This window comes from Streptomyces sp. NBC_00158 (assembly GCF_045160885.1).
Lineage (GTDB): Bacteria > Actinomycetota > Actinomycetes > Streptomycetales > Streptomycetaceae > Streptomyces.
Window position 1 is genome coordinate 1,364,101 of record NZ_CP108161.1, and the last position, 55,816, is coordinate 1,419,916.

Below are 55,816 nucleotides of genomic sequence, written 5' to 3' on the forward strand. Positions count from 1 at the left end.
ACCTGGCCCCCGGCCCCATCCACGGCGACGCCCTGCCGCGCAACGTGCACGTGGGCCCGGACGGGCCGGTCCTGGTGGACCTGGAGACGGTCTCCGCCGACCTGCGGGAACACGACCTGGTGGTGATGGCCCTGTCCCGCGACCGGTACGGGATGCCCACCACCGCCTACGAGGCCTTCGCGGCGGCGTACGGGTGGGACGTCCGCGAGTGGGAGGGCTGCGCGGTCCTGCGCGGCGCCCGCGAGACGGCGAGCTGCGCGTGGGTCGCCCAGCACGCCCCCGCCAACCCGAAGGCCCTCGCCGAGTTCCGCCGCCGCGTGACCTCCCTCCGCGAAGGCGACACGGAAACCCGCTGGCACCCCTTCTGACGGGCCACCGGGCGGCGGACCCGCGCGGGCTCAGGCCGTGACGAGTGCCCGCAGCGGCCACGCCGTGTCGATCACCGCGTCCGGGCTGCCCTGGCGGCGCAGGTAGGACTGGAAGTCACGGGCCCAGCGGGCGTGCCAGCCGCCCTGACGGTCATGCAGCTCCGCCGGGCTGAGCGCCGCGACCTCCGGGTGCCGGGCGGCTATCGCCCGCGCCACCTGGACCGCCGCCAGCGCGTCGGCCCCCGCGTCGTGCGCGGCGTCCAGGGTGACCCCGTACACCCCGCACACCGCCTCCAGCGTCCGCTTGCCGCGCCGGAAGCGGTCCACGGCCCGGTCTATCGTCAGCGGGTCCACCACCGGCCCGGTCTCGGGCCCGCCCAGCCGGTCCGCGAAGGAGGGCAGCCCGTACCGGGACAGCTCGGCCGAGAGCAGCGTCAGGTCGAAGGCCGCGTTGTAGGCGACCACCACCGCACCACCGCGCCAGTGCTCCACCAGCGCCGCCGCGACCTCCTCGGCGACCTCCCCCGCCGGACGGCCCTCGGCGACGGCCCGCTCCGTGCTGATCCCGTGGATCGCCGCGGCCTCCCCCGGGATCGGTATCCCCGGATCCGCGAGCCAGCCGCGCCTCGCGCGCACCTCGCCGCCCCGCACCTCGACCAGCGCGGCCGTCACGATCCGGGACTCCCCCGGCTCCGTACCCGTCGTCTCCAGGTCGAACCCGACCAGCGCTCCCCCGTGCCACGCCTCCATGACGCGCCCCTCCCCCGTTTTTCCGGTCAACGCGTTTCAGCCTGCCACGCGCCACTGACACCCGGCCGGGGCACCCCCCGCAGGCCGCCCCGGACCCGACCTGGTAGGCCGCCCCGCGGCACCGGTCTCAGGACACCGGCCGCGAGTCCTCCCACACCGACTCGAACTCCTCCCGGTACGTCTGGAACAGCCCGTGGTCGGCGTCCTTCGGCACGCCCCGCCCTCCCCCGCGCAGCACCAGCACCGGCGCCTCCATCCCCCGGGCCCGCCGCAGGTAGGACTGCACCACCGCGATGCCCGAGGACTGCCCCTCCACCAGGTAGGCGGTGAAGCGGGGGGTCTCGTCGAAGACGTGGATGTCGAACCGCGACGGGTCCTTCAGCCCCGCCCGCACCCTGCGCACGTGCAGGATGTTCATCTCCACCGACCGGCTCAGCTCCCCCTTGCGCAGCCCCAGCTCCCGCTCGCGCCGCTTGACGGCGCTGCTCGCCGGGTTCAGGAACAGCAGCCGCACCCGGCAGCCCGCCTCCGTCAGCCGGACCAGCCGCCGCCCCGAGAAGTTCTGCACCAGCAGGTTGAGGCCTATGCCGATGGCGTCGAGCCGCCGCGCGCCCCCGAAGAGGTCCTCCGCCGGAAGCTGACGCTGGAGCCGCACCCGGTCCGGGTGGACCGAGATGACGTCCGCGTACCGGTCCCCGACCAGGTCCTCGACGGCGTCGATCGGCAGCCGGTCCGCCGACGGGCTGCCCGAACCGGCGCCCAGCACCTCCAGCAGCCGCGCCGAGGCGCGCTCGGCCTGTTCCAGCACCGCCCGCGACAGGGCCCGGTTGCGGGAGACCACGTTCCGGGTGACCTCCAGCTCGTCGAGCGCCAGCTCGATCTCGCGCCGGTCGTCGAAGTACGGCTCGAAGCAGGGCCAGTGCTGGACCATCAGCTCCCGCAGCTGCGGCAGCGTCAGGAAGCTCAGCACGTTGTCGTCGGCCGGGTCGAGGAGATAGCCCTTGCGCCGGCTGACCTCGCGGACGGCCACCGCCCGCTGCACCCACTCCTGCCCGGCCGGGCCGGCCGCGGCGACGACCCAGTCGTCCCCGCCGTGCACCGGCTCGTAGACGGGCCGCAGCACGGCGCCGACCACCGACCGCAGCCGCTGTTCGATGAGATTCAGCCAGATGTACGCACGGCCCGCGCGCTGGGCCCGCGTACGGACCTCGCTCCACGCGTCCGCGCCCCAGTCCAGCTCGGCCCCGGCCCGCGCGTCCCCGGCCGCCTGCGGGGCCAGTGACACCGCCGCCCCGGCCGCCGCCGCGCCCGGCACACCGCCGGACGCACCGGACGGACCGCCCGCGGCGTCCACCGGGCCACCCTCGTGACCGCTGTCACCAGGGGGCAGCTCCAGACCTCCCGAGCTCACCCGTGCACCGCCTTCTGCGTCTGGACGCCCGTCTCCAGTGATCACGGAAGGGTACTCCGCGCACGCGGCCCGACGCAGCCCGAAGCCGCCCCATGTGACGTCAGGTCCCCTGGTCCGGCTGTCCGTTGACCCATTATGTGATGCCCGGACAGTCCGTTGACCCGCATATCAGCTCTCCGGTTCACCCGTCGGCAGCATTCCAAGTCCACGCGTGCGGACCCTCTTTCGGGGAAGATCTGGCAGAGCGGACGAGTGATCCGCGCCGGATCCAGCCGGATCACGGGCCGGACCGAGCCGGACCAGGACGGGAAGAGTCGTTAGCCATGCAAGTCTGGCCGGGGCAGGCGTATCCGCTGGGCGCCACGTACGACGGCGCGGGCACCAACTTCGCCGTCTACTCCGAGGTCGCCCGGCGCATCGAGCTGTGCCTGCTGCACGACGACGGGTCGGAGACGGCCGTCGAGCTGCGCGAGACGGACGCCTTCGTGCGCCACGCCTACCTGCCGGGGATCATGCCCGGCCAGCGGTACGGGTTCCGCGTGCACGGACCGTACGAGCCCGAGCGCGGGCAGCGCTGCAACGCGGCGAAGCTGCTGCTGGACCCGTACGCGCGGGCCATCAGCGGGAAGGTGTCCTGGGGCGAGGAGGTGTACGGCTACCACTTCGGCCGGCCGGACTCCCGCAACGACCTGGACTCCGCCCCGCACACGATGAGTTCGGTCGTGGTGAACCCGTACTTCGACTGGGCCAACGACCGGTCGCCGCGCCACGAGTACCACCACACGGTGCTGTACGAGGCCCACGTGAAGGGCCTGACCATGCGCCACCCCGACCTCCCGGAGGAGCTGCGGGGCACCTACGGGGCGCTCGCGCACCCGGCGGTGATCGGGCACCTGGCGAAGCTCGGGGTGACGGCTCTGGAGCTGATGCCCGTGCACCAGTACGTCAACGACCACCGGCTGGTGAACGACGGGCTCAGCAACTACTGGGGCTACAACACCATCGGCTTCTTCGCCCCGCACAACGGCTACGCCTCCGGGGACCGGGGCCAGCAGGTGCTGGAGTTCAAGTCGGCCGTGCGGGCGCTGCACGAGGCCGGCATCGAGGTGATCCTCGACGTGGTCTACAACCACACCGCCGAGGGCAACCACCTGGGCCCGACGCTGTCCTTCCGCGGCCTCGACAACGCCTCGTACTACCGGCTCGGGGACGACCCCCGGCACTACACGGACACCACCGGCACCGGGAACTCGCTGCTGATGCGCTCCCCGCACGTGCTCCAGCTGATCATGGACTCGCTGCGGTACTGGGTGACCGAGATGCACGTGGACGGCTTCCGCTTCGACCTCGCGGCCACCCTGGCACGGCAGTTCCACGAGGTGGACCGCCTGTCCTCGTTCTTCGACCTGGTGCAGCAGGACCCGGTGGTCAGCCAGGTGAAGCTGATCGCGGAGCCCTGGGACCTGGGCGAGGGCGGCTACCAGGTGGGGAACTTCCCGCCGCTGTGGACCGAGTGGAACGGAAAGTACCGCGACACCGTACGGGACTTGTGGCGCGGGCAGCCGCGTACGCTCGCGGAGTTCGCGGGACGGCTGACGGGCTCCTCCGACCTCTACCAGGACGACGGACGGCGCCCGCTGGCCTCCATCAACTTCACCACCTGCCACGACGGCTTCACGCTGAACGACCTGGTCTCGTACGACGAGAAGCACAACGAGGCCAACCGGGAGGGCAACCGGGACGGCGAGACCCACAACCGGTCCTGGAACTGCGGGGTCGAGGGGCCCACGGAGGACCCGGGGATCCTGGAGCTGCGCGAGCGCCAGATGCGGAACTTCACCGCCACCCTGATGCTTTCGCAGGGCGTGCCGATGCTCAGCCACGGCGACGAGTTCGGCCGCTCCCAGGAGGGCAACAACAACGCCTACTGCCAGGACAACGAGCTGTCCTGGGTGGCCTGGCCCGAGCCGGGCAAACCGCCGCCCGGACTGCTGGAGTTCACCCGCCGGATGGTGTGGCTGCGCCGCGACCACCCGGTGTTCCGGCGGCGCCGGTTCTTCCACGGCCGGCCGGTGGAGGGCACGCACGACGAACTCTCCGACATCGCCTGGTTCACCCCGCACGGCGAGGAGATGCGGGCACGGGACTGGCAGGCGCAGCACGCGCGGGCGCTGACCGTGTTCCTCAACGGGGAGGCGATCTCCGAGCCGGGCACGCGCGGGGAGCGGATCACCGACGACTCGTTCCTGCTGATGTTCAACGCGGGCGCCGACCCGCAGGACTTCACCGTCCCGGCCGGGCACGGGGCGCACTGGCGGCTGGTCGTGGACACGGCGCGGGCGGAGGTACTGCCACCCGGTACCGGGCCGCAGTACGCGGCCGGGGACCGGGTGGCCCTGACGGGACGGTGCCTCGTGGTGCTTCAGCGGCCGGCGTAGCCCGCCCCGGAGCCGGTCGCCGAGTCCTCGGGGGACGAGGTGCGCTGGGCCGGGATGAACAGCCTGGGAGGGACCGCCGCCGGGACGGGCGCCTGCGCGGGCTCCGGAGCTGGCGCCGGGGCGGGGGCCTGGTCGGTCACCGGGGCCGGGGCGGCCGACCGGGGCCGGGCGGACGGTACCCGGGTCGCGAGGGCGATGGCCAGGCACAGCGCGGCCGCGCCCACCGCGACGGCGAAGGCCCCGGCGGGACCGTACGACTCGGCGAGCCGCCCGGAGACGGCCAGCGCGGCGGCCTGCCCGGCGACCAGGGAACTGGCGGCGAAGGCCATCGACTCGGCGAGCCGGGCGGGCTCGACCACCCGCTCGGTGAGCGCGAACGCGGTGATCAGGTGCGGGGCGTACGCGGCACCGAGGACGGTGACGACGAGGTACAGCGGCCACAGGGTCTCGGTGAACAGCAGCGGCACGGAGAGGACCAGCGCGGCGCCGGTGGCCGCCCGCCAGCGCAGCCGCAGCCCGATCCGGGCGGGCAGCGCGCCGAGCGCGAGGCCGACGGCGGCGCTGACGACGCCCATGGCGGCGTACACGATGCCGGCCTGGCCCGGGACGCCCAACTGCGCGGTGAGCGAGGCGATTCCCGCCTGACAGCCGCCGAACATGGCGCCCTGGAGGGCGAGGGAGCCGCGTACGGCGTGCACCACGCGCGGCTGCCGGGCGCGCCGGGCGCCGCGGGCGCGCCGCGGCGCGGGGGCGCCCGCGGTGACGGCGGCGGTCGGGTGCAGGGCGTACGCGGTGCCGAAGACGGCGACGAGGGCGGCGGCTCCGCCGAGGGCGACGGCCGGGTGCGCGACGAGCGCGGCGAGGCCCACGAGGGCCGGGCCGAAGACGAAGGAGACCTCGTCGAGGGTGCCTTCGAGGGAGTGCACGGCGCCGACGGTCTTCTCGTCGGCCTTCGCGCGGTGCGCGAGCGCGACGGAGCGGGTGCGGGCGAGCGGCCCGATCAGCGGCACGGAGGCACCGGTGACGGCGCCGATCGCGGCGAGCGGGACGGTCGCGAGGCCGCCGAGGGCGCCGGCGACGAGCGCGCCGGTGGCGACGGCGTTGACGGCGGCCGCGGTGAGGACTACGGGGCGCTGCCCGTGGCGGTCGGCGAGGCGGCCGAGGAGGGGCCCGAAGACCACCTGCCCGGCGGAGAGGGTGCCGCCGACGATGCCGGCGGTGGCGAGCGAGCCGCTGGTCTCGGCGACCAGCAGGACGCTCCCGAACTGGGACATCGCGACGGGCAGTCGGGCGAAGAAGGAGACGAGCGGGAGTAGGGGCCCGGTCAGGGCGATGACGTGACGATAGGTACTGACGGTTCCAACCACCTGATCGACACTAACGCGGCGCAGTCACCCGGATGCATTGGGTAATGGCACGGAATCGTGCGGGCTGGGTACGTACGTTCTCATGAGCCTGGGGTATTCAATCAGCCAATCGGAATCCGGCGTTCAGATGCCGGTCGTTCCGGCGTCGACCTACCGTGTCCAGCTGGGCCCGCGCTTCACGTTCGCGGCAGCCGAGGCAGCCGTACCGTACCTCTCCTCGCTCGGCGTGTCACACCTGCACCTCTCCCCCGTGCTGGAGGCGGTGCCGGGCTCGGAGCACGGGTACGACGTCACCGACCACGCGAGGGTACGGGCCGAACTGGGCGGCGAGCGGGGCCTGCGCGCGCTCGCGGCCGCCGCGCGGGCCCACGGGCTCGGGCTGGTCCTCGACATCGTCCCGAACCACATGGCGGTGCCGGCGCCGCTGCGGCTCAACCGGCCGCTGTGGGAGGTGCTGCGGGAGGGGCCGCACTCGCCGTACGCGCGGTGGTTCGACATCGACTGGGAGGGTGGCGGGGGGCAGCTCCTGCTGCCGGTGCTGGGCTCGGAGGGGGAGGCCGGGGACGGCCGGGTGGACCGCGGGGCGGGGCTGCTCCGGTACGGGGACCTGGAGCTCCCGCTGCGGGCGGGCACCGCCTCGCTGCCGATGCCGGAGCTGCTGGCCGCGCAGTGGTACCGGGCCGCGTGGTGGCGGGAGGCCCGGACGGGCCTCAACTACCGCCGCTTCTTCACCATCTCCGATCTGATCGGGGTGCGGGTGGAGGACCCCGCCGTGTTCGCCGCGACCCACGCGAAGGTGCTCCAGCTGGTCCGGGACGGGGTGGTGTCCGGCCTGCGGATCGACCACGTCGACGGGCTGGCGGACCCGGAGCAGTACCTGCGGCGGCTGCGGGCCGCCGCCGGGGACGGCTGCTGGGTGGTCGTGGAGAAGATCCTGGCCCGCGGGGAACGGCTGCCCGCGTCCTGGCCGGTGGCCGGCACCACCGGGTACGACGCGCTGCACCGGGTCGACGGGGTGTTCACCGACCCGGCGGGGGCGGAGCGGCTGGCCCGGGCGTACGGGGAGGCCGGGGACGGCGCCTCGACGTGGGAGGAGACCGCCGCCGCCGCGGCCCGGGAGGTGCTGACCGTCGACCTGGCCGCGGAGCTGGCGCTGCTGGAGCGCCGGGCTGGCGAGGAACTTGCTGGAGGTGTGCGGGAGTTGCTGATCGCCTCGCCCGTGTACCGGACGTACCCGGGCGGGCCGGGACCGTCGGAGGCCACCCTGGAACGGGCCGCCGGGCGGGCGGGGGCGCGGGCGGTGGACGGCGTACGGGAACTGCTGCTGCGGGACCCCGCCTTCGCGGCCCGCTTCGCCCAGACCTCGGCGGCCCTGCGCGCCAAGTCCCTGGAGGACCGCGCCTTCTACCGGTGGACGCCGCTGCTGTCGGCCACCGAGGTGGGCGGGGAGCCCGGCGACCCGGCGGTACCGGTCGCCGACTTCCACGCGTACTGCACGGAGCTGGAGCGGGACTGGCCCGCCTCGGGGACGGTGCTGTCCACGCACGACACGAAGCGCAGCGCGGACGTACGTGCCCGGATCTCGGTGCTGTCACAGGTTCCGGAGGCCATGGGGATTCTGGGGGGGATGGGGGTTCTGGGGGCGATGGGGGTGCCGGAGGGGCCGGGGAAGCCGGAGGGGGCGGAGGGGGCGTCGGGGGCGGATCCGCGGCTGGCGTGGGCGGCCCGGCAGAGCGCGCTGGGGCTGGGCGCGGTGCCCGAGCGGGAGCCCCGGCTGGCGGCGGCCCTGCTGAAGGCCGCGCGGGAGGCGGGGGTGCACACCTCCTGGACCGACCCCGACGAGGAGTACGAGGCGCGGATCGCGGACCTGGTGCCCCGGGAGGCGGTGGAGCTGCCGCCGGAACTGGCGGAGGCGGCCCGCGCCAACGTGCTCGGGATGACCCTGCTGCACCTCGCGATGCCGGGGGTGCCGGAGGTGTACCAGGGCACCGAGTCCGAGTACAGGGCGCTGGTCGACCCCGACAACCGCCGCCCCGCCGAGTTCCCCCGGGAGGCCCTGGCCGCCCTGGACGCCGGCGCCGCCCCGCCGGACCTCGCGCGGGAGAAACTCGCACTGACGGCCGCCCTGCTGCGACTGCGCCGCGACCGGCCCGCACTGTTCACCGGCTACGCCCCCCTGACGGCCCGCGGCCCGGCCTCCGGCCACTGCCTCGCCTTCACGCGCCCGCCCGGCCTCATCGCGGTGGCCACCCGCCTCTCCCACCGCCTGGCCGCGACGGGCGGCTGGCGCGACACCGCCTTGGACCTGCCCCCGGGGCGGTGGGGGCGCTTGGGGGGGTCCTCGTACGAGGGGCGGGTGGGGCTCGCGGAGCTGCTGGAGGGGGTACCGGTGGCGGTGCTGGTGCGGGTGCGGGTGCGGGAGTAGGGCGGTGCTCCCGGGGGCGGGATCAGGGTTGGTTTGGGGGTTTCCCGTCAGTCCCATCGTCCTTCCGTGTCGTGCCGGTCTGTCAAGGGCGCTCCCTTCGGTCGCGTCGCTTCGCGATGGCCTTCGGCCACCCTTGACAGACCGACCCGCCCCGGAAAGCCGAAGAACTGCCGGGAAACCCCCAAAAGAACGGTCACCGGACAGAGGGCAAGGGACGGGCCTGTCAGGGATGGGGCGAGGGGGCGGGCGCTGGCCGGCCGGGCATCCGAGCCCTCAGAAGTCCCGATTCGGGGCCGAGGGCACGCTTACCCGCACGAGAGGTTGATCAGAGCGGCGTGCGGCGCGCCCAGGCGCGGCAGATCGCTACGCGCTCCTCTCGTCTCGGCGACCGGCGACCGCCCGTGGCTGATGCCCGCACCAGAAGACGGGCAGAGCGGCGAAGGGGCTGGGCGGCGGTCACGCAGGGCGGCAGAGGGCCGTGTCGACCAGGGATTCGACGTGTTTCGTGGTGGTGTCGTCGGTGGGGTCGATGGTCACCGTGACGTTGGCGGCGCGGCCGTTTTCGGTGACTCCGCCGCGGGTCTCGTAGCCGGTGATGTCGCCGCCGTGGCCCCAGTAGACGCCGCCGCACGACAGCGGCCGGCTGATCAGGCCCAGGCCGTAGCCGGCGCCGCTGTCGCCCAGGGGGACGGTGGTGCGCATCTGGGCGAGCTGGGCGGGCTGGAGGAGGCGGCCGGCCAGGAGCGCGGTGAAGAACCGGTTCAGGTCGGAGTTCGTGGAGATCATCTGGCCCGCGGCCCAGGCCGCGGAGGGGTCGATGTCGGTGACGTCGCGTACCGGCGCGCCCGGCGAGTCCTGGTGGTGGCCCTTGGGGTGGGGCTCCCGGATGGTCGTGTCCCCGGGGGCCGGGAAGTAGGTGTGGCGCAGTCCGGCGGGCTTGATGACGCGCCTGTCGATCTCCTCGGCGAGGGGGCGGCCGGTGATCTTCTGGACGATCAGGCCCGCCACCACGTAGTTCGTGTTGCTGTAGGCCCAGCTGGTACCCGGGGGGAAGACGGCCTTGTGCCGGAGGGCGGTGTCGAGGACGTCTCGGGGTTCGAGGTACCGGCGGTGGAGGATGGCGTCGGTGACGTCCGCTTCGTAGTCGGGCAGACCACTGGTGTGCTGGAGGAGCTGGCGGACGGTGATGTGGCGTCCGTCGATCCCTTCGCCGCGTACGAGGCCCGGGAGGTGGGTGTCGACCCGGTCGTCCAGGCCGATCCTTCCCTCGCCGACCAGTTGCAGCACGACCACGGCGGTGAAGGTCTTGGTGTTGCTGCCGATGCGTACCTGTCCGTCCTCGGCACCCGCCTCGTAGGTGCGGGTGCGGCCGTCGCGGTTCGTCACGGTGGCCAGTGCGCCGGGGACGTGGTCGGTGCGGACGAGGGCGTTCAGGCCCTGCTGGACCGTGTCGGGGCGGGGAGCGGCCGTCGCGGCCGGGGCCAGGAGGGCGGTGATCGCGGCGGCTGCGGCCGTCACGTGTAAGAGGGTCCTTCGGGCGGCGTGTGCGGGCACGGGGCAACTCCTGTGTTCTGGGACGGAGATCGGTGGTATGCCCAGCATTTCCGGGTCCGGTTGCTCCGGGCGATCCTGCTGTCCGGAGGGCTGGGGGTGGGGGTATCCCCCGTAGGTGGAGGGCCCGGCCCCGTTGGGGAGGCCGGGCCCGGGGTGTCAGTGCCAGGTCTGGTAGGGGCTCTTCTGGGTGTGGGTGCCGCACGGGAAGGTGCGCAGGTGGTGCTGGGGGCTGTCGTCCAGGCACAGGCCGGTCGCCTGGTTCCTGAACTCGACGGCGCCGTCCGGGTAGCGGTGGACGATCCAGCTCTCGTCCTTGGCCTTGTCACACGGCTGCGCCGAGGCGGTGCCGCGCGGGTGGTCGGTGAGGCAGAGGCCGGTCTTGCGGTTCCGCAGCTCGCGGGTGCCGTCGGCCCACTGGTGGACGTTCCACTTCTGGTGGTCGTTGCCCAGGCAGGCGTACGTGCGGACACCGGCGTCGCTGTCGTCGAGGCAGGCCGAGGTCGCGCCGTTGCGGAAGGTCTGGACGCTGTCGAGGGAGCTGGCCTCGGTGGTGGTGGCCGTGAGCAGCGTGGTGGCGAGCAGGATGCCCGTCAGGACGGTCGTACGGGTGGGGTTCATGGCGGTGCTCCTCGGTCAGGCGGTGATGTTGACGGGGCGGTAGGCGTGGTAGCCGTCGCGGCCGTTCACGCCGTAGGAGTGCTGCTTCCAGCGCGTGCCGACGCCGCCCGCCTGCTCGTAGGACTTGTAGGCGGTGTGCGCGCCGTTGGCCCAGCCGTCGAAGATGACGACGTGGCGGAAGTCGGCACTGTCGCTGTCGGCCTTGATGACCAGGTCGCCGGGGGCCAGGTCCTTCATCGCGATGCGGCGGGTGAAGCCGTCCTTCTTGAGGGAGACGGTGTTCGGGCCGGGCTTGCGCAGGCCGAGGGTCATGGAGACGTAGCCCGAGCAGTCCTGCCGGTAGCCGTCCTTCCAGTACTTCGTCTGGCTGTAGGGCACCGGGCGGCCGTTGTTGGCGGTCAGCCAGGTCTTGGCCCGGGCGATGACCTGGGCCCGGGTGACGCGGGGTGCGGCCTCCGCGGTGGTGGTGGAGGGGGCCTGGGCGGTGGTGGCCGGGGCGGCCGGGGCCGTCGGCGCGGTCAGGGCGAGGGAGCCCAGGGAGAGGATGGTGGTCAACGCGGCCGTGGCCACGCGGCGGGTGAGGTTCACGGACATGCCCGTTCTCCGTCTTCTGGCAGGGGAATGCGCCGGTCCGGCGCAGATTGGGATTCGCCGCTCACTCGACTGGGAGCCGGCTGGTGCCGAGTCTGCGGGGGGCCGGCGGGGCCTCGCAACGGTGTCCCGTTTGCTTCGCCGGAGTCGGGATCCCTACGCTTCTGACCTGCTGGGACATGACCATCCCGGGACAGGGGCGAGCACATGGCGGACGTCGACGGGCGCAGTCCGGGGCAGCGGCTCGGTGGTGCGCTGAGGGATCTGCAGCAGCGGTCCGGGCGTACGCTGCGCTCGCTGGAGTCCGAGGTGATGATCAGCGACTCCTCGCTCTCCCGCTACCTGCGCGGCAGCACCGTCCCGCCGTGGAACACCGTGCGGGACCTGTGCCGGGCGCTGGGTGCCGACCCGGCGGAGTACCGGGCCCTGTGGGAGGCGGCGGACCGCAGCCAGCCCGCGCCTGTGCCGGTGCCGGCGGCCGCGCCCCCGGCCTCCCCGTGGTGGCGGGGCCGCTGGAGGTGGCCGGCCGGGGCCGCCCTGGCCGGGCTGCTCCTGGGGGCCGGGCTGTGCCGGCTCTTCCTGGTGCCGTCCGGGCAGGCCCCGGCGGAGCCGCGGGCCGGGGCCACGGCCGCGGCGGCCTCGCACGACGTGGTCCGGATCTTCGTGAACCGCTCCACGGGCAGCTGTCTGGACCACAGCCTCGACCAGGGCCTGCGCGCGTTCCCGCCCAACGGGATGAGCTACCAGCGCTGGACGTTCCACCCCCTCCAGGACGGCACCGGCACCGGCACGCTGAGGAACCACGCCACCGGCGCCTGCCTGGAGGGCGACGACACGGGCCTCGGCGCCCGCGCGTGCGGCAAGTCCCAGGCGCAGAAGTGGAAGGTCACGACGTGGCCCGACGCGTCGGTGGAAGTGAAGAGCGCGGGCACCGGCCAGTGCCTGGACGACGGCCCCGCCGGCCTCCACGCCCGCCCCTGTGACCGCTCGGACCGCCAGAAGTGGGGCTGACTTCCGCCTTGTCCGCGCCGGCCCGCCGGCCGATGGTGGACGGGGGCTGGGATTCCTGCTCGGACTCGTCGGCGATGCGCTGCTGTCGTGGGCCGACGAACGCCGCAAGTCCGGGAATCGGGGCCGGGCGGCCGCCCGGGGGGAGCGGGTCGGATTCCCCGCCTGCGTCCTGGGCGACAGCTCGTACTGCCGCAACCGGTCCCTGGTGCACCTATGGGTCTCGGGTTCGCAGCTGCACGTGACACCCACGGAGTTCCCGGAACTCCAGCGCAGCCGGATCCCGCCCCTGCGCCTGGTCGCCGTCCGGCGCAGGGAACGCCACGGCGATTCCCGGCTGGTGCAGATCGGCTGGGAGGTGGCCGAGTGCCTCGACGGGGACGGGACCGTCCTGATCGGGTGCGCGCCGGATTCGATGCGCCTGCTGCGGGCGACTCTAACGGGGCCGGCCGAAGGCTGAGGTGTCCGGAAACCGATCATCCTCCTGCTGGCTTCGTTAGGTTCGTTGTATGCCTTCTACACTTTTGATCGGTTACGAACCCCAGGCGATCCCCGGTATCGACGGATCGGCCCTCCAGGCAGCGCTCGACGCGGAGATGGCGCGGTTCGGGGAGCACGGCATCGACGCGGCCATGGAGCTGGTCGTGCACGACGAGCAGGTCGAGTCCACCCTCGTCGCCGCGCTGACCAGGAAGCCGTGGGACGTCGTGATCGTCGGCGGCGGCATCCGCAAGTCCGAGCACCTGCTGCCGCTGTTCGAGCTCATCGTGAACCTGATCCCCCGCCACGCGCCGCAGGCCGCCATCGCGTTCAACTCCACGGTGGGGGAACTCCTGGAGACGGCCCAGCGGAAGCTCTGAGCCGGCCGGCGAAGTACCGGCCCAAGACGGCGGCCGGACGCCGGCAAAAGAGGAGCGCGTAGCGATCTGCCGCGCTCGGGAGCTCCGCAGGACGCCTTGATCGGCCTCTCGTGCGGGTAGCCGCGCCCCCGGCCCGGGACCTCGGCTCCTGCGGGCCCGGGTGCCCGGCGGCCGACGCCCGGCCCCTCACCTCATCGCTGACGAGGCCGCTCCTCCGGCTCCTGCCCGGTGACCGTTCCTTCGGGGGCTTCCCGGCAGTCTTTCGGCCTTCCGGGGCGGGTCGGCCCGTCAAGGGTCGCCGAAGGCGATCACGAAGTGACGCGACCGGAGGGAGCGCCCTTGACGGGCCGGCCCGGCACGGAAGGACGATGGGACTGACGGGAAGCCCCCGAGCCGGCCATGAGACCGCCCGGCCGGAACCCCGCTCCCCGCACACCGGCGGCACACACGTTCGCGCCCCTCGGAGCAGTAGCCGACCGGTGTGGCGGGCATGGCACACCATGTGACCCTCCTCCGTGACATGCGCTACCCCACCCCGCACGAACTCGCCCTGGCCGGACGGGCACTGGCGGACGAGCACCCCGGGCGGGTGCGGATGCGGCAGGCCGGTGCCTCCCGGGGCGGGAGGCCGCTGTGGCTGCTCTCCGTCGACGGGCAGCGCGGCGGGCCCCGGGAGGTGCTCGTCGTCGCCGGGGCCCACGCCAACGAGCCCGTCGGCGGGGCGACCGCGCTGGACCTGGCCCGGCGGGTGGTCCGGGCCGGGGGCGGCGGGGCGGGCTGGCACTTCCTGCTCTGCGCCGACCCCGACGGCGCCGGCCTGCACCGCACCCCGCACCCGTACTCGCTGCTGGACTACCACCGCGGCTTCTACCGGCCGCCCGGGCCGGAACAGCCCGAGTGGGCGCCGTCCTTACTGCCCCCGGACCGTCTCCCGCCCGAGACGCGCACCCTGACCGCGCTCCTCGACGAGCTCCGGCCCGCCCTCCAGGTGTCCCTGCACGGCACGGACCTCGGCGGGTCCTGGGTGCAGCTGACGCGCGACGTGCCCGGACTCGCCGAGCCCTTCGGGAAGTCGGCCGCGGAGCTGCGGATCCCGGTGGAGACCGGGGCCTCCGACGCCGCCGGATGGGGCTCCCCCGGGCCGGGGATCTTCGTGATGCCGCAGGCCGGGAGCGAGGACACCCGGCGCAGCACCTGGTGCCACCGCCACCGCGGGACCACCGCGATCGTGGAGGTGCCCATGTGGGCCTCCGACCTGGTGGACGATCCGGCCCCGCACCCCGACCCGCGGGGCGCCCTGGGTCTGCTGGCGGAGCGGCTGACCGGTGAGGCGGCGCGGGTGGCGGGGCTGCGGGAGGGCGTCCCGGGCGACGGTCCGGGTGCGGCCGCGCTGCTGCGGGCGGTGGACTGGACGCTGGGGCTGATCCCGGACGTCGCGGCCTCGTGGACGGGGCCCGGGGTGCCGGCCGGGGCCACCACGGCCGCGCTCGGCAGCCTCGACGCCTTCGGGCGGCGCCTGACGCTGCGCGCCGCCGCGATGCTGCTGCGCGTGCTGCGGGCCCAGGCGCATCCGGCGGCACCCGGCCTGGACCGGCTGGTGACGGGGTGGTGCGAGGAGTTCTCGGCCCGCTTCCGGGCACGCTGGGTGCCGGTGGGCACGCAGGTGGAGCACCAGTCGCGAACCGTCCTGGCCGCGTACCGGCTGCTTCAGACCGGCCAGGCGTAGCGCTGCTTGGGGCGGCCGGTGGCGCCGAGGCGGTCGTAGAAGCGGATGGCGCCCTCGTTCCAGTCGGGGGTCTGCCACTCGACGTGTTCGAGGCCGAGTTCGCGGGCGAGGCCGGCCACGGCGGCCATCAGGGCGGCTCCGAGGCCGTGGCCCCTGGCCTCCTCGGCGAGGTAGAGGCAGTCCATGTGGAGGTAGTGGCGGGCGTCCCAGAAGGCGAACTCCTCGGAGCAGGCGGCGTATCCGGCCACCGTGCCGTCGGGGGTCTCGGCGAGCAGCACCCACAGCCGGGCGCCCTCGGCGAACAGCCGGGATCCGAGGCGCTCACCGAGGCCGGCGGGGCGGGGGGCCGACTTCTCGTACACGACGTGCTCGTGGATGAGCTCGGTGAGGCGCGGGAGGTCTTCGGGGCGGGCGGGGCGCACGATGCCGGTGTGATCCATGGGGGCATCCTGCCGGGCCCCTGGCCGGGGCGGAACCCGGATCCCTGGCAGGGGCCGGAGAGGATCCGGGCCGACGCCGGCGCCGGTCCCGGGCCGGCCCTGGCCCCGGGCACGGGACCCGCTCCCGGGTACCGGGTCCTGGCCCCGGCCGGACCCGGGCCAGGCCAACCCCAGACCAACCGCAGGCCCAGGCCAGGCCCAGGCCAGGCCCAGACCCAACCCCAGGCCAACCCCAGGCCAGGCCCAACCCCAGGCCCAGGCCAACCCTGGTGCCACGGCAGACCAGGAGCCTGACCAGAGCTCAGGTCAGGCCAGGGCAGGGGGTCCTGGGCCGACACCAGTGCCGGATCGGACCGGGAGGTCACCGGGCGGATCTCCGCCACCGTCACCGGGCCCTGCCCGGACGGCAGCTCGCTTGCGCGGCCGCCGCCGCCTCGGCGGGGCCCGGCGGCCGCTCAGTCCTGCGAGAGGCGGAAGCTCATGTGGCCGAAGCCCACCTGGTCGCCCGGCCGGACGACCGCCGCGCCCGTCACGCGGCGCCCGTTGACGGTGGTCCCGTTGGTCGAGCCGAGGTCCCGCAGCAGCCAGGTGCCGTCGCGCAGGCTCAGCTCGGCGTGCGCCCGGGAGACCGTCTCGTGGGTGAGCCGCAGCCCGTTGCCCGGGTCACGGCCGATCCGCAGCGGGCCGGCGGCCGGGTGCGGGAACAGCAGCTTGGGCAGGCGCTCCACCTGCCAGGCCCGGCGCACCCCGGCGGACACGGCCGAGGCACGGCCGACCCAGCCGAACAGCCGGTTGGTCCAGGGGGCTTCGGGCCCTAGCGGGCCCGGCCGGGTCTGGAGGTCGGCGAGGAGCGGGGCGAGGTCCTCGGAGCGGCGGGCGACCAGCGCGAGCTCCATGCGGCGCAGGAATGTGTCGTGCGACAGCTTCCCGAGGGCCGCGCCCTCCCTGAGCTGGCCCAGCGCCCGGTCCCGCTCCGTGTCGGACAGCCGCGGGGCGGGGTAGGCGGGGAACTCGAAACTCGACGTCACAGGGTGATTGTCGGCCCGTCGGGTGCGGAGTGTCCAGAACTCCCCCGCCGGGCCCGGAATGATGGGCACGATACGGGCACGATTACGCATGCTGGACACCGCCGGAGACGAGGGGACCGTCCGTGCAGTTCGAGGTGTGGGCACCGCTGACAGGTCGGGTCGCCATGCGACTGAACGACACCACCTACGACATGGCCCCCGACCCGGCCCCCGGCCGCTCCGGCTGGTGGGTCGTCGAGGCCCCGGCCGCCGACGGCGACCGGTACGGGTTCCGGCTCGGCGACGATCCGGTGGTCCGGCCCGATCCGCGCGGGCGGCGGCTGCCGGACGGGACGGAGGGCCTGTCGGCGGTGGTCGACCTCACGGCCTTCGCCCCGCACGTGCCCCCGCCGCACCTGCCGCTGCAGGACGCGGTCCTGTACGAGCTGCACGTGGGCACCTTCACCCCCGAGGGCACCTTCGAGGCAGCGGCGGCCCGCCTGGGGTACCTGGCCGGGCTGGGCGTCACGCACGTGGAGCTGATGCCGGTGTGTCCGTTCCCGGGCCGGCACGGCTGGGGGTACGACGGGGTGGCGCCGTGGGCGGTGCACGAGCCGTACGGGGGCCCGGCGGGTCTGGCGGAGTTCGTGGAGGCGGCGCACGCGGCCGGGCTGGGGGTGGTGCTGGACGTGGTCCTCAACCACCTGGGCCCCTCCGGCAACCACCTGCCCGCCTTCGGCCCGTACTTCACCGACACCCGCCACACGCCGTGGGGCGCGGCGGTGAACCTGGACGCTCCCGGTTCCGACGAGGTCCGCGCGTACCTGATCGGGAGCGCGCTGGCCTGGCTGCGGGACTACCGGATCGACGGGCTGCGGCTGGACGCGGTGCACGCGCTGGCCGACGGGCGGGCGCTGTCCTTCCTGGAGGAGCTGTCGGCCGCCGTGGACGGGCTGGCGGCGGAGACCACGCGGCCGCTGTTCCTGATCGCCGAATCCGACCAGTGCGACCCGCGGCTGACGACCCCGCGCGCGGCCGGCGGCCTGGGGATGCACGCGCAGTGGAACGACGACTTCCACCACGCCCTGCACTGTGCGCTGACCGGTGAATCGCAGGGCTACTACGCCGACTTCGCCGAGGCCCCGCTCGGCGCCCTCGCCAAGACCCTGACCCGGGCGTTCTTCCACGACGGCACCTGGTCCTCCTTCAGGGGCCGCACCCACGGCCGGCCGGTGGACCGCCGCCGCACCCCCGCTCACCGCTTCCTCGGCTACACGCAGACCCACGACCAGGTCGGCAACCGGGCGCTGGGCGACCGGCTGTCCGCCTCCTGCTCCCCCGGGCTGCTGGCCTGCGCGGCGACGCTGGCGCTGACGGGGCCGTTCGTGCCGATGCTGTTCATGGGCGAGGAGTGGGGGGCGGGCACGCCCTGGCGGTACTTCACCGACCATCCGGACCCGGAGCTCGCCGAGGCGGTGCGCAGCGGCCGGCGCCGGGAGTTCGCGGCGCACGGCTGGAAGGCGGACGAGGTCCCGGACCCGCAGGACCCGGCGACCCGCGCCCGGTCCTGCCTGGACTGGGCGGAACCGGAGCGGGAGTCGCACGCCTGGCTGCTGGAGTGGTACCGGACCCTGATCCGGCTGCGCCGCACCCACCCGGACCTGCGCGACCCGGACCTGGCGGCGGTCCGGGTCGCCTACGACGAGGAGCGCCGCTGGCTGACGTTCCGGCGGGGCGAGGTGCGGGTGGTGGTGAACCTCTCGGCGGAGTCGGTGACGGTGGCGCTGGGCCGCAACGGGGTGCGGGTGCTGGCGTCGTGGGAGCCGGTGGAGCATCCGGGTCCGGACGGGCGGATCCACGTGCCGGGCGAGTCGGCGGTGGTACTCGGCCCGTAGTGCCCTCCGGGTCCGCCGGGTCCGCCGGGTCCGCCGGGTCCGCTACCCGACGACCGCCATCTCGCGCGGTGCGTTGTTCAGGCGGCGGCCGCCGTCCCCGGTGACGTTGACGATGTCCTCGATCCGGACGCCGAACCGGCCGGGCAGGTAGACGCCCGGCTCGACGGAGAAGCACATGCCGGGGACGAGGGGCTGCTCCTCGCCCTCGACCATGTACGGCGGTTCGTGGGTGGTGACGCCGATGCCGTGGCCCGTGCGGTGGATGAAGCGTTCGCCGTAGCCGAACTCGGTGATCACCGCGCGGGCCGCCCGGTCGACGTCCTGGCAGCTCGCGCCGGGCCGGACGGCCGCGAAGCCGGCCTGCTGGGCCTCGCGGACCACGTCGTGGACGCGCTGTTCCTCGGGGGTGGGCTCGCCGACGTGGACGGTGCGGGAGATGTCGGATCCGTAGCCGTGCTTGAGGCCGCCGAAGTCGAGGACGACCATGTCGCCGTGCCGGATGACGCGTTCGCCGGCCTCGTGGTGCGGGTTGGCTCCGTTGGGGCCGGAGCCGACGACGGTGAAGTCGACCTGGGAGTGGCCGTGTACGCGCAGCAGCCCGGCCAGGTCGGCGGCGACCTCGCTCTCGCGCCGGCCGGCGAAGGGGACGTGCAGGATCTGTGCGTAGGCGGCGTCGGCGGCGGCTCCGGCGGCCGCGAGGCGGGCCAGTTCCCGTTCGTCCTTGACGGCGCGGAGCATGGGCAGGGCGTCGGTGAGCGGGGTGTAGGCGGTGGCGGGCAACTCCCTTTGCAGGCCGAGCAGGTGCAGGGCCCAGGTGTTGTCGCTGACGCCGAAGCGGCCGCCGACGTCGAGGAGCGGGGCGGCCACCCGGTAGGGGTCCTTGCCGTCGGTCCAGTCGCGCAGGGTCAGGGCGTCCGCGCCGGGTGCCTTCGCCGCGTCGGGGGCCTCCAGTGCGGGCACGACCAGTACCGGGTCCTGGCCGGCCGCGAGGACGAGCAGGGTGAGGCGTTCGGTCTCGGCGGTCGGGCGGTAGCCGGTGAGGTGGGTGAGGTCGGGGCCGGGGGCGATGAGCAGCCCGGCGAGTCCGGCGTCGGCGGCGCTCTGCGCGGCGGCGGCCATGCGGGCGGCGTAGTCGGCGGTGGTGAAGGCCTCGGGTTCGGCGTGGGCGGCCGGGTCAGGAGTCGGTGTGGTCATGGGGGGATCCTGCCGTGAGGCGTGCGGCGAGCGCAGCGGCCGCGCCGGACGGGCCGGCGGGCGCGAGCAGCTCCGTACGGTGCACCAGGCGGGGTGCGGCGAGCGGTACGGCGGCCCCCGCGCGGGCGGCCGCGGCGACCGGGCGGGGCAGCAGCACGAGGCCGTGGCCGGCGGCGGCGAGGGCGCACAGGGTGTGCAGGTCGGTGCCGTCGTAGCGCATGCCGCGGCGTCCGGTGGTGAGCGGCAGCCCCACGTCCGGGGCGTCGAGCCAGCGCGCGTCGGCGAGGTCGTCGAGCCGGACGGAGTCCCGGGCGGCGAAGGGGTGCCCGGCGGGGAAGAGGACGGCGAGCTCCTCCTCGGCGACGCCGGTGACCCGCAGCGGAGCCACGTCGGGCAGCCGCAGCGGGTCGCTCGGGGCGGCGAGCCCGTCGACGAGCCCGAGGTCGCAGTCCCCGGCGGCGACGGCGGCCGGCACCCGGTCCGGGGGCAGGACGCGCAGCGTGACCCCGGTGGCGGGGAGCGCCGCGAGCAGCCGGGGTCCGGCGGCGGCGAGCGGGGAGGCGGCGAGGGTGATCCGGCCGGGCGGGGCGGCGGCGAGGCGCAGTACGTCGGCGCGGGCGGCGTCGAGGCGCAGCAGCAGCGGCCGGGCGTGTTCCAGCAGGCGTACGCCGGCCGGGGTGGGGGCGACGGGCCGCCGGGTGAGGAGCTCGGTGCGCAGGTCGGCTTCCAGGGCGGCGATGTGCTGGGAGACGGCGGACTGGGTGTAGCCGAGTTCGCGTGCGGCGGCGGAGAAGGAGGCGAGGCGGGCGACGGCGGTGAAGGTGCGCAGGAGGTGCGGGTCCATGCCCGCAGCATGCCAGCGGCTCCGCCGGCCATCGGCGCCGCTCGTACCGGCCGCCGGCCGTGCATCCACCATCAGATCCGCTTATGGAGCATGCGGGAACAATCGTTGGCGCTGAACCGGGAGCGGGTCGCAGGATGATCCGCATGACCACCGCACAGGCGCCCCAGTCCGCGTCCGCCGCCCCGATGACCGTCGCCCGGATCGCCCTCGTCGGCGACCGCTCCCCGCACGTGGAGTCCCACGCCCGGATCCCGCTCCTCCTCGACGCGCTGGCCTCGCGCGAGGGGCTCGTGCTGGACGCCTGCTGGATCCCGACCGCCGGGGCGGAGGCGGCGGCCGCGGCGGGGACCCTGGCCGGGTTCGACGCGGTGTGGCTGCTGCCGGGCAGCCCGTACGCCAGCGAGGCGGGGGCGCTGGCGGCGGTGCGGGTGGCCCGGGAGGAGGGCGTCCCCTTCCTCGGGACGTGCGGCGGCTTCCAGCACGCGCTGCTGGAGTACGCCCGCCACGTGTGCGGGCTGGCGGGGGCCGCGCACGCCGAGAACGACCCGGGGGCGCGGGACCCGCTGATCGCCCCGCTGGCCTGTTCGCTGGCCGGGCACGAGGCGGTCGTGCGGGCCGAGCCGGGTTCGCTGGCCGAGTCGGCGCTCGGGGCGGACCGGTCGACGGAGCGCTACCACTGCCACTACGGTCCCGCGCCCCGCCACCTGCCGGTGCTCGCCGCGCACGGGCTGCGGCTGTCGGGGCACGACGAGGACGGCGCGGTGCGGATGGCTGAGCTGCCGGGGCACCCGTTCTTCCTGGCCACGCTCTTCCAGCCGGAGCTGGCGGGGGACGGCTCGCGGCCGCATCCGGTGATCCGGGCGCTGGCCGTCGCGGCCCTCGCCCGCGCCGGGCGCCGCGCCGGGGCCCGGGCCGCCGGATAACCCGTCGCGGGAGCACCCCTCGCATCGGCTATGCTGTGCATGCACAACGAACGGGCGGTCCGCCGCCCTTCGTGGTGGGTGTAGCTCAGCTGGTAGAGCACCTGGTTGTGGTCCAGGTGGCCGCGGGTTCAAGTCCCGTCACTCACCCTTCCGTCCCGTAGGGGGTACGAGGTCCGCCTCGTACCCCCTACGGGCTTTTCCGGGTCCGGGTCGGGTCCGGGTCGGGACCGGGTCAGCCGCGCAGGAAGGCCTCCACCTCGGTGACGAAGGCCACCGGGGTCTCGTGGGGCGGGTAGTGGCCGGCGCCGGGGATCGTGACGATTCTGCAGTTCGGGTACGAGGCCTGCCAGGTGGCCCGCATCACCTCGGCCGTCAGGGCCAGGTCGTACTCGCCGACCAGGACGAGCACCGGCACGGTGCTGCCCTTGATCGCGGGGAACAGGTCGCGGGTCTGCCAGTCGGCGAGGTAGCCGGCGAAGGCCTCGGGGCGGGAGACGTCGAGGGAGTGGCCGACCATGCGCTCCAGCCAGTGGCGGCTCGCCCGGTTGCCGGTGACCAGGTCGAGGATGGTCCGCCGGCTGGCGGGGTCCTCGGCGGCCCCGTAGAAGAGGGCGTGGGTCGCCTCGTCCATGGCGTACGGCCCGGCGGGGACGGGGGTGAGCCCGATCAGCTTCTCGACGCGCTCGGGGGCGCGGGCCAGCACCTGCTGGGCGGCCTTGCCGCCCATGGAGTGGCCGAGCAGGGAGAAGGTGTCCCAGCCCAGCTCGTCGGCGAGGGCGAGGACGTCGTCGGCGATCTCGGGGAGGCCGTAGCGGCCGGGGACGTCCCGGCGCTCGCCGTAGCCCCGGTAGTCGAGGAAGGCGTACGAGAACCCCTGCGGGTCCAGGTAGTCGAGCACGGAGCCCCAGTTGGCGGAGGTCCCGAACCAGTCGTGCAGCACGATGACGCGGACAGGTCCGGTGCCGATCCGGCGATGGGCGATGGCCATGCGTTCTCCCTCGGTGACGGGGGTGGTGGAAAACCGACGCCGTACGTTCTGCCCATCGGGCCGCCCTCCACACCGCACACTCCCCGTCGGCGCCCGGCTCACGCCCGATGGACCTGGTCCTTCTCGCACCGGCCTCCGGCAGCGCGGCCTGCCCGGACCCTGGCGAGCAGCCGTTCCATGGCCGCCCGCTTCTGTTCGGCCGACCTCATGGGCAGCCCGGTGGCCGCGCGGCGCTCGTGCGCCTGCCGCTTGGTTTCCTCCCAGCCAACGCCGTTCATTCGTACTCCCCGGGTTACGGAGGGACGTGCCTGATCCGAAGCCGCACCGTACCGCGCGACGTCATTACGATCCCACCGTGAAGCCGATATCGCGCACGGTCCGCGCCCGTGTCAGCCACGCCGGGCCCGCCGGGCGCTCGCACCCCCACCACCCGCAGGAGTACGAGATCCTCGACCCCGGCGACATCGAGGAGCTGGTCGGCGCATGGCCCCTCGGCACAGGTCACGACGAGGCCTTCGACTGCACGTGCCTCGGTCACGAAGGCCGTGTGACGCTCCACGAGGCGAGCGGGCAGACCATCCGGAGCCGGGACCTGTCGAGCCCGGAGCCGCTGGCAGACCTTCTGGATCCCGACACCCCGGAAGGGATCCCGGCCCGGCACCGGGCCCGCTGGGCGGCGGCGGCGCCTGCGCCGCTGCGGGAGTACGCGGAGGCAGTGGCGCGCGCCAGCACCCCGCAGGGCCCGCACACGGTACCGCTCGCCGTGGTTTTCGGCTGGCTGGGCACCCGGCGGCCGGAGCCGGCGGACGCGGCATCGGTCCTGGCGGTCGAGGCGCCGATGCGGCTGCTCGCGGACGCTTGCACCGAGGAACTCGCCTGGGCGGTGCGGCAGACGGACCGGGCGGGGTTGGAGGGGGCGGTCAGGTTCTTCGCGAGCGAGGAGTTCACCACCCGCCACCCCAAGCGCCGCCGGGTCCCCGACACCGCCCGTGACCTGCTGCTCCGGCACGCCCGCAGCCACCGCCCCGGGGACCTGGCGGTCCTGGAGCGGCGGCTGCTGCGCACACCGGACGACCGGATCAGACGGTCTTGATCGCCGGGTCCGAGACGCTCGGGGCACCCGTCTCCACGTGGCCCGCGAAGCGGCGCAGGAAGGTGGCGTCGGCGTCCGAGACCACGGAGACGTCGTACCAGCGGCCCGAGGCCCGCAGGTCGACGGTGTGGGAGACGCTGGCGCCCGGGTTGACCTTGAAGGTCTGGGCGGCGCCGCCGTAGGCGTCGGTCACCGTGAGGTTCACCGCGGCGGTGCCCCCGTTGACCAGGGTCAGGGCCAGGTTGCCGGTGGCGTCCGCGTGGCGGGCCGTGACCTCGGGGCCGGCCTTCTTCGCCGGGCCCTTCCAGGTGCGCAGGAAGCCGTTGGGGCCCCAGACCGTGAGGTCGATCTTGTTGCCGGTGGAGCTGCTGGTGCTCCAGGTGTCCGATAGGGTCTTGCCCGCCTCGACCGTGTAGGGCCAGGGACCGTCCGTGCGGTTGCCCGAGGTGCTGTGGAAGTGGGCGCCGAGCTTCGGGCCGGAGGAGAAGGTGAGCGTGAACTTGCCCGTGGAGACGGCGCGGGAGCCGTCCACGTAGGGGCTGTAGCCGAGCGCGCGGGCCGGCTTGGAGCCCGCCTCCTGCTTGGGCAGGGTGCCGGTGGCCGGCACGGCCGGGGTGTAGGACGGGTGGCGGTTCTTGTCCGGCGGGACGTATCCGGCCGTGGAGGGCAGCGCGGCCGGCGCGGCGTCGGCCCGGCTGAAGTCGAACGCCGAGGTCAGGTCGCCGCAGACGGCGCGGCGCCACGGCGAGATGTTGGGCTCCTGCACCCCGAAGCGCTTCTCCATGAAGCGGATCACCGAGGTGTGGTCGAAGGTCTCGGAGCAGACGTAGCCGCCCTTGCTCCACGGCGAGACCACGATCATCGGCACGCGCGGGCCGAGCCCGTAGGGTCCGGCCGCGTAGCCGGAGACGCCCCCGGTGTACAGGTCGCGGGTGACGTCGGCCGTGGACAGTCCCCAGGCGGAGGACGCCGGCGGGTACGGCGGGACGACGTGGTCGAAGAACCCGTCGTTCTCGTCGTAGGTGATGAACAGGGCGGTCTTCGCCCACACGTCCGGGTTCGCCGTCAGCGCGTCCAGGACCTGGGAGATGTACCAGGCGCCGAAGTTGGTCGGCCAGTTGGCGTGCTCGCTGAAGGCCTCGGGGGCGGCGATCCAGGAGACCTGCGGCAGGGTGCCGTTCACCACGTCGGCGCGCAGCCGGTCGAAGTAGCCTTCGCCCGCCTTGGCGTTCGTGCCCGTACGGGCCTTCTCGTACAGGGCGCTGCCGGGCTGGGCGTTGCGGTAGGCGTTGAAGTACAGCAGCGAGTTGTCGCCGTAGTTGCCGCGGAAGGCGTCGTTGATCCAGCCCCAGTGGCCGGCCGCGTCCAGGCCGTCGCCTATGTCCTGGTAGACCTTCCACGAGATCCCGGCGGCCTCCAGGCGCTCGGGGTAGGTCTTCCAGCCGTAGCCGGCCTCCTGGTTGCCGAGGACCGGGCCGCCGCCGGTGCCGTCGTTGCCGGTGTGGCCCGTCCACAGGTAGTAGCGGTTGGGGTCGGTGGCGCCGATGAAGGAGCAGTGGTAGGCGTCGCACACCGTGAAGGCGTCCGCGAGCGCGTAGTGGAACGGGATGTCGTTCCGCGTCATGTACGACATGGTCGTGGCCGTCTTGGCCGGGACCCACTTGTCGTACTTGCCGTTGTTGTAGGCCTGGTGGCCGCCGGCCCAGTCGTGGTCCAGGCCGGTGAGGAACTGCATGCCGAGGTCCGCCACCTGGGGGTGGAAGGGCAGGACGTCCTTCGTGCCGTTCGACTGGTGGAAGACGGACTTTCCGTTGTCCTGGATGACCGGCCTCGGGTCCCCGAAGCCCCGGACGCCCTTCATCGAACCGAAGTAGTGGTCGAAGGAACGGTTCTCCTGCATGAGGACGACGACGTGCTCGACGTCCTTGATCGTGCCGGTGGTGCCCTGCGCCGAGATGGCGGCGGCCCGCGCGATGCTCTCGTTGAGCATCGCGACGGCGGCCGTGCCGCCGGCGATCTGCAGGAACCTGCGCCGGTTGAGTTCAGCCATGGGTGACGACCTCTAGGGGGGTGAAGGGGGATCGAGGGGCGCCCCAAGAACAGCGGTCCCGGGGTACCGGCCGGAGATCCCCGTCTGACGTCGGGCCGTACAGCGGGCGAACGGAAGCCCCCGCGGACGGAACTCCCGGACGGCCCCGTTATCTGCTGGAATGGCCTCCACACACTGCAACGGGGGGCGCAGACGGATGGCGGGGGACGTGAAGGGGCGTGCCGTGCGCTCCGCTGCCGGTACGGTACGGGCAACCACGCCCCGCACAACAGACCCTGACGTCACGTCAGTTCGGGTCGGTGCGGGATCCGGCCGGGCGGGGGGCCGGGCGTGAACCTCCCCCAGCTGCACTACGCGGGCGGCCCCGAGGGCTCCGGCTTCACCTCCGTCACCCCGGGGGTGGGCGGGGAGCTGCTGCGCGAGGCGGAGCCGCTCCTGCGGTACGAGCCGCCGGGCCGGGCGCCGGCGGCCGGGTTCCCCGAGGCGCTGTCGCTGAGCCTGCTCTCGGACGGGAGCCGGCTGCTGTCCCGCGCGGTGCACACCGGTGCGGGCTTCGACTTCGACTCCGGGTACGGGTACGGCGGCGCCGGGTTCGGGTCCGGGTCCGGGGACGGCTTCCACGCGCACGCCGTGCACCTGCCCGAGCCCGCCGGGGCGGGCCCCGCGCGGCCTCTGCCGGTCACCGCCTGGGGTTCCGCCCAGTGGGAGGACCGGACCCCGGCGGGCGGACCGCCCCCGCCGCTGGAGCGGATACCCGCGCCGGGGCGGCACGACCGGGCCGCGCTGGCGGCCTTCGTCGCCGCCCGGGGGCCCTGGCTGGCCGGGTTCTTCGCCGATGTGCGGCGGACCGTTGAGGAACCGGACGCCCCGCGCCTCCTGCTGCTGGAGGAGGACAGCGCGGCCGTGGCCCGCTGGGTGATGCTGGCCTGCGGGGTACTGCCGCACGAGCGGGGGCAGTGGCTGACCTTCACCACGTACGCCCGGCGGCCGCTGCTGGCCCCGCAGCGGCTGGTCGGGGTGCTGCCCGGCGACGAGCCGGCGGAGCCGGGGCCCTGGCGGGTGTACGGGGCCCCGGGGGCGGGCGCTCCCGGCGAGTGCGGGGACCTGTGGGCGCGGACGGCGGCGGCGGTGTGGCTGGCGGCGCGGCCCGAGCTGTTCGCGCAGGTCCGGCGGCTGCCTGCGGAGCCGTACGCGGCGGGCCCGCTGGCCTCGCTGGCGCTGGCCGCCGGGATCCCGCTGGAGCCGGCGGCCCGCGAGGCGGCCGCCGACTGGGACGGCACGTCCGGATCACGGTCCGGGGGTACCCGGCCCGCGATGGCGATACCGATACCCGGGGCCGGGACCCCCGCGCTGGAACCCCCCGGTCCGGCAGCCGCACCGACGCCCGGGCCTGGACCGGAGCCTGCGGCGGGGCGCGCCGTCACCACGGGTACCGCCCGGACCGCAACCGGGGCCGCGCCGGAGCCCGTCGGTCCGGCAGCCGCACCGACGCCCGGGCCGGGGCGTGCCGACACCGCAGGGACCGGGGCCGGGGCGGCGCCCGGACCGGGGGCCGCGGGAGACGGCGTGCGGGTGTCCGTGCCGGGGGCGGGTGGTGGGGAGGCGTTGCCCGACGTGGCGCGGCGGCTGGCGCACGCGCTGATCAGCGACCCGGACCGGGCGTACGGGCGGCGGGAGCGGGACTCGCTCGCGGAGCTGCCCGTGCTGCGGGCCCTCGTCCTCGACCGGCTGGACGCGCTCGCCGCGGGCGATCCCGCCGCCGGGGCCCGGCTGTTCGAGCGGACCGGGCTGCGGCTGGGCGCGGCGGAGGCGCTGCCGCACCTGCGGATGTGCGCCCGGGCCGCGCAGGACCCGGACGGCCTGGCGGACCGGGTCCTCGCGCTGGAGGCCCTGCTGCGCGAATCCGGTGTCTCGCTGTACGCCGAGCCGCTCGTGCTGCGCACCGGCATGCGGCTGGTCTGGGGCGGGGACCCGCCGGAGGCGGCCGAGGCCGGGCTGCTGCTGGCGACGACGGGCGCCGCCGTGCACCGGGACGCCGGGACCTGGGAGCTGCTCGCCCGCGCCGCCGTGGCGGCCCCGGCCGGGGACGGGGCGGCGGCGGACCTCGCGCCGGAACTGCTGCGGCACTTCGGGGCGGAGCTGCCGGACGGGCCGCGTCCCGCGCTGCTGCTGTGGGAACTGGTCCGGGACCTGCGTGCGGGCGGCCCGGCCGGGGAAGGGCTGCGCCGCGCCCTGGAACTGGGGGCCCTGGCCGTGGAGGCGGGCGCCCGGGAGGCGGCGTACGCGGCGGTGGCCGGGCGGCTGCTCGCGCAGGACGGGCCCGACGAGCCGGCCCTGCGGGCGCTGGCGGGCAGCGAGGACCCCGCGCTGCTGGCCGCGTACCGTCGGGCGGCGGGCTCCGCCCCGGTGGCGGAGCTGCTGCGGGGCGACCCGGGCTACCTCGCGTCCTGCTACGCCGCCTGGTCGGCGCAGCCGCAGGCCGGGCCGCTGTGGCGGAAGACGCGTACGGAGCTGCTCGAAGGGGTGCTGCGGCCGCTCGTGCGGGAGCTGCCGGCCGCGCAGCTGGCGGCCGCCGGCCGTGAGCTGGCCCGCGGCGACGGCGACCGGGCCCGGGAGTTCCACGCCTGGCGGCGCCCGTCCGCCGCCGACCGGCTGCGCGGCGCCCTGCGGGGGCTCATCCCCCGAGCAGGGCGCTGATCTGCTGGGCGAGGGCCAGGCCGGCGCTGCCGGCGCCCAGGCCGAGGGTGATGGTCTCCAGGCTGCGCCGGACCAGGCCCGGTTCGGGGGCGCGCTGCTCCCGGCCGGCCTCTTCCAGTTCGCCGCGCAGGGTGTGCGCCGCCTCGACGCGTTCCGGGCCGGCGTTCCGGTCGGTGAGCCACCGGGCGAGTTCGGCGGCCAGCCGCAGGACCTGGGCGGCGTCGTCCTCGGGCCCGATGTTGATCACGCCGTGGTCGCCGTAGTTCCCGGGGCCGTTGACGCTCCCGTGGAAGTTGTACGTGCCCATGCGGGGCTCCTCGTCCAGTGCTGGAAGCAGGGGTTCAGGGCTTGGCGGGCGCCGGGGCGGGGCCGGGGCCGCCGCCGGGGGCCGCGGACGGGCCGGGCTTGGCCGCGCCCGTCAGCGGGCCGGGGGCGGAGATGTTCACCGTGCCGCCCGCGCCGAAGTTGCCCGCCCCGTTGACGGGGCCCTGGAAGGTGTAGTTGTGGTGGTTGATGACCTGCCGGGCTTCCTCGAAGGAGCTGGTGTCGACGTTGTGGGCCTTCAGGAACCGCTCGGTCGCGGTGAGTACGCCCTGCTGCAGGCGCTGGAAGAAGTCCACCGCGTCCGTCTGCTCGGTGAACCCCATCCGCTCCCAGTCGCCGGCCCGTTCGCGGATCCCGCCGGTGGCCCCGTAGTCGAACTCGGTGTGCCGCCGGCCGATGACCCAGCGCCAGTACCACAGCCGGCCCCGGCGCAGGCCCCGCTGCCGGCCCCTGCGCAGCAGCCGGGCCGGGGCCTTGAACAGCAGCGGCGGGAAGCGGCGGGTGCCGGTGGCGAGGAGGGTGGACCAGCGGCCGAAGGGGTCCAGCCGGAGCGTGCGCACCGCCTCGAACTCCTCCCGCAGCGGCGGGACGACGTAGGCGGCCAGCTCCCAGGTGAGGCTCGGGTGCTGGAGCCGGGCCCGCAGGTGCATGGAGACGATGACCCGGCCGCCCTCGCCGGCCCGTTCCATGCAGAGGTACGTGCGCATCCCCGCGCCGGGCCGGGCCAGGGCCGCCCGCACCAGCTCCTGCGGGACGACCGGGCGCGGCGCCCGCAGCCGGTCGGGCAGCAGTTCGGGGCCCGCGTAGCCGACCCGGGTGCCGAGCACGTACAGCCGGTCCTGGGTGCGCAGCCCCTCCAGGCCGGCGATGGTGCCCATCTGCCCGGCGACGAACTCGTGCAGCTCGACCACGTCGAAGGGGACGATCTCCGGCGCCGGCCCGCCGTCGGGGTCGGCCGCGGGCGTGCTGACGTCGATGGGCTGCCAGACCCGTTCCAGGACGGCCCTGCCGCTGCCGACGAACGGGGTGTCGTGCCCCGCGACCTCGTGGTACGGCACCGCGTTGGCCCGCTCCTGTTCGCGCAGCGCGTCCTCGACCGCCGGGGCGAGCGGCGGGACCAGCCCGCCGGGGTGGCCCTTGGTGCCGATGGCCCGCAGGGCCATGGTCCGCGCCCGGTGTTCGGCGGCCAGCACCAGCAGCCAGGCGCCGAGGAACCCGCCGGCGAGCGCGAAGCGGGAGAGGCCCAGCAGCAGGTCGGGCCGGTGGACGAAGCTCGCGTAGACGCGCAGTGCGGCGCCGCCCGCCAGCATCGCGAGGAGGCCCGTCAGCAGGGCGTCGCGCAGGAGGGTGCGGCGGGTCGCGGCGCGGGCGTGGCGGGCGACGGCCACCAGGTCGAGGCCCAGCGCGGGGCCGAGGGCCTCCAGCCGGTCCTCGGTCAGTTCCACCGCCGTCCCGTGCGCGAATTCCTCGTCCAGGTGCGCGGCCGCGCTCAGCAGCCGGTTGGTGGCGTCGTCCCCGTAGGTGACGAGTCCGGGTAAGGCTCTGCCGTCCGCCATGTTCCCTCCCCCGTGGGTGTGGCCGGTCGGACCACGATACGGGGAGCCGTGCCCGGTGTCCCGGGGTCGGACGGCGCGTTCTCCGAGTAGCCGGACGGGGGGCCTACTCAGCTTCCCCACAAGGGAACTGAGCATCCGTACTCAGGCCGGGGCGCGGCCGGATCGCCATCGTGGGGGCATGCCCATACAGTCTTGTGTTCCGCGGCCGAGGGTCGGCATAACCGCCGTCGGCAGCATGCTGCCCGAGGACGTGCTGTCCTCCGACGAGCTCCAGCGCGAGGTGGCCCGGCGCAGTGGTCTGGTGCTGCCCGCGCGGCTCCTGACCCAGGCCACCGGGATCGTCTCGCGCAGGGTCGCGGCTGCGGGGGTGTACGCGTCCACGCTCGCGGTGGGCGCGGCGCGCCGGGTGCTGGACTCGGCCGGGCTCAGCCCGATGGACGTGGACCTGCTGGTCTTCGCCTCCGCCTCGCGGGACCTCGTGGAGCCGGCGACGGCGCACATCGTGCAGGCCGAACTGGGTTCCAGGGCGCACGCGGTGGACGTGACCAACGCCTGCAACAGCTTCGTCAACGGGATCGACCTCGCCCGGAGCGCGGTCCTCGCGGGGCGGGCCCGGCGGGCGCTGGTGGTGACCGGGGAGACCCCGAGCCGGGCGGTGCGGATGGACCCGGCGGACTTCGCGGAGTTCCGCAGCGGTTTCGCCGGCTACACGTTCGGCGACGCGGGCGCGGCCGTGCTGCTGGAGGAGGTGGAGCGCGGCGGGATCCTGGACGTGGACGGTGAGACGCATTCGGAGCACTGGGAGGTCGGGGGCATCCCGGGCGGCGGTTCGCGGCACCCGCGCGGGGACGCGTACACGTACTTCCAGGGGGACGGGCACGAGCTGCGCGGGGTGTTCGAGAAGGTGGGGACCTCGGTCATCGACCGGACGCTGCACCGGACGGGCATGGACTGGGACGGTTTCGCGAGGGTGCTGGTGCACCAGGTGACGGTGCCGTACCTGGAGCGGTTCGCGGAGCTGACCGGGGTGCCGGCGCAGAAGCTGGTGGTGACGGTGCCCGAGCTGGGGAACGTCGCCAGCGCGAGCATCGGGGTGCAGCTGGAGCGGGTCTTCCCGGAACTGGCGGCCGGGGAGCGGGTGCTGTTCGTGGGGCTGGGCGGCGGGATCAGCATCATGACGATGGTCTGGGAGAAGTCGTGAGCACGCCGATGTGGGTGGTGGTGCCCGCGCACGAGGAGGAGGCGCGGCTCTCCGCGACGCTGGGGGCGCTGGCCGCGCAGCGGGACCGGGACTTCACGCTGCTGGTCGTCGACAACGCCTCGGCGGACGGTACGGGCTCCATCGCGCGGGAGTTCGCGGCGCGGGCGCCGTTCCCGGTGGAGGTGATCGAGGAGCCGGAGAAGGGGGTCGGTTCGGCGGTGGACACCGGTTTCCGGTACGCGATCGCGCGCGGGGCGACCCTGCTGGCGCGGACGGACGCGGACTGCCTGCCCCGGCCGGGCTGGGCGGGTGCGGCGCGGGCCGCGCTGCGGGACCGGCCGGGGCTGGTGTGCGGGCGGGTCACGGCCCGGCGCGACGAGCACGGGCCGCTGGGGCGGGCCGCCTTCGCCGGGCTGGTGGCGCTGGCCGCGCTGTTCGGGCGGCTGCGGCCGGAGCACTCCCGGCGGCACGGCTTCCGGGCCCCGTACCGGATGCACGCGGGGAACAACATGGCGATCACCGCCGAGCTGTACCTGGCCGTGGGCGGGATGCCGCGGCGCCCCTCGCCGACGGACCGGCTGTTCCTGAACGCGGTCCGCCGCCACACCGACCGGATCTCCCGCTGCCGGGGCATGGTCGTGGAGAACTCCACGCGCCGGCTGCGCGCGTACGGCCTCGCCGGGACCGCCCGCTGGTACCTCGACCAGGGCAGCGGCACGCACGGAACGGACGACCCCCGCTGATGCTGGACCGACTCGACAAGGCGCTGCGGGCCCGGCCCGAGCAGCCCGCCGTGCTCTCCGCGACCCGTGCGGGCGGCACCCGGGTGCGCGCCACCCGGGGTGAACTCGCCGAGCTGGCGGACGGCTTCGCGGCCGCGCTGCACGCGCGCGGGCTGCGCACCGGGGACACCGTCGGGGTGGCCGTGCGGCCCGGGCCGCGCGCCCTGGCGGTGCTGCTCGCGCTGTGGCGGCTCGGGCTGCGCGGCGCGGTGCTGGACCCTGGGGCCGGGGCGGAGGTGCTGCGGGCGCGGCTGGCGCTGGCGCGGCCCGCGCTGGTGCTGGCGGACGGCGCCGCCCAGGCGGTGGCGGGGTGGGCCCGGCCGCTGGCCCGGCGGGCGGCGCTGGAGCTGCCGGAGCTGGCTTCGCTGGGTCCGGTGGCCACGGTGGGGCCCCGGCTGCCGGGGTGCGCGCCCGCGCTGGAGCGGGGGGCGTCGCGGACCGGGGTCCCGTCCGGCTACGACGGCGACGGTGACGCGGTGATCGTGTTCACCTCCGGGACCACCTCGCGGCCCCGGGCGGTGGTGCACACCCGGGCGGGGCTGGCCGCCGGCATGGAGACGGTGTCGGCGCTGTTCGAGGGGGGCGGCGACGGGCCCGTGCTGGGCGGGACCTTCTTCGTGCTGGTGCCCTCGCTGACGCGCGGGGCGCCGGTCGCGCTGCCGGCCCGCTCCCCGGCGACGCTGGCCCGGCAACTGGCGCGGCTGGGGCCGCGCGACACCTACCTGACACCGCCGCAGCTGCGGGACGCGCTCGGCGCGGGCGCCCGGTTCGGGGGCCGGGTGTGGACGGGTTCGGCTCCGGCGGGCGCCGGCCTGCTGGGCCGGGTCCGGGAGGCGGGCGCGGAGCAGGCGTGGGGGGTGTACGCGCTGACCGAGCTGTTCCCCGCGGCGGCGGTGGAGTCGCGGGAGAAGGCCGCCTTCGAGGGGGCCGGGGACCTGGTGGGCGCCCCGCTGCCGGGGGTGCGGACCGCCGTGGACGCGGACGGGCAGCTGCTGCTGACCGGGCCCGCGGCCCGGGACCGCTACCTGGGCGAGGAGCCCGATCCGTGGGTGGCGACGGGGGACCGGGCGCGCCTGGACGGGTCGGGGCGGATCGTGCTGGAGGGCCGCTGCAAGGACATGGTGCTGCGCCGGGCGGAGAACATCTACCCGGGTCTGTACGAGCCGTCCCTGCACGTGCCGGGGGTGGAGCTGGGCGTGCTCGTCGGGGTTCCGGCGGGCGACGGGGACGAGCGGCTGGTGGCGGTGGTCCAGCCGCGTCCCGGGGTGCCCGAACCGGCGCTGCGGGCCGCGCTGTCGGAGCCGCTGCGGCGGATGGGCACGGCCCGGCCGGACGCGCTGCTGTTCGCGGACATCCCGCTGTCGGGGCGCTCGCGCAAACCGGACCGGGCGGCGGTGTCGGCGCTGGCGGCGGCCCGGCTGGGGAGGGGTGCGCGGTGACCCTGTGGGTGGTGGTGCCCGCGTACGACGAGGCGGCCTCGATCGGGGGGACGCTGGCGGCGCTGGCCGCGCAGGAGGACACCGGGTTCCGGCTGGTGGTGGTGGACAACGCCTCCACGGACGGGACGGCCCGGATCGTACGGGAGTTCGCGCGCTCGGCGCCCTTCCCCGTCGAGGTGGTGCACGAGCCGGAGCCGGGGGCGGGGACCGCCGCCGACACCGGTTTCCGGTACGCCGTGCGCGGCGGGGCGCGGCTGCTGCTGCGCACGGACGCGGACTGCCTGCCCGCCCGGAACTGGACGGCCGTCGCCCGGGCGGAGTTCGGGCGGGGGGCGGAGGTGCTGTGCGGGCGGAGCGTGCCGCGCCGCGACGAGCGGCCGACGTTCGCCGAGGCCCGTCTGCTGCCGGCGCTGGTGCGGCTGTCGGCGCTGTACGGGCGGTGGCGGCCCGCGCACCGGGACCCCCGCTACCGCGCCCCGTACGTGCTGTGCCACGGCCACAACCTCGGCATCACCGCCGAGCTGTACGTGCGCTGCGGCGGGGCGCCGCGCGAGCGGCTGGAGGCCGGTTCGGAGGACGTCACCCTGCTCAACCGGGCGCGCGAGCACAGCGCGCGGGTGGTGCGCGCCGAGCACCTGGTGGTGCAGAGCAGCCTGCGGCGGCTGCGTTCCTGGGGTGCCCGGCGCACCCTGCTCTGGTATTGGGACCGGCGTTACCGGCCCGCCGACACGAAAGAGGTACACGTCCGATGAGCAGCACCGCCCAGGCACGGGCCCGCCGGCGCGACCGCCGGGTCTACCTGCGCAGCCATCCGCTGCTGTTCGGGCTGCTCGCCGCCGCGCGGGGGCGGGCCGCGCGCCGGATCGGGGGCACGGTGCTGGTGCACGACGCGGGCGCCTACCGGGAGGCGCTGACCCGGATCCCGCTGGACCGGACGGCGGCCGGGACCACGGGCGGGGCCGCGCGGGAGGCGCTGCGCGGGGCGGGCGGGGTGCTGTTCGACCAGGAGGGCGGCGGGCACCGGGCGGGCCGGCGCTCGCTCGCGGAGGGGCTCGGCGCGGCCGGGGTGGAGGAGCTGCGGGCGCTGTGGCGGCCGCTGCTGGTGCGGGGGCTGGCGCCGCTGGACCGGGGTGCGGAGGTGGACGTGGTGGCGCTGGCGCGGGAGCTGGCCGGGACGGTGGCGGGGGCCCTGCTGGGCTGCGCGGCCGGGCCGGGGGAGCTCGCGGAGGCGGCCGCGGAGGCGGCGTCGGCCTCGGTGCGCGGCCATCTGCCGGGCCTGCCGAGGCCGGGGGCGGCGGCCGGCGCGGCCCGGGCGGCGGAGCGGCTGCGGGGGGTGCTGGGCGGCGGGGACGTCCTGGACGCGATGGTGGCGGTGGCCGCGGTGAACACGACCGTGGCGGCGGTGCCGCGGGCGGTCGCCTGGTGCGCGGACGCCGGGCTGTGGGGGCAGGCCGCGGACGACGGGGTGCGGCCCCGGCTGGCGGAGGAGCTGCTGCGGGTCACGGCGGCCTCGCCGGTGCTGCCCCGGGTCGCGGCGGGGGCGGGGTCGGTGGGGGGCTGTCCGGTTCGGGGCGGGGACCGGCTGCTGCTGGTGGCCCGGCACGCGGCGGGGGCGCACCGGCGGGATCCGGACGGGCGGGACCCGGCGGGTGCGGGGGTGGCGCGGCTGGTGTTCGGGGCGGGGCCGCACGTGTGCCCGGGGGCCCGGCTGGCGACCGTGCTGCTGGAGGACGTGCTGGGGGCGCTGGCCCCGTACGGGCCGGTGGTGGAGCGGTGCCGGGTGGACCGGCGGGCGGCCCTGCCGGGTTGGCGGGTGCTGACGGTGAGGGCGGGGGCATGAGGGTCGCGGTGACGGGTGCGAGCGGGTTCTGCGGCGGGCACGTGGCCCGTGCGGCGGCCGCGGCCGGGCACCGGGTCGTCTGCCTGGGCCGCCGTCCGGGCCCGCTGGGCGGGCACCGGTTCTGGGACGCGGCGGCGGCCGGGCCGGACCTGTCGGGGGTGGACGTGGTCGTGCACTGTGCGGCGGCGGTGGGCGATCCGGCGCCGGGTTCGCGGGCGGAGGCGGCGATGCGCGCGGTGAACGTGGACGGCACCGCGCGGCTGCTGCGGGCGGCGGGCGGGCGGCCGGTGGTGTGGGTGAGCAGTGCGAGCGTCTACGACCCGTGCCGGAGCCGGTCCCGGGTCACGGAGGACCATCCGCGCGCGCACCACCTCAACGCCTACGGACGTACGAAGGCGGCCGGCGAGGAGCTGGCCCTGGCGGCGGGGGCGGTGGTGCTGCGTCCGAGGGCGGTCTACGGTCCGGGCGACACCCAGCTGCTGCCCCGGCTGCTGTCACGGGTGCGGGCCGGCACGCTGCTGCTGCCGGGGCCGGACGTGGAGCTGAGCCTGACGGCGGTGGAGAACCTGGCGGACGCCTGCCTGGCGGCGGGGGCGGGCTGGGCGCCGGGCGCGTACAACGTGGCGGACGCGGCCCCGTACGGCCGGGACGCGGCGGTCTCGGCGGTGCTGCGCGCCCACGGGGTGCGGGCGCGGATCCGGCACCTGCCCCTCGGGGCGGCGGGGGCGGCGGCCCGCGCGGCGGAGGCGGTGTCCCGGCTGACGGGCGCCGAGCCGGCCCTGAGCCGGTACGCGGTGGACCAGCTGGCGCACCCGGTGGTGCTGGACCTGGCCAGGGCCCGCGCGCAGGGCTGGACCCCGCGGCGGACCCTGGAGGACTACCTCAGCCCTCGGCCGGCGTGAGCCGGAGCGAGATGCTGTTGATGCAGTAGCGCTGGTCGGTGGGGGTCGGGTAGCCCTCGCCCTCGAAGACGTGTCCGAGGTGGGAGCCGCACGTCGCGCAGAGGACCTCGGTGCGGACCATGCCGTGCGTGGTGTCGGCCCGCAGCTCGACCGCCTCGGTGTCCTTCGGGTCGAAGAAGGACGGCCAGCCGCAGTGCGAGTCGAACTTCTCCGAGGAGCGGAAGAGCTCGGCGCCGCAGCCGCGGCAGGAGTAGACGCCCTCCGTCTTGGTGTCGGTGTACTCGCCGCGGAAGGCGGGTTCGGTGCCGGCGAGGCGCAGCACCTGGTACTCCGACGGGGTCAGCTCCGCCTGCCACTGCTCGTCCGTCTTCTGGACCTCGTACGCCATGACGTTCCCGCTCCCTCAGCTGGACAGCCGCGCGAGGATCTGGGGGCCCAGATCCGTGACGTCGCCGGCGCCCATGGTCAGAACGAGATCGCCGGGCTTGGCCATTCCCGCGATGACCTCGGCGACGGCGGTCTTGTCATGCTCGGCGGCGACGTCGGCTCCGGCGGTGCGGGCGGCGGAGATGATCAGCTCGCTGGTGACGCCGGGGATCGGGTCCTCGCGGGCCGGGTAGATGTCGAGGACCACGGATGCGTCGGCGAGGGCGAGGGCCTGGCCCATCTCCTTGCCCAGTTCCTGGGTGCGGGAGAAGAGGTGGGGCTGGAAGACGACCAGGATGCGGGAGTCGCCGGCGGCGCCGCGGATGGCCTCCAGGTCGGCGTTCATCTCGGTGGGGTGGTGCGCGTAGGAGTCGATGACCTGGACCCCGGCGGCCTCGCCCTTGAGCTGGAGGCGGCGCTTGACGCCGGTGTACTTGCCGAGCGCGGCGGCCAGGTCCTCGGCCGGGATGCCCATGGCGACGCCGGCGGTGAGCGCGGCGACGGCGTTGTGGGCGTAGTGGCGGCCGGGGACGGAGACGGTGAAGACGATCTCGCGGCCGTCGATGACGACGGCGACCTCGCTGGTCAGGCCGCGGGGAGTGACCTTGCGGATCCAGACGTCGGCGGTCTCGTCCTCGCCGTACGTCTTGACGGTCAGGTCGGGGTTGCCGCTGACGCGGCCCGCGATCTCGGCGGCGCCTTCCTGGGCGTGGGCGACGACGAGGGTGCCGCCGGGGACGATCTTGCCGACGAAGGTCTCGAAGGACTCGTAGATCTCGTCCATCGACGCGTAGTTCGCGTGGTGGTCGAGCTCGGCGTTGAGGATGATCGCGACCTGCGGGGTGTACTTGTGGAAGCTGCGGTCGCTCTCGTCGGCCTCGGCGACGAAGACGTCGCCCTCGCCGTGGTGGGCGTTGGAGCCGGGGGCGTCCAGGTCGCCGCCGATGGCGTACGAGGGGTCCAGGCCCAGGGCGCTGAGCGCGACGGCCAGCATCGAGGTGGTGGTGGTCTTGCCGTGGGTGCCGGCGACGGCGATCGGGCGCAGGCCGTCCATGACGGAGGCGAGGGCGTCCGAGCGGTGCACGACGGGGATGCCGAGCTCGGCGGCGCGGGCCAGCTCGGGGTTGTCGGCGCGGATGGCGCTGGAGACGACGACGCAGGTGGCGTCGGTGGCGAGGTGGCCGGCGGCGTGCCCGATGTGGACCGTGGCCCCGTGGGCGCGCAGCGCCTGGGCGGTCTCGGAGTCACGGGAGTCGCTGCCGGCCACCTGCGCACCGCGCTGGGCGAGGATCTTCGCGATGCCGGACATGCCGGCGCCGCCGATGCCGATGAAGTGGGGCCGTTCCATCGCGGTCGGCAGGCCGGGCTTCATTCAGGTCGCTCCAGGATCGAGTGCGGGGTGTGTCCGCCCCAGCCTATTCGTTGTGGGCGAAGAGCTTGAGCACCGGAACCTCCACTTTGTGCCGGGCGCGGGAGGCCCAGTCGCGGTGGAAGAACTCCTCGACCAGGTGGGGGGCGGTCAGGACGATGACCTCGTCGGCTCCGGTCTCGTCGACGACGGCCTTCAGTTTGTCGAGCGGGTGGTCCTCGACGATCTGGCCGACGGCCTTGGCGCCCTTGGCGCGCAGGGCGGCGAGGGAGTGTTCGAGCGCCTGTGCGGCGGGTCCCCGGGCGGCCTCGCCCTCGGGCACGTCGGCCTCGTGGAGGGCCTCGGGCAGCTCGCCGAGCGCCACGTCGTCGATGGCACGGAGCAGTCGGTCCTGGTCACCCCTGGGTTGCATGAGGACGAAGAAGGAGACCGCGTCGTCTCCGTGCAGGGTGGTGACGAAGTCCACGTCCACCGTGGTCAGCGGCTGCTCGATCATCAATACGCTCGTGAACACGGACGCCCTCTCCTTCATGGGCCGAGGCCGGTCGGCCGGCCCCTGCGGAAACCATCCTGCCCCGCCTGCGCGCGGGGCCTCGCGAGTATGTGTGCCCAGGGATGTGCCTGTCGGAAGCTAAGCGGAACGAGAAATTCCGCTCCTTGTCAGATCCGACGGTAACTGGTGAACAGGAACCCGGCCTCTTCCAGTACGCAGGCGGGCGCGAGCCGGTGCGGAACCGTGACGGAGGGCCCTCCGGAGATCCGCTGGGCACCGCCCGCCGTGAGCGTCGGGGAGATCGTCAGGCACAGCTCGTCCAGGACGTCGGCCGCCACGAACTGGCCCAGCAGCCGGGGCCCGCCCTCGGTCAGCTGCCGCCGCAGCCCCCGGGCGGCCAGCTCGCGCACCGCCCGCTCCGGGTCCACCGCGGCCCCCTCCCCCGCCACCACGACCTCGGCCCCGGACGCGGCGGCCTCGGCCACCCGGTCCGAGGGGGCACCGGCCCCGGTGACCACGAGGGTGGGCACCAGCGGCGAGGTGAACAGGGGCAGCGTGAAGTCCAGGTCCAGGCTCGCGGTGACCACCGCGATGGCGGGTGCGGGACCCTGGCCGGAGGCCGCGCGGCGGGCCGCGAAGACCTCCCGGGCCCGCGCCGGGCGGTAACCCTCCTGGCGAACCGTTTCCGCCCCCACGACCACCACGTCGGCCAGGGCCCGCAGGGTGCCGAAGATCCGCATGTCGGTCTCGCCCGAGATGGGCTGGGAGCGCCCGTCGTGCTGGGCCGCGCCGTCCAGGGTGGAGACCATGTTGGCCCGCAGCCAGTGGGCGCCGGGGGCCAGCTCGGGGTACGCGTAGGCGTCGGCGAGCTCGTCCAGCGACCACTCCCGGTCGCCCGCCGGCCACGCGGGGGCGGCCGGGCCCCCGGCAGCGGCGGATGTCTGATCGGTCACAGGGAACAGGCGTCGCATCGGTGCAGTGTGACACGCCCCGTAGAGTTGAGAGCTGTGCCGACATCTCTCTCCACCTCCGGTCCTGCCTCCGGGCAGCCCCCCATAGCCGACGCGGGCCCGCTCGCCCTGTGCGCCCGCGCACCGCGCGTGCCCGCCGAACGGCTGGTGGCCGAGATGGTCCCGCCGCCCCGCTTCGACTCGGTGCGCTTCGACACCTACAACCCCGACCCCACCCAGCCGAGCCAGGCCGAGGCGGTCACGGTGCTGAGCGGCTTCGCCGCCGGCCTCGGCGGCGCCCACGCCAGCGGCGCCGGCAAGCGCAAGTGGTTCCAGAAGAAGGCACCCGCCCCGGCCCCCGGCCCGCGCGGTGTCTACCTCGACGGCGGCTACGGCGTCGGCAAGACGCACCTGCTCGCCTCCCTCTGGCACGCCACCCCGGCCGAGCCCGCGCTCAAGGCCTTCGGCACCTTCGTGGAGCTCACGAACCTGGTCGGCGCGCTCGGCTTCCAGCAGACCGTGCAGACCCTGGGCGGGCACCGGCTGCTGTGCATCGACGAGTTCGAGCTCGACGACCCGGGCGACACCGTGCTGGTCTCCTCCCTGCTCAGCCGCCTCGTGGAACAGGGCGTGGCGCTGGCCGCCACCTCCAACACGCTGCCCGGCAAGCTCGGCGAGGGCCGCTTCGCCGCCGCGGACTTCCTGCGCGAGATCCAGGGGCTGTCCGCCCACTTCCGGCCGCTGCGCATCGACGGCCAGGACTACCGCCACCGCGGCCTGCCCGAGGCACCCGCGCCCTTCTCCGACGAGCAGGTCGCCAAGGCCGCGTACGCGACCCCGGGCGCGAGCCTCGACGACTTCCCGGGCCTGCTGGACCACCTGGCGAAGGTCCACCCGAGCCGCTACGGGGCGCTGACGGACGGGATAGCGGCGGTCTGCCTGACCGACGTCGTCCCGGTCCCGGACCAGTCGACCGCGCTGCGCCTGGTGGTGCTGGCCGACCGGCTGTACGACCGCGAGGTCCCGGTGCTGGCCTCCGGGGTGCCCTTCGACCGGCTGTTCAGTGACGAAATGCTCAACGGCGGTTATCGGAAGAAGTACTTCCGAGCCATATCGCGGCTCACCGCGCTCGCCCGCGACGCGAAACCCCTGGTCTCCCAGTAGGTTTGGCACGGCCGGGTCGCTTCTCGCGGCCCGGCCGTTTCCACTTCTGCGAAGGGACCACCATGGCCACCACGCGTCACGCGCACACCGTCTGGGAAGGCAACCTGCTGGAGGGCAAGGGTCAGGTGACCCTCGACTCCTCCGGCAAGGGCACCTTCGACGTCTCCTGGCCCTCCCGCGCCGAGGCCGCGAACGGCAAGACCAGCCCCGAGGAGCTGATCGCCGCCGCCCACTCCAGCTGCTTCTCGATGGCCCTCTCGCACGGCCTCGCCGGCGCCGGCACCCCTCCCACCCGCCTGGAGACCAAGGCCGACGTCACCTTCCAGCCGGGTGAGGGCATCACCGGCATCCACCTGACGGTGGAGGGCGAGGTCCCCGGCCTCGACAACGACGCCTTCGTCGCCGCCGCCGAGGACGCGAAGAAGAACTGCCCGGTCAGCCAGGCCCTGACGGGTACGACGATCACCCTGAGCGCCAAGCTCGCCTGATCCCCTTCCGCCGTCACCGCCACCGGGCCCGCGCGCACACCGCGTCGGGGCCCGGTGGGGTGACGGGGGCGGGTGCCCGCACGCGTCGCGCGGGGCGCGGACGCCCGGCGTGGTACCACGGGCCGGTCACATCTCCATTGGTCCGGCGGGGAGTTGCCGATGTCCGTAACCCGACGCAGCCTGCTCGCGGCAGGCGCGGTCGCCTTCAGCGGATCCCTCGGAGCGCTGTTCGCCCCCGGCGCACGCGCTTCCGCCCGCGGGTACGGGCCGTTGCTGCCCGACCCCGCCGGACTGCTGGACCTGCCCGCCGGGTTCTCGTACCGGGTGCTCTCGCGCGCCGGGGACCCGCTGCGCTCGGGCGGGGGCACGGTGCCGGCCAACTGCGACGGCATGGCCGCCTTCGGCGCGGGCGGCGGCCGGATCCGCCTGGTCCGCAACCACGAGAACCGCGCCACCGCCGCGCTGCGCGTCCCCGCCGTGGAGGGGCTCACGTACGACCCCGGGGCGCTGGGCGGCTGCACGGTGCTGGAGCTGGACCGGGAGGGCGCGGTGCGCGCCGAGCGGGTCGGGCTCGCAGGGACCGCCGTCAACTGCGCGGGCGGGCGCACCCCCTGGAACACCTGGCTGAGCTGCGAGGAGACCGAGGACCGGGCCGGCGACTCGGGGTACTCCCGGGACCACGGGTACGTCTTCGAGGTGGACCCGGCCGATCCGCACCGGCTCGGCGCCGTCCCGCTGACCGCGCTGGGCCGCTTCGCGCACGAGGCCGTCGCCGTGGACCCGTACCGGGGCGTGGTGTACGAGACCGAGGACGCGTTCGTGAAGCCCTTCGGGCTCTTCTACCGCTTCCTGCCGGCGCGGCCGCTCGGCGGGCGCGGCTCGCTGCGGGCCGGGGGCGTCCTGGAGGCGATGCGGGTACCGGGTGTGGCGGACCTGTCGGCGGTGGACGAGCCGGGGGCGGAGTTCCCCGTGGAGTGGGTGCCCGTACCGGACCCCGGGGCGGCCGTGACGCCGGTCCGCTTCCAGGACTTCGGTCCGCGCGGGATCACCCACGCGCAGAAGCTGGAGGGCTGCTACTGGGGAGGCGGCGGGGTGTACTTCGTCTCCAGCTACGCCCGCGGCCGCGAGGGGGCCGCCGCCGACCACCACGGGCAGGTGTGGTTCCACGACCCGGTGCGCGGCCGGGTCCGGCTGGAGGTGCTCTTCGGCCCGGCCGCGGACACCGCCCTGCCCGGGGACTCCCCGGACAACATCTGCCTGGCGCCCGACGGGGGGCTGATGGTGTGCGAGGACGGCGGCGGCGACCAGTACGTCTTCGGCGTCACCCCGGGCGGGGAGGTCTACCCGGTGGCCCGCAACGCGGACGACATCGGCACGGCCGGGGTGCCGGAGCGGGGGGAGCTCGCGGGGGTCACCTTCTCCCCCGACGCCCGGACGATGTACGTCAACGCCTACGCGCCGGGCACCACGTTCGCGGTGACCGGCCCCTGGCACTGATCCGGCGGCCGGCTCCGGCGGTCTCGCGCCGCCGTCCGATGTGCTGCACGATCGTACGGAACCGAGCGGATCGGGGTGGACAGCGGTGGCCGGGAAGCGGAAGAAGGACGGCGGCGCCCGCGGTGCCGGTGCCGGGGAGCCCCGTGAGGGAGCGGACGGCCCGGCGCTCGCGCCGCTGCTGCGGGTGCCGCCCGGGGAACGGGCCGCCCTCGCGGAGCTGGACACCTCCGCCACCCCGGGCGGACCGTCCGGCAAGGCGGCCGGGGCCGAGGCCGTCGCCCGGATGGCCCAGCCCCTGGCCTCCCTCCAGGAGCGGCTCTACGCGGCCAGCACCGCCGGGGACCGGCGCAGGCTGCTGCTCGTCCTCCAGGGCATGGACACCAGCGGCAAGGGCGGCACGGTCAAGCACGTGATCGGCCAGTTCAACCCGTCCGGCTGCCGGATCAGGGCCTTCAAGGCCCCCACCCGGGAGGAGCGCGCCCACTCCTTCCTCTGGCGGATCGAGAAGGCCCTCCCCGAGCCCGGCGAGATCGGGATCTTCGACCGCTCGCACTACGAGGACGTGCTCGTCGCCCGGGTCCGCGAGCTGGTGCCGGCCGACCGGGTGGAGCGGCGGTACGCGCAGATCAACGCCTTCGAGAAGGCCCTCGCCGACGACGGCGTGACCCTGGTGAAGGTCTTCCTGCACATCGGCCGGGAGGAGCAGCGCCAGCGGCTCCTGGCGCGGCTCGACGACCCGCGCAAGCACTGGAAGTTCAGTACCGGGGACCTGGAGGACCGCGCGCTGTGGCCGGCGTACCGGGAGGCGTACGAGCTGGCGATGGAGCGCTGCTCCACGGAGGCGGCGCCCTGGTACGTGGTCCCCGCGGACCGCAAGTGGTACCGGAACTGGGCCGTCGGGAAGCTGCTGCTGGAGCATCTGGAGGCGATCGGGCCGCAGTACCCGCCGGGTGACTTCGACGTCCAGGAGTGCCGTAAACGTCTGCTTGCCACATAGTCATATATTTTGCGTACGTGACCCTTTCTGCACGCAAAGCAGCGGCGGTGGCCGTGCTCGGCGCCGCCCTCGCGGGATGCGGGAGCGGCCCCTCGGGCCCCCCGCAGGGCGCCGGGCAGGCCCGCCTGGCCAGTCCCGCGCCCTCCGGCCCGGCCACCGCGTCCACCCAGGCCTCCCCCTCCGCCCCCGCGTCCCCCTCCGCCTCCCCGCTGCCCGGCGCGCCCGCCGGGGTCCCGGTCCTGGCTCCCGGCGCGAACGGCCTGACCCCCGTCTTCGAGCGGACCCGGCAGCGCACCGAGAAGACGGTGGCGCTCACCTTCGACGCCGACATGACCTCCGACCAGGGACCGCGCGCCGCCTCGGGGGAACGCTTCGACAACCCCGACCTGATCGACTCCCTGCGCCGGCTGAAGGTGCCTTCGACGGTCTTCATGACCGGCCGCTGGGCCGAGGAGTACCCCGACCAGGCCAAGGCCATCGGCACCGACCCGAACTTCGAGGTCGCCAACCACTCGTACAGCCACCACGCCTTCAAGTCCCCCTGCTACGGGCTCCCCGCGCTGGACGGCGAGGCCGCGCGGGCCGACGTGGACCGGGCCTTCGCCGCGTTCCGGAAGGCGGGCGCGGTCAACACCGTCCCGTACTTCCGCTTCCCCGGCGGCTGCTACGACGACCAGGCGCTGAAGGCCCTCGTCCCGGCGAAGGTCACGGCCGTGCAGTGGGACGTCGTCAGCGGGGACGCCTTCGCGAAGGACCCCGACGCGGTGGCGGAACAGGTGCTGGCCGGGGTGAAGCCCGGGTCGGTGGTGGTCATGCACTGCACCCGCAGCGCGGCCCCGGTGACCGAGCAGGCGATCCAGAAGATCGTCCCCGAGCTGCGAAAGCGGGGATTCCGCTTCGTGAAGGTGTCGGAGCTGATGGGGAAGTAACGTTCCTCCGCGCGCGGGCTCCGGCCCGCCCGGTCAGCTGCGCCCGGTCGGCTCCGCCCGGTCAGCCGCGCCGCGTGCTGACCAGGCAGGCCGCCGCCCCCGCCGCCCCGGCCAGCAGCACCGCCCCCGCCAGCGCGCCGAGCGGGAGCGGCGCGCTGTCCGCGCGGGCCGCCCCGACCAGGGCGGACACCGCGCTGCGGGCCGGGGAGAAGGCCAGGACCCAGGCCAGCAGCGAGCCCACGCCCGCGGCGAGGAAGGAACGGCCCCGCCCGCGCAACAGCGGCCTGCTGCACACCGCGCCCACCGCCGCCCCCGTCAGCGCGCACACCGCCACCGCCACCGCTCCGGCCAGCGCCGTACCGGCCGGGGGCTGGTGCGTGAGGTCGCCCGCCAGCAGGGCGTAGGCCGCGCCCGCCGCCCCGGCGAGCAGCGCCCCGGCCAGCGCGGTCAGCAGGGCCGCCGCGTGTACCCGTACGGGGCCGGCCGCGGCGGCGGAGACGGCGCGGGCCGCCGGGGGTTCGGCCGTGACGCAGATCCGGACCAGCCAGGCGCTCAGCGGCACCAGCCCGGCCGCCGCGTAGCCGAGGGCGTCGAGCGCCGGGTCTCCGGAGCGTATGCCGACCGCGACGAACGCCGCGTACACGACGAGCGGCCCGATCCAGTGCTGGGAGCGCAGCAGCAGGGCGCCCTGGTAGCGCAGCAGGGCGGTCACGGTCACGGGAGTTCCTCCACGGAGCGGATGTGCCAGGGCGGGCCGGCGGTGAGCAGCTCGCGCAGTACGGCGTCGGAGCGCTCGGCGTCCACGGTCAGCAGCATCCCGCCGTCGGGGGCCGGCTCGGCCGCGGCGGCCAGGCCCGGGGGCGGGGCGGCGCCGGGCGGGCCGGTCGCGTGGATCCGTACGGCGGGTGCGCGCGGGCCGGCGTGCGCGGCCGGGGCCTCCAGGGTGCCGCCGCGGACCCGGTAGTGGGCGTCGGGCAGGCCGGCGAGGCGGGCGGGGTCGTGGTCGACGAAGACGACCGTGCCCCCGGCGGCGGTGCGTTCGGCGACGGCGCGGTCCAGTTCCGCCCGGGCGGGCGCGTCCAGCCCGGTCCAGGCCTCGTCGAGGACGAGCAGCCCCGGCCCGGCGAGCAGTGCCTGGGCGACGGCCACCTTCTGGCTGGTGCCCTTGGAGAGTTCGGCCATCGGGGTGCCGGCGTACGCGGCGGCGCCGAAGCGCTCCAGCCCCTCGGCCGCCCGCCGGGCCGCCTGCGCGCCCGTCAGGCCGTGCACCCGGCCGAGGTGGGTCAGGTAGGCGCCGGCCGTCAGCGGCAGGGCCGCCGGGAAGCGTTCGGGTACGTAGGCGGTGCGGGCCGGGCGGCCCTCGATCCGGCCCTCGGTCGGGGTGTCGATGCCGGCGATGACGCGCAGCAGGGTGGACTTGCCGCCGCCGTTGCCCCCCTCGACCCGGACCAGGGCGCCGGCCGGCAGCTCGGCCGTGATCCCGCGCAGCACCCAGGGCCGCCGCCTGCCGTAGCGGCGGCCCACGCCCGTGAGTTTCAGTGCGCCGCCGCCGTCTCGGTGACCTCGCTGGGCCGGACGATGACGAAGCCCTCGCCGCTCAGCTTCAGCTGGACGGCCTCGCCGGAGCCCCCGCGGATCATGGAGCCGACGGACTGGGAGCGGTGCAGCCCGGTGTCCAGCGCCGCGCTCCAGCCGACGACCGCGTCCGTGTCCACGTACACCGGCGCCTGGGCGGTGACCGGGATGATGATCGGGTTGCCGTCGCAGACCACGGCGAGCTTGCCGGTGCCGGTGAAGAGGCTGTTGAAGAGCCCGCCGCCGGTCATGCCGGCGCCCTTGACCATCCTGATCTCGTAGGACAGCGTCGGGTCGAAGCAGAGCACGTTGCGCCCGTTGATGGTGAGGGCGTCGCCGGGCTCGAAGTCGATGATGAAGCAGTTGCCTGCCTGGTGCGCGAACCAGGCCTCGCCCTGGCCGTGCACGGACATCAGCGCGAGGCCCTCGCCGGTGACGGCCCGCTTGAGCATGCCGCCGATGCCCTGGCCCTTGCGCTCGAACTGGAGGTTGCCGCGGAAGGCGACCATCGACCCCTGCCGGGCGAGCATCTCCCCGTTCACGGCGTACTTCACGGACTTGGCGTTCTGCAGGGTCATGCCCGGCGCGGTGGCGGGCTGGACGAGGTTCTCGCTCGCGAAAAGGTCGCTCTTCATGGACCCGATCCTCACCCGCGCCGCCCACCCGGGACATCATCCTGAAGGCGGAGGCTGGCATGCTTGGCCGGTTGACTTCTCCCCCTCCTGGCGGAGGGGACTCCTACGGCTCGCGCCGTGGGTTTTCCTGCTTCACCGCCGGCTGCCCGCCCGGAGTTCTCCGTTGGGGTCTTACGCCGGCTCCACAGGCTGTCACCGCCAGTCCGACGGCCAAGAGCGTCTGTGCCGCGTTCGTGTCCCGGTCATGGGTCGCCCCGCACCCGCCGCACGTCCATGTACGGACGTTCAGCGGCAGTTTCCCTGCAAGGGCGCCGCAGTTCGAACACAACTGCGAGGACGGAAACCAGCGGTCGACCGCGACCACGTTCCGCCCGTACCACTGCGCCTTGTACTCCAGCATCGTTCGGAACTCGGTCCATGCCGCGTCGCTGATGGCGCGGGCCAGGCTCCGGTTCTTGACCATGTTGCGGACGGTCAGGTCCTCGACCACGAGCGTTTGGTTCTCACGCACGAGGCGGGTCGTCAGCTTGTGTAGGTGATCACGGCGTCTGTCCGTGATCCGCGCATGGATCTTGGCGACCTCGCGCCGGGCTTTGGCCCGGTTCGCACCATCGCCTTTGGCCTTCTTCGCCAGACGTCGCTGCGCCAGGGCGAGACGGGCCCGGTCACGGCGTTCGTGCCGGGGGTTGGTAATCTTCTCGCCGGTCGACAGGGTCGCCAGGTGTGTCAGGCCCACGTCGATGCCCACCGCCGCCGACACGGGCGGTAGCGCCATCACGGTGGGGTCGTCGCACAACATGGACACGAACCACCGCCCAGCGCTGTCCTGGGACACGGTCACCGTGGACGGCTGCGCGTCTTGCGGTAGCGGGCGGGACCACACAATCGCCAGAGGGTCCTTCATCTTGGCGAGGGTGAGCAGGCCATCCCTGTACTTGAAAGCACTGGTGGTGTACTCGGCCGACCGCCGCGACTTCTTCCTCGACTTGAAACGCGGGTACTTCGCCCGCTTCCCGAAGAAGTTGGCGAACGCCGTCTGCAAGTGCCGGAGCACCTGCTGCAGCGGAACGGACGACACCTCGTTGAGGTAGGCGAGTTCTTCGGTCTTCTTCCAGGCCGTGAGCATCGCCGATGTCTGGTTGTAGTTGATCCGCTCTTGACGCGTCCACGCCTCCGTCCGCGCGGCCAGAGCCATGTTGTAGACCTTCCGCACGCACCCGAACGTGCGCGACAGCTCAGCTGCCTGCACATCGGTCGGGAAGAAGCGGTACTTGAACGCCCGCTTCACGTGAGTCGAAGCCACGACTCACAAACTATAAAGTCATTGCGTGAGAGGGCAATCTCTGGCCAGAACAGCGCAACAGCGAACCCCGGCGCTCTGCGCAGCTCGGTCAGGAATGCGATTTCTCCCGCCGGCCTGAAGGCCTGGCTTTCCACTCAAGGAGAATTCGATGAGCAGCCAGCACGTGAACGAGACCACAGACGTACCCGCGGTCGGATCGGACAGCCCCTTCCGGCGCGAGCACGCCCTGCGCGACGAGGCCCCGCAGTTCGTCCTGCCGCTGGTGGTGCGGATCGAGAAGGCCGAACCGCCGGCGCGGACCGACGCGCTGGAGACGGCGGCCCGTGCGGTGCTGGTGCTGCTGACGGACGAGCGCTCGCACGGCGAGGGCGAATGGGCAGAGGCCGTGCGCGACTGGCAGGACGCGCGGATCCGCAAGGTGGTCCGGCGGGCGCGCGGCGCGGAGTGGCGCAAGGCGGGGACCCTGCCGGGCGTCACGGTGGAGGGGCGCGCCTCGGAGGTCCGGGTGTTCCCGCCGGTCCCCCTGGACGGCTGGCCCAAGGAGCTGGCCAAGCTCCAGGTGTCGGGCACCGACCTCGACGACCCCGAGCCGGCGGGCCCGGTCGAGCCGGGGATCCCGGTGCTGTGGCTCAACCCCGACCTGGACATGTCGGCGGGCAAGGCGATGGCCCAGGCCGGCCACGCGGCGCAGCTGGCCTGGTGGGAGCTGACGGCGGCCGAACGCGCCCTGTGGCAGGCTTCCGGCTTCCGGCTGGCCGTGCGCACGGCCCCGCGCGAGCGGTGGGCGGAGCTGAGCGGCAGCGGGCTGCCGGTGGTCCGCGACGCGGGCTTCACGGAGATCGCCCCGGGCTCCTGCACGGTGGTCTCGGACCACCCGGCCCTGCGCGCCCGGCTCTGAACCCGCGGGACGGTTCCGCCCTGGTGGGGCCCGTGGTCGCGGGAGCGGCCGCGGAACCTCAAATGTTGCTCTGAACGTCCCCCACCGGTGGTTGGCCCGGCCGCACCGGGGCCATCACTTCGGCATACGGTCCGCATAAGGGGGACGAGGGGGGACATGAAGCCCATGGAACGCCTGGGGGTGGGCATCGGCTGGCGGCCGGAGATCGCGGAGGCGGTCGAGCGGCTGGACGGCCTGGACTGGGTCGAGGTGGTGGCGGAGAACCTCTGTCCGGGCCACCTGCCCGAGTCCCTGGCGCGGTTGCGCGAGCGGGGGGTCCGCGTGGTCCCGCACGGGGTCTCGCTGGGCCTGGGCGGGGCCGACCGCCCCGACCCCGCGAAGCTGGCGGCGCTCGGGGAGCGGGCGGTGGCGCTGGGGGCGCCGCTGGTCACGGAGCACGTCGCCTTCGTGCGCACGTCCTCGCCGCTGCTGGAGGCCGGGCACCTGCTGCCCGTGCCCCGGACCCGGGACGCGCTGGCCGTGCTGTGCGAGAACGTGCGGATCGCGCAGGACGCGCTGCCCGTGCCGCTGGCGCTGGAGAACATCGCCGCGCTGGTGTCGTGGCCCGGGGAGGAGCTGACGGAGGGGCAGTTCCTGACGGAGCTGGTCGAGCGGACCGGGGTGCGGCTGCTGATCGACGTGGCGAACCTGCACACCAACCGGGTCAACCGCGGCGAGGACCCGGCCGCCGTGCTGGACTCGGTCCCGCTGGAGGCGCTGGCGTACGTGCACGTGGCCGGGGGCGTGGAGCGCGACGGCGTCTGGCACGACACCCACGCGCACCCCGTGCCGCCGGTGGTGCTCGACGTACTGGCCCGGCTGCGCGAGCGGGTGGACCCGCCCGGGGTCCTGCTGGAGCGGGACGACGACTTCCCGCCCGAGGCGGAGCTGGCCGCGGAAGTGGCGCGGATCCGCGCGGTGGTGGACGCGGGCGGGCCTCCGGGCACCGTCCGGGAGCGGGTGGTCCTGCGCGAGGAGCCCCCGGGGCCGGCCGGTGAGCCCGCGCGGACCCGGCTGGCGCTGGAGCAGGCGGCCCTGCTGTCGGCGCTGGTCGCCGGTACGCCCGTACCGGAGGGCTTCGACCGGCAGCGCGTGCGGGTGCAGGCGCGGGCGCTGGTCGCCAAGCGGGCCTCGGTGGTGGCGAAGGTCGCGCCGGAGCTGCCCGGGATCCTGGGCGGTCCGGCCGCCTACCGCGCCGCCTTCCTCGGCTACGCCCGCGGCCGCCCGATGACGGCCGGCTACCGGCGCGACGCGCTGGACTTCGCGGAGCACCTCCTCGTACGGGACCTGCCGGCCGACCCGGCCGCGCGGCGCCGGCTCACCGCCTGGTGGCGGGAGCGGGCGGGCGTGCGGCCGCGGAACCGGTTCGCGCGCTGGGCCCGCGCCCTGCTCGGGCGGACGCCGTGAACGCGCTCGCCGTCGCCGTCTGGGCGGCCGTCGCCCTCTCCACCGTCCTGCTGCTGCGCGCCGTGCGCCGCGCCCGGCCGCCGGTGTCCGGGGCCGCGCCGGAGCTGTACGACCTGTCCGAGGCCGCGTTCCTCGCGGGCGGCCCCGGCACGGTGGTCGACACCGCGCTCGTCTCGCTGCTCGGGGACGGCCGGCTGGCCGTCGGCGGTCCGGGCATCGTGCAGGCCCGGACCGGGGCGCGGGGCGCGGACCCCGCCGAGCGGGCCGTGCTGCTGGCGCTCGCGCAGGCGCCGTCCGGGTGGCTGTACCAGGTGCGGTACGCCGCCATGCGGGAGCCGGCCGTGCAGGAGACCGGGGACGCGCTGGCGGCCCGCGGGCTGCTCTCGGCCCCCGGGGCGGGGCGCGGGGCGCGGCGCTGGGGGCTGGTGCAGGCGGTGGTGTGCGTGGCGCTGGTGCCGGTGTCGCTGCCGCTGACCTTCGTGTTCTGGTCGCTGGACCCGGACCCCGGGGTGCCGTTCGTCGTCGCGGTGCTCCCGGCTCTGCTGGGCGGCCTCGTCGCGGGCGTGGTGTGTGCGCGGCGGGCTCGGCTGCGGATCACCCCGGCGGGGCGGCGGGCGCTGGCCCGCTTCCGGCAGCGGTACGCGGCCGATCCGGATCCGCGGGTGCAGACCGCGCTGTTCGGGCTGCGGGGGCTGCGGGACCCGTACCTGCGCGAGCAGTTGGTGCCGGCGGCGCGCGGCACCCGGCTGGCGGCGGCCCAGTCCCGGGGGCACGGCCGCGTCTCCTCGGACACGGTCGTGTCGGCGTCGGCGGAGCTGCTGCCGGTGCTGTGGTGCGCGGGCGGTGACGGCGGGGGCGGCTCCTCGGGGTCCGGTGGCTGCGGATCCTCCGGGAGCAGTTGTTCCGGCGGCTCCGGTTCGGGTTGCTCGGGCGGTTCCGGTTCGAGCTGCGGCGGTTCCTCCGGTTCCAGCTGCGGCGGTTCCTCCGGTTCGAGCTGCTCCAGCGGTTCGAGTTGCAGCAGTTCCTCCGGTTCCAGCTGCTCCAGCAGTTCCTGACCGACCATCACCACCGCATCACGAGCTGCTCACGCTTGGGCACCGGTCGCCTGAAAGCGGTTCCCGCGGCTGTAGAAATCGGCCATGTTCTGGATCTTGTTCCTGCTGCTGGCCTGGGCCGGGGTGCTGACCTCGGCCGCCCGCCTGCTGCGGGCCGCCACCGAGGCCGCCGAACCGGCGCCCCGCCCCGCCGCCGCCGGGCGGCCGGGTGCGCTGAACCTGTACGAGGCCGCGTACCTGGCCGGCGGCCCGGAGCGGGTCGCCGTGCTGACCCTGCTGTCGATGGAGCGCCGGCACCGGCTGCTGCTGGCCCGCACGGGCTGGGCCACCGTGCTCGACCCGGTCGCCCGCGACGCGCACGAGCGGGCCGTACTGGCCGCGTTCGGCCCCGACGGCCAGTCCCCGGTGCCGGCGCTCCGGCGGGCCGTCGCCGCGCACGCGGCCGTACGGGCCCTCGCGGACCGGCTGGACGAGGCGGGCCTCGCGGTGCCGTGGGAGGTGCGGGACGCGGTGGCGGACGGGGTCCGGTCGGTGTGGTGGGCCGCCGTGCTGGTGGCGGCCATGGCGGGGGCGGCGCTGGCGGTCCCGGCGGACGGGGCCGACGTGTCGAAGGTGCTGTACTGGTTCGCCCTGCCGATGCTGCTCGCGGTGTGCTGCCTGGCCATCGCCGGCACCGGCGGCCCCGCCCACTCCCCCTGGGCCTCCCCGGCGGGCCAACGCCTCCTGGCGGCCCTGGACCGCGACCGCGCCCCCGCCGACCCCCTGGCGGCGGTGGCCGTCCGCGGCCTGAGCGCGGTCCACGACCCGGACCTCCGGGCGGCACTGGGCCGCCCGTAGGGGGGCCGCGAAGCGGCGCCGTCCGCCCGGCACCGCACCTCGCCGCGGAGCTGTCGCGACTCCCCCGGCGCCCGTCCGGCGCGCCGCCGCGCTCCGTCAACCGGGCGTACCGGGAACGGCGTTCCGGCGGTTCGGCCGTAGCCGCGCGCGGGCCTGGCATTTCATCGGACGGGACGATGAGATGAAGGGGTCGCCATGCGGACGTTCCGGACGACGACGCTCACGCGGCAGGGGGTCGCCGCGGCGGCGCTCTGCCTCGCCCTCTGCGCCCCCGCGCCGGCCCGGGCGAGCGGGCCCGCACCGGGTGGCGGGGGCGGGGACGCGTGGGTCGCCGCTGAGGACGCCGGGGCGGAGCTGGTCGTCCGGCGGGCGGCCGCTGCCGCCGCGCTGCGACCGGTGGGCGGGGCCGGCGGGGCTCCGGCGGCGGGGACCCGGCCCGTGGTCCGGCCCTCCGCGGGGGGCGGGCGGCTGGAGTTCGGGCCCTGTCCGCCCGTGGAGGAGCTGCCGGACCCGGTGCGGTGCGCCGCCCTGCGGGTCCCGCTCGACTACGCCCGCCCCGACGGCCCGCAGATCTCACTCACCGTCAGCCGGGTCCCCGCCACCGGCCGCGGCGGCGCCGCCCGGCAGGGCGCGCTCGTGTTCAACCCCGGCGGACCAGGCGCCTCCGGTATGGCCTTCCCGCTGCTCGCCGACCGCCCCGCTTGGACCCGTGTCGCGGCCGCCTACGACCTCGTCGGCTACGCCCCCCGCGGGGTCGGCCGGTCCGCGCCACTGACCTGCCAGGAGCCGGGCGAGCGGCCGAAGGGGCCGACGCAGGTCCCGGCCGAGCCCTCCGCCGCGTACAAGCGGGAGCGGCTGGCCGCCGCCCGGGCCTACGCCGAGGGCTGCGCACGGCACGCCGGCCCCGCGCTCGGGTACTACACGACCCTGAACAACGCCCGCGACCTGGACGTGCTGCGGGCCGCCCTCGGCGAGCCCCGGCTGACCTTCATGGGGGCCTCGTACGGCACCTACCTCGGGGCCGTCTACGCCACCCGCCACCCCGAGCGCGTGCGCCGCATGGTCCTCGACTCGGTGGTCGACCCGGACCCGCGCCGCGTCTGGTACGCCAACAACCTCGCCCAGGCCCCGGCCTTCGAACGCCGCTGGGCCGACTTCCGCGCCTGGACGGCCCGCCACCACTCCGCGTACGGGCTCGGCAGCACGGCGCGGGCCGTGCGGGAGAGCTACGAGAAGGTCCGCGCGGCCGTGGCCCGCACCCCGGCGGGCGGGGTGGTCGGGACGGGCGAACTGCACGCCGCGTACCTCCAGACCGCGTACTACGACGACGTCTGGCCGGAGCGGGCGGCGGCCCTGGCCGCCTTCCTGCGCGGGGACCCGGCCCCGCTCGTCCGGCAGGCGGCCCGCGACCCCGCGACGGCGGAGCGGGCGGCCAACGCGACCGCCGTCTACACGGCGGTGCTGTGCAACGACGCCCCCTGGCCCGGCGACTGGGAGACCTGGGACCGCGACAACACCGAACTGGCCCGCCGGGCCCCCTTCGAGACCTGGGCCAACGCCTTCCTGAACCTGCCCTGCGCGTCCTGGCAGGTGTCGGAGCGGCAGCGCCCCGTCGACGTCGGGGCCGTCGGGGCCGTCGGGGCGCGGGCGGGCCGGCTGCCGGGGACGCTGATCGTGGCGGCGGAGCGGGACGGGGCGACGCCATACGGGGGCGCGCTGGAACTCCAGGGGCGGCTCGGCGCCGGGGCCTCGCTGGTCACGGAGCGGCGGGCGGGCGCCCACGGGGTGGCCGGCGGACGCAACGCGTGCGTGGACCGGCATGTGGAGCGGTATCTGCTGACGGGCGCCACCCCGGGGTGGCGCGTCACGTGTGCGCCGCATCCGGAGCCCGCACCGGTGTCGCTGGACGACCGGGCAGCGGGCGCCTCCAGGGCGCTGCTGCCTCCGGCCGTCTGAACTTCCGGGCGGGATCTCCGGCTGCGTCGTTTCGGGGGCAGGGCCTCCCGATCCCCGGAGGCACCCTTGTGTCACGGGTGTTCCTCCGGTCCTTCCCCCCAGGGGAGGTATCAGGCGAGCCCGGCGACCAGATCGGCGACGGACTTGCGGCGCCCGGTGTAGAAGGGCACCTCCTCGCGCACGTGCATGCGGGCCTCGGAGGCGCGCAGGTGGCGCATGAGGTCGACGATGCGGTAGAGCTCGTCGGCCTCGAAGGCCAGCAGCCACTCGTAGTCGCCCAGCGAGAAGGAGGCGACGGTGTTGGCGCGGACGTCGGGGTAGCCGCGGGCCATCTTGCCGTGGTCGGCGAGCATGCGGCGGCGGTCCTCGTCGGGCAGCAGGTACCAGTCGTAGCTGCGCACGAAGGGGTAGACGCTGACGTATTCGCGGGCGACCTCGTCGGCCAGGAAGGCCGGGATGTGCGACTTGTTGAACTCGGCCGGGCGGTGCAGGGCCATGTTCGACCACACCGGCTCCAGGGCGCGGCCCAGCTTGGTGCGGCGGAACAGGTTGTAGGCGGTCTGCAGCTCGTCGGCGGTCTCGGCGTGCCACCAGATCATGATGTCCGCGTCGGCGCGCAGGCCGGAGACGTCGTAGGTGCCGCGGACCGTGATGTCCTTGGCGGCCAGCTGGTCGAACAGCTCCTGGACCTCGTCGGCGAAGCCGGTACGGTCCTCAGGCAGGACGTCCTTCAGCTTGAAGACGGACCACAGGGTGTAGCGGATGACCTCGTTGAGGTCCTTCGCCTTCTTCCCCGCGTTGGGAATCTTCTCTGGTGCAGTCATGTGTCCATTGTCCCGTGTGCTGATCAGTGGTCTGTCCCAGGGGTGGCCAAAGCGGAGATCACCGCGTCGGCCGCCTTCCCGGCGCTCGCGACGCAGGCCGGGATGCCGACCCCCTCGTAGAGGGCTCCGCAGACCGCGAGGCCGGGCAGCGCGGCCACGGCGGCCCGGATCCGCTCGACCCGGGCGAGGTGGCCGACGGGGTACTGGGGCAGTCCGCCGTCCCAGCGGGTGACGGTGGCGGCCACCGGCCGGGCGGCCAGCCCGACGGCCTCGCCGAGGTCGCCGAGGGAGACGTCGACCAGTTCGGAGTCCTCCCGCTTGAGGTCGCCCTCGTCGCCGTGGCGGCCGATGGAGGTGCGCAGCAGGAAGAGCTCGGGGTCGGCGCCGGCCCAGGACCACTTGTTGCTGGAGAAGGTGGACGCCTTGATCGTGCGGCCGTCCACGGGCGGTACGAGGAACCCGCTGGCGCCGCCGTCGGCGATGGCGGCGGGCAGGTCGGAGCGCCGGAAGGCCATGGTGACCAGGGCCATGGAGGCGTACTCGACCTCGCGCAGCCCGGCCGCGGCCGCCGGGGCGAGGCCGTCGAGGAGGTCGGCGGCGGGTCCGGCGGGGGTGGCGAGGACCACGGCGTCGGCGTCGAGGACCTCGCCGTCGGCGGTGATCCGCCAGCCGCCCGGCGTACG

Annotated in this window: 52 protein-coding genes and 1 tRNA gene (2 of these 53 running past the window's edge); 28 read left to right on the forward strand and 25 right to left on the reverse strand. The window is 75.0% G+C overall.

Translation table 11 applies throughout. The features are described 5' to 3' along the window. Positions 1-368 carry the 3' end of a phosphotransferase enzyme family protein gene (locus tag OG553_RS06125; RefSeq protein ID WP_405977995.1) on the forward strand. The gene continues 496 nt to the left of window position 1, outside the view, so the window shows 368 of its 864 coding nt (coding positions 497-864); the start codon falls outside the window, past its left edge; the stop codon is at positions 366-368. Positions 369-398: 30 nt separating this feature from the next. Here OG553_RS06125 and OG553_RS06130 read toward each other — a convergent pair whose 3' ends face one another. Beyond that, positions 399-1,118: a 3'-5' exonuclease gene (locus OG553_RS06130; protein ID WP_405977996.1), complete on the reverse strand. Its 720-nt coding sequence runs from the start codon at positions 1,116-1,118 to the stop codon at positions 399-401. A 127-nt stretch (positions 1,119-1,245) separates the two neighbouring features. Further along, positions 1,246-2,529, reverse strand: a complete 1,284-nt coding sequence (locus OG553_RS06135; protein ID WP_405977997.1) for an SAV2148 family HEPN domain-containing protein — start codon at positions 2,527-2,529, stop codon at positions 1,246-1,248. Between the two features lie 323 nt (positions 2,530-2,852). Between OG553_RS06135 and glgX the strand changes: the two genes are divergently transcribed. After that, positions 2,853-4,967 carry a glycogen debranching protein GlgX gene (gene glgX / locus OG553_RS06140; RefSeq protein ID WP_405977998.1) on the forward strand — a complete coding sequence of 705 codons (2,115 nt, stop codon included), beginning with the start codon at positions 2,853-2,855 and terminating at the stop codon, positions 4,965-4,967. Here the strand turns inward: glgX and OG553_RS06145 are convergent. Next, complete coding sequence (locus OG553_RS06145; protein WP_405977999.1) at positions 4,952-6,334, reverse strand: MFS transporter; 1,383 nt, start codon at positions 6,332-6,334, stop codon at positions 4,952-4,954. The genes glgX and OG553_RS06145 overlap by 16 nt on opposite strands. Before the next feature lie 127 nt (positions 6,335-6,461). Here OG553_RS06145 and treY point away from each other — a divergent pair, with 127 nt between their 5' ends. Then, a complete protein-coding gene (gene treY, locus OG553_RS06150) occupies positions 6,462-8,759 on the forward strand; it encodes a malto-oligosyltrehalose synthase (RefSeq protein ID WP_405978000.1) in 2,298 nt (765 codons plus the stop codon). A gap of 456 nt (positions 8,760-9,215) precedes the next feature. Here treY and OG553_RS06155 read toward each other — a convergent pair whose 3' ends face one another. The 3 genes from OG553_RS06155 to OG553_RS06165 form a co-directional block, all read right to left on the reverse strand. Further along, complete coding sequence (locus OG553_RS06155) at positions 9,216-10,361, reverse strand: serine hydrolase domain-containing protein (protein WP_405978001.1); 1,146 nt, start codon at positions 10,359-10,361, stop codon at positions 9,216-9,218. Between the two features lie 108 nt (positions 10,362-10,469). Beyond that, complete coding sequence (locus OG553_RS06160; RefSeq protein ID WP_405978002.1) at positions 10,470-10,931, reverse strand: RICIN domain-containing protein; 462 nt, start codon at positions 10,929-10,931, stop codon at positions 10,470-10,472. A gap of 15 nt (positions 10,932-10,946) precedes the next feature. Continuing rightward, a complete protein-coding gene (locus OG553_RS06165) occupies positions 10,947-11,525 on the reverse strand; it encodes a hypothetical protein (RefSeq protein WP_405978003.1) in 579 nt (192 codons plus the stop codon). A 204-nt stretch (positions 11,526-11,729) separates the two neighbouring features. Between OG553_RS06165 and OG553_RS06170 the strand changes: the two genes are divergently transcribed. From OG553_RS06170 to OG553_RS06185, 4 genes are all read left to right on the forward strand, one after another. After that, positions 11,730-12,533 carry an RICIN domain-containing protein gene (locus OG553_RS06170; RefSeq protein ID WP_405978004.1) on the forward strand — a complete coding sequence of 268 codons (804 nt, stop codon included), beginning with the start codon at positions 11,730-11,732 and terminating at the stop codon, positions 12,531-12,533. A 238-nt stretch (positions 12,534-12,771) separates the two neighbouring features. Further along, on the forward strand, positions 12,772-12,990 hold the full coding sequence (locus OG553_RS06175; protein WP_405978005.1) for a hypothetical protein: 219 nt from the start codon (positions 12,772-12,774) through the stop codon (positions 12,988-12,990). A gap of 49 nt (positions 12,991-13,039) precedes the next feature. After that, positions 13,040-13,390, forward strand: a complete 351-nt coding sequence (locus OG553_RS06180; protein WP_405978006.1) for a hypothetical protein — start codon at positions 13,040-13,042, stop codon at positions 13,388-13,390. A 502-nt stretch (positions 13,391-13,892) separates the two neighbouring features. Further along, positions 13,893-15,116 carry a M14 family zinc carboxypeptidase gene (locus OG553_RS06185; RefSeq protein WP_405982975.1) on the forward strand — a complete coding sequence of 408 codons (1,224 nt, stop codon included), beginning with the start codon at positions 13,893-13,895 and terminating at the stop codon, positions 15,114-15,116. Here the strand turns inward: OG553_RS06185 and OG553_RS06190 are convergent. Together OG553_RS06190 and OG553_RS06195 are read right to left on the reverse strand one after the other, a co-directional pair. Then, entirely contained in the window at positions 15,098-15,556 is a 459-nt protein-coding gene (locus OG553_RS06190; protein WP_405978007.1) for a GNAT family N-acetyltransferase, read from the reverse strand. The genes OG553_RS06185 and OG553_RS06190 overlap by 19 nt on opposite strands. 455 nt (positions 15,557-16,011) lie before the next feature. Beyond that, positions 16,012-16,584, reverse strand: a complete 573-nt coding sequence (locus OG553_RS06195) for an FHA domain-containing protein (protein ID WP_405978008.1) — start codon at positions 16,582-16,584, stop codon at positions 16,012-16,014. Positions 16,585-16,706: 122 nt separating this feature from the next. On the opposite strand from OG553_RS06195, the gene treZ reads away from it, so the two are divergent. After that, on the forward strand, positions 16,707-18,458 hold the full coding sequence (treZ, locus tag OG553_RS06200) for a malto-oligosyltrehalose trehalohydrolase (RefSeq protein ID WP_405978009.1): 1,752 nt from the start codon (positions 16,707-16,709) through the stop codon (positions 18,456-18,458). 42 nt (positions 18,459-18,500) lie between these two features. Here treZ and OG553_RS06205 read toward each other — a convergent pair whose 3' ends face one another. Together OG553_RS06205 and OG553_RS06210 are read right to left on the reverse strand one after the other, a co-directional pair. Then, a complete protein-coding gene (locus tag OG553_RS06205) occupies positions 18,501-19,652 on the reverse strand; it encodes an aminopeptidase P family protein (RefSeq protein ID WP_405978010.1) in 1,152 nt (383 codons plus the stop codon). Further along, positions 19,633-20,496: a LysR family transcriptional regulator gene (locus OG553_RS06210; RefSeq protein WP_405978011.1), complete on the reverse strand. Its 864-nt coding sequence runs from the start codon at positions 20,494-20,496 to the stop codon at positions 19,633-19,635. Before OG553_RS06210 ends, OG553_RS06205 begins: the two co-directional genes overlap by 20 nt. Positions 20,497-20,681: 185 nt before the next feature. On the opposite strand from OG553_RS06210, the gene OG553_RS06215 reads away from it, so the two are divergent. Together OG553_RS06215 and OG553_RS06220 are read left to right on the forward strand one after the other, a co-directional pair. Next, complete coding sequence (locus OG553_RS06215) at positions 20,682-21,419, forward strand: glutamine amidotransferase-related protein (protein ID WP_405982976.1); 738 nt, start codon at positions 20,682-20,684, stop codon at positions 21,417-21,419. A 74-nt stretch (positions 21,420-21,493) separates the two neighbouring features. Then, positions 21,494-21,566 (forward strand) — tRNA-His (locus OG553_RS06220). An 85-nt stretch (positions 21,567-21,651) separates the two neighbouring features. Here the strand turns inward: OG553_RS06220 and OG553_RS06225 are convergent. Continuing rightward, entirely contained in the window at positions 21,652-22,407 is a 756-nt protein-coding gene (locus tag OG553_RS06225) for an alpha/beta fold hydrolase (RefSeq protein ID WP_405978012.1), read from the reverse strand. 98 nt (positions 22,408-22,505) lie between these two features. After that, complete coding sequence (locus OG553_RS06230) at positions 22,506-22,685, reverse strand: hypothetical protein (protein WP_405978013.1); 180 nt, start codon at positions 22,683-22,685, stop codon at positions 22,506-22,508. Between the two features lie 77 nt (positions 22,686-22,762). Between OG553_RS06230 and OG553_RS06235 the strand changes: the two genes are divergently transcribed. Continuing rightward, the gene (locus OG553_RS06235; protein ID WP_405978014.1) at positions 22,763-23,500 is read left to right on the forward strand and encodes a hypothetical protein; all 738 of its coding nucleotides are present in this window, start codon (positions 22,763-22,765) and stop codon (positions 23,498-23,500) included. Here the strand turns inward: OG553_RS06235 and OG553_RS06240 are convergent. Continuing rightward, positions 23,487-25,550, reverse strand: a complete 2,064-nt coding sequence (locus OG553_RS06240) for a phosphocholine-specific phospholipase C (RefSeq protein ID WP_405978015.1) — start codon at positions 25,548-25,550, stop codon at positions 23,487-23,489. The genes OG553_RS06235 and OG553_RS06240 overlap by 14 nt on opposite strands. A 330-nt stretch (positions 25,551-25,880) precedes the next feature. On the opposite strand from OG553_RS06240, the gene OG553_RS06245 reads away from it, so the two are divergent. Then, positions 25,881-28,247: a GTPase-associated protein 1-related protein gene (locus tag OG553_RS06245; protein ID WP_405978016.1), complete on the forward strand. Its 2,367-nt coding sequence runs from the start codon at positions 25,881-25,883 to the stop codon at positions 28,245-28,247. On the opposite strand, the gene OG553_RS06250 is transcribed toward OG553_RS06245, so the two are convergent. Beyond that, entirely contained in the window at positions 28,225-28,554 is a 330-nt protein-coding gene (locus OG553_RS06250) for a hypothetical protein (RefSeq protein WP_405978017.1), read from the reverse strand. The two genes, OG553_RS06245 and OG553_RS06250, sit on opposite strands and share 23 nt — an antisense overlap. Positions 28,555-28,588: 34 nt before the next feature. Beyond that, complete coding sequence (locus tag OG553_RS06255) at positions 28,589-30,127, reverse strand: hypothetical protein (protein ID WP_405978018.1); 1,539 nt, start codon at positions 30,125-30,127, stop codon at positions 28,589-28,591. Between the two features lie 178 nt (positions 30,128-30,305). Between OG553_RS06255 and OG553_RS06260 the strand changes: the two genes are divergently transcribed. From OG553_RS06260 to OG553_RS06285, 6 genes are read left to right on the forward strand one after another with little or no spacing between them, the layout of a single operon-like run. Further along, positions 30,306-31,328 carry a 3-oxoacyl-ACP synthase III family protein gene (locus OG553_RS06260; protein WP_405978019.1) on the forward strand — a complete coding sequence of 341 codons (1,023 nt, stop codon included), beginning with the start codon at positions 30,306-30,308 and terminating at the stop codon, positions 31,326-31,328. After that, a complete protein-coding gene (locus OG553_RS06265) occupies positions 31,325-32,071 on the forward strand; it encodes a glycosyltransferase family 2 protein (protein ID WP_405978020.1) in 747 nt (248 codons plus the stop codon). The genes OG553_RS06260 and OG553_RS06265 overlap by 4 nt, the downstream gene beginning before the upstream one ends. Further along, complete coding sequence (locus tag OG553_RS06270) at positions 32,071-33,549, forward strand: class I adenylate-forming enzyme family protein (RefSeq protein ID WP_405978021.1); 1,479 nt, start codon at positions 32,071-32,073, stop codon at positions 33,547-33,549. The genes OG553_RS06265 and OG553_RS06270 overlap by 1 nt, the downstream gene beginning before the upstream one ends. Next, positions 33,546-34,301: a glycosyltransferase family 2 protein gene (locus tag OG553_RS06275; RefSeq protein WP_405978022.1), complete on the forward strand. Its 756-nt coding sequence runs from the start codon at positions 33,546-33,548 to the stop codon at positions 34,299-34,301. The genes OG553_RS06270 and OG553_RS06275 overlap by 4 nt, the downstream gene beginning before the upstream one ends. Beyond that, positions 34,298-35,389 (forward strand): cytochrome P450, encoded by a 1,092-nt coding sequence (locus OG553_RS06280; protein ID WP_405978023.1) that lies wholly within the window; start codon positions 34,298-34,300, stop codon positions 35,387-35,389. Before OG553_RS06275 ends, OG553_RS06280 begins: the two co-directional genes overlap by 4 nt. After that, positions 35,386-36,291: an NAD-dependent epimerase/dehydratase family protein gene (locus tag OG553_RS06285; RefSeq protein ID WP_405978024.1), complete on the forward strand. Its 906-nt coding sequence runs from the start codon at positions 35,386-35,388 to the stop codon at positions 36,289-36,291. Before OG553_RS06280 ends, OG553_RS06285 begins: the two co-directional genes overlap by 4 nt. On the opposite strand, the gene msrB is transcribed toward OG553_RS06285, so the two are convergent. From msrB to OG553_RS06305, 4 genes are all read right to left on the reverse strand, one after another. Beyond that, positions 36,272-36,679 (reverse strand): peptide-methionine (R)-S-oxide reductase MsrB, encoded by a 408-nt coding sequence (gene msrB, locus OG553_RS06290; RefSeq protein ID WP_362467124.1) that lies wholly within the window; start codon positions 36,677-36,679, stop codon positions 36,272-36,274. The genes OG553_RS06285 and msrB overlap by 20 nt on opposite strands. 15 nt (positions 36,680-36,694) lie before the next feature. After that, positions 36,695-38,089 (reverse strand): UDP-N-acetylmuramate--L-alanine ligase, encoded by a 1,395-nt coding sequence (gene murC / locus OG553_RS06295; RefSeq protein WP_405978025.1) that lies wholly within the window; start codon positions 38,087-38,089, stop codon positions 36,695-36,697. A gap of 43 nt (positions 38,090-38,132) precedes the next feature. Further along, a complete protein-coding gene (locus OG553_RS06300) occupies positions 38,133-38,600 on the reverse strand; it encodes an indole-3-glycerol phosphate synthase (protein ID WP_405978026.1) in 468 nt (155 codons plus the stop codon). Positions 38,601-38,746: 146 nt separating this feature from the next. Next, entirely contained in the window at positions 38,747-39,550 is an 804-nt protein-coding gene (locus tag OG553_RS06305) for a pyrimidine reductase family protein (protein WP_405978027.1), read from the reverse strand. 36 nt (positions 39,551-39,586) lie between these two features. Between OG553_RS06305 and zapE the strand changes: the two genes are divergently transcribed. The 5 genes from zapE to OG553_RS06330 all read left to right on the forward strand — a co-directional run bounded on the left by zapE (position 39,587) and on the right by OG553_RS06330 (position 44,604). Continuing rightward, positions 39,587-40,693 (forward strand): cell division protein ZapE, encoded by a 1,107-nt coding sequence (gene zapE, locus OG553_RS06310; protein ID WP_405978028.1) that lies wholly within the window; start codon positions 39,587-39,589, stop codon positions 40,691-40,693. A gap of 62 nt (positions 40,694-40,755) precedes the next feature. After that, positions 40,756-41,181, forward strand: coding sequence for an OsmC family protein (locus OG553_RS06315; protein WP_007267209.1), 426 nt, complete (start codon positions 40,756-40,758; stop codon positions 41,179-41,181). 159 nt (positions 41,182-41,340) lie between these two features. After that, positions 41,341-42,678: an alkaline phosphatase PhoX gene (locus OG553_RS06320; protein WP_405978029.1), complete on the forward strand. Its 1,338-nt coding sequence runs from the start codon at positions 41,341-41,343 to the stop codon at positions 42,676-42,678. Positions 42,679-42,763: 85 nt separating this feature from the next. Continuing rightward, positions 42,764-43,675, forward strand: a complete 912-nt coding sequence (locus tag OG553_RS06325) for a polyphosphate kinase 2 family protein (RefSeq protein WP_405978030.1) — start codon at positions 42,764-42,766, stop codon at positions 43,673-43,675. Positions 43,676-43,692: 17 nt separating this feature from the next. Beyond that, entirely contained in the window at positions 43,693-44,604 is a 912-nt protein-coding gene (locus tag OG553_RS06330; RefSeq protein ID WP_405978031.1) for a polysaccharide deacetylase family protein, read from the forward strand. 61 nt (positions 44,605-44,665) lie between these two features. On the opposite strand, the gene OG553_RS06335 is transcribed toward OG553_RS06330, so the two are convergent. From OG553_RS06335 to OG553_RS06350, 4 genes are all read right to left on the reverse strand, one after another. Next, a complete protein-coding gene (locus OG553_RS06335; protein WP_405978032.1) occupies positions 44,666-45,322 on the reverse strand; it encodes an ABC transporter in 657 nt (218 codons plus the stop codon). After that, the gene (locus tag OG553_RS06340; protein ID WP_405982977.1) at positions 45,319-46,143 is read right to left on the reverse strand and encodes an ATP-binding cassette domain-containing protein; all 825 of its coding nucleotides are present in this window, start codon (positions 46,141-46,143) and stop codon (positions 45,319-45,321) included. Before OG553_RS06340 ends, OG553_RS06335 begins: the two co-directional genes overlap by 4 nt. After that, the gene (locus OG553_RS06345; RefSeq protein ID WP_405978033.1) at positions 46,140-46,814 is read right to left on the reverse strand and encodes an AIM24 family protein; all 675 of its coding nucleotides are present in this window, start codon (positions 46,812-46,814) and stop codon (positions 46,140-46,142) included. Before OG553_RS06345 ends, OG553_RS06340 begins: the two co-directional genes overlap by 4 nt. Before the next feature lie 103 nt (positions 46,815-46,917). After that, a complete protein-coding gene (locus tag OG553_RS06350) occupies positions 46,918-48,117 on the reverse strand; it encodes an RNA-guided endonuclease InsQ/TnpB family protein (protein ID WP_405978034.1) in 1,200 nt (399 codons plus the stop codon). A 148-nt stretch (positions 48,118-48,265) separates the two neighbouring features. On the opposite strand from OG553_RS06350, the gene OG553_RS06355 reads away from it, so the two are divergent. From OG553_RS06355 to OG553_RS06375, 5 genes are all read left to right on the forward strand, one after another. Continuing rightward, positions 48,266-49,015 carry a peptidyl-tRNA hydrolase gene (locus tag OG553_RS06355; protein ID WP_405978035.1) on the forward strand — a complete coding sequence of 250 codons (750 nt, stop codon included), beginning with the start codon at positions 48,266-48,268 and terminating at the stop codon, positions 49,013-49,015. A gap of 156 nt (positions 49,016-49,171) precedes the next feature. Continuing rightward, complete coding sequence (locus OG553_RS06360) at positions 49,172-50,461, forward strand: DUF692 domain-containing protein (protein WP_405978036.1); 1,290 nt, start codon at positions 49,172-49,174, stop codon at positions 50,459-50,461. Next, positions 50,458-51,516: a TIGR04222 domain-containing membrane protein gene (locus OG553_RS06365; RefSeq protein WP_405978037.1), complete on the forward strand. Its 1,059-nt coding sequence runs from the start codon at positions 50,458-50,460 to the stop codon at positions 51,514-51,516. Before OG553_RS06360 ends, OG553_RS06365 begins: the two co-directional genes overlap by 4 nt. Before the next feature lie 84 nt (positions 51,517-51,600). Then, entirely contained in the window at positions 51,601-52,353 is a 753-nt protein-coding gene (locus OG553_RS06370) for a TIGR04222 domain-containing membrane protein (protein WP_405978038.1), read from the forward strand. Between the two features lie 195 nt (positions 52,354-52,548). After that, positions 52,549-54,309: an alpha/beta hydrolase gene (locus OG553_RS06375; RefSeq protein ID WP_405978039.1), complete on the forward strand. Its 1,761-nt coding sequence runs from the start codon at positions 52,549-52,551 to the stop codon at positions 54,307-54,309. 110 nt (positions 54,310-54,419) lie between these two features. Here OG553_RS06375 and hemQ read toward each other — a convergent pair whose 3' ends face one another. Both hemQ and hemG read right to left on the reverse strand, forming a co-directional pair. After that, positions 54,420-55,133 (reverse strand): hydrogen peroxide-dependent heme synthase, encoded by a 714-nt coding sequence (gene hemQ, locus OG553_RS06380; RefSeq protein WP_405978040.1) that lies wholly within the window; start codon positions 55,131-55,133, stop codon positions 54,420-54,422. 23 nt (positions 55,134-55,156) lie between these two features. After that, positions 55,157-55,816, reverse strand: the 3' end of a protein-coding gene (hemG, locus tag OG553_RS06385; protein ID WP_405978041.1) for a protoporphyrinogen oxidase. 819 nt of this gene lie beyond the right edge of the window; 660 of the gene's 1,479 nt are visible here — the last part of the coding sequence; the start codon falls outside the window, past its right edge; its stop codon occupies positions 55,157-55,159.

Coding starts and splice junctions, on each gene's coding strand:
- OG553_RS06360 (WP_405978036.1), top strand. CDS start 49,172: ATGAAGCCCATGGAACGCCTGGGGGTGGGCATCGGCTGGCGGCCGGAG.
- OG553_RS06370 (WP_405978038.1), top strand. CDS start 51,601: ATGTTCTGGATCTTGTTCCTGCTGCTGGCCTGGGCCGGGGTGCTGACC.
- OG553_RS06305 (WP_405978027.1), bottom strand. CDS start 39,550: ATGCGACGCCTGTTCCCTGTGACCGATCAGACATCCGCCGCTGCCGGG.
- hemQ (WP_405978040.1), bottom strand. CDS start 55,133: ATGACTGCACCAGAGAAGATTCCCAACGCGGGGAAGAAGGCGAAGGAC.
- OG553_RS06155 (WP_405978001.1), bottom strand. CDS start 10,361: ATGCTGGGCATACCACCGATCTCCGTCCCAGAACACAGGAGTTGCCCC.
- OG553_RS06270 (WP_405978021.1), top strand. CDS start 32,071: ATGCTGGACCGACTCGACAAGGCGCTGCGGGCCCGGCCCGAGCAGCCC.
- OG553_RS06230 (WP_405978013.1), bottom strand. CDS start 22,685: ATGAACGGCGTTGGCTGGGAGGAAACCAAGCGGCAGGCGCACGAGCGC.
- OG553_RS06165 (WP_405978003.1), bottom strand. CDS start 11,525: ATGTCCGTGAACCTCACCCGCCGCGTGGCCACGGCCGCGTTGACCACC.
- OG553_RS06205 (WP_405978010.1), bottom strand. CDS start 19,652: ATGACCACACCGACTCCTGACCCGGCCGCCCACGCCGAACCCGAGGCC.
- OG553_RS06160 (WP_405978002.1), bottom strand. CDS start 10,931: ATGAACCCCACCCGTACGACCGTCCTGACGGGCATCCTGCTCGCCACC.
- msrB (WP_362467124.1), bottom strand. CDS start 36,679: ATGGCGTACGAGGTCCAGAAGACGGACGAGCAGTGGCAGGCGGAGCTG.
- treY (WP_405978000.1), top strand. CDS start 6,462: ATGCCGGTCGTTCCGGCGTCGACCTACCGTGTCCAGCTGGGCCCGCGC.
- OG553_RS06285 (WP_405978024.1), top strand. CDS start 35,386: ATGAGGGTCGCGGTGACGGGTGCGAGCGGGTTCTGCGGCGGGCACGTG.
- OG553_RS06315 (WP_007267209.1), top strand. CDS start 40,756: ATGGCCACCACGCGTCACGCGCACACCGTCTGGGAAGGCAACCTGCTG.
- OG553_RS06260 (WP_405978019.1), top strand. CDS start 30,306: ATGCCCATACAGTCTTGTGTTCCGCGGCCGAGGGTCGGCATAACCGCC.
- OG553_RS06170 (WP_405978004.1), top strand. CDS start 11,730: ATGGCGGACGTCGACGGGCGCAGTCCGGGGCAGCGGCTCGGTGGTGCG.
- OG553_RS06180 (WP_405978006.1), top strand. CDS start 13,040: ATGCCTTCTACACTTTTGATCGGTTACGAACCCCAGGCGATCCCCGGT.
- OG553_RS06210 (WP_405978011.1), bottom strand. CDS start 20,496: ATGGACCCGCACCTCCTGCGCACCTTCACCGCCGTCGCCCGCCTCGCC.
- OG553_RS06130 (WP_405977996.1), bottom strand. CDS start 1,118: ATGGAGGCGTGGCACGGGGGAGCGCTGGTCGGGTTCGACCTGGAGACG.
- OG553_RS06345 (WP_405978033.1), bottom strand. CDS start 46,814: ATGAAGAGCGACCTTTTCGCGAGCGAGAACCTCGTCCAGCCCGCCACC.
- OG553_RS06240 (WP_405978015.1), bottom strand. CDS start 25,550: ATGGCTGAACTCAACCGGCGCAGGTTCCTGCAGATCGCCGGCGGCACG.
- OG553_RS06255 (WP_405978018.1), bottom strand. CDS start 30,127: ATGGCGGACGGCAGAGCCTTACCCGGACTCGTCACCTACGGGGACGAC.
- OG553_RS06280 (WP_405978023.1), top strand. CDS start 34,298: ATGAGCAGCACCGCCCAGGCACGGGCCCGCCGGCGCGACCGCCGGGTC.
- murC (WP_405978025.1), bottom strand. CDS start 38,089: ATGAAGCCCGGCCTGCCGACCGCGATGGAACGGCCCCACTTCATCGGC.
- OG553_RS06375 (WP_405978039.1), top strand. CDS start 52,549: ATGCGGACGTTCCGGACGACGACGCTCACGCGGCAGGGGGTCGCCGCG.
- OG553_RS06225 (WP_405978012.1), bottom strand. CDS start 22,407: ATGGCCATCGCCCATCGCCGGATCGGCACCGGACCTGTCCGCGTCATC.
- OG553_RS06215 (WP_405982976.1), top strand. CDS start 20,682: ATGACCGTCGCCCGGATCGCCCTCGTCGGCGACCGCTCCCCGCACGTG.
- OG553_RS06320 (WP_405978029.1), top strand. CDS start 41,341: ATGTCCGTAACCCGACGCAGCCTGCTCGCGGCAGGCGCGGTCGCCTTC.
- glgX (WP_405977998.1), top strand. CDS start 2,853: ATGCAAGTCTGGCCGGGGCAGGCGTATCCGCTGGGCGCCACGTACGAC.
- OG553_RS06250 (WP_405978017.1), bottom strand. CDS start 28,554: ATGGGCACGTACAACTTCCACGGGAGCGTCAACGGCCCCGGGAACTAC.
- OG553_RS06355 (WP_405978035.1), top strand. CDS start 48,266: ATGAGCAGCCAGCACGTGAACGAGACCACAGACGTACCCGCGGTCGGA.
- OG553_RS06190 (WP_405978007.1), bottom strand. CDS start 15,556: ATGGATCACACCGGCATCGTGCGCCCCGCCCGCCCCGAAGACCTCCCG.